Consider the following 54,431-nt stretch of genomic DNA (forward strand, 5'->3'; position numbering starts at 1 on the left):
CAGGTGCGCCTCGACGATGAGGATCACGCCGTCGACCGCGGCATCCGCGAGGCGATCGAAGGCGACCGAGATCTCGCCCTTGGTCGGGTGCGGCACCGGGATGAGCGTGAGCGAGTAGCCGGCGTCGCTCGCGGCGGTCGTGATGGCGTCGAGCGTGCGCATGTTGCCGAAGCTCGAGAGGGTGAACATGATCACGCCGATGCTGCGGAACCGGCCGGTTCGCAGGGCGCGGGCTGCGCTGTTCGGGCGGTAGCCGAGCTTGGTCATCGCGGCGAGCACCCGGTCGCGGGTGACGGCGTCGACGTTGTCGCGTCCGTTCGACACGCGTGAGACGGTCTGGCCCGAGACGTTGGCCTCGCGCGCGACGTCGGCCATCGACGGTCCTCTGCGGCGCCCAGGCGCCGGTGCCCGGCCGGTGGTGGTCGTCATGTGCGGCTCCTTCGGTACTGCCATCTTGGAGAGTGGCGCATGTTCACGTCAACATGCTACGGTGTCCTCGCGAGATGTTGACGTCAACATCTCTCTGATTGGAAGATCCGATGACAACGACGTCCCCAGCTGTGGTTCCGCCCTCCGGCGCCGCTACCACATCCGACCCCCGCCGTCGCGGCGAAGGCCGCCGCCGCGGCACCCGCGGCCGCACCCGCAGCGAGTGGAAGGGCCTCGCCTTCGTGGCGCCGTTCCTCGTCGTGTTCCTGCTCGTCTTCATCGCGCCGGTCGCGTACTCGATCTACCTCAGCCTCTATCGCGAGCAGCTCGTCGGCGGCAATGCCTTCGTCGGCTTCGAGAACTACCTCGAGCTGTTCGTCGACCCGCAGTTCTGGGAGGGCTTCGGTCGCGTCACGCTGTTCCTGCTCGTGCAGGTGCCCGTGATGCTCGGCCTCGCGCTCGTCGCGGCCCTCGCCATCGACAGCGCCCGCCTGCACGCGTCGGGCTTCTTCCGCATCGCGATCTTCCTGCCCTACGCGGTGCCCGCGGTCGTGGCCGTGCTCATGTGGGGCTTCATCTACGGCGACAACTTCGGGCTCGCGGCGAACATCAACGACTGGCTCGGCTCGACCGTGCTCACGCCCTTCGCCCGCGAGTGGATCCTCGTCTCCATCGGCAACATCGTCACCTGGGAGTTCGTCGGCTACAACATGCTGATCTTCTACTCGGCGCTCAAGGTCATCCCGACCGACCTCTACGAGGCCGCCGAGCTCGACGGCGCCGGTCCGATGCGCGTCGTGACGGGCATCAAGCTGCCGGCCCTGCGCGGCGCGATCGTGATCGCGACGATCTTCTCGATCATCGGCAGCTTCCAGCTGTTCAACGAGCCGAACATCCTGCGCACCCTCGCGCCCAACATCATCACCACGTACTTCACGCCGAACATGTACGCCTACAACCTCTCGTTCGCCGGCCAGCAGTACAACGCGTCGGCCACCGTCGCGATCGTCATGGGCGTGTTCACCGCCGTGATCGCCTACGTCGTGCAGCTGCGCGGCTCGCGGAAGGAAGAGCGATGAGCACGATGACCGAGGTCATGACCACGACGGATGCCGCGGGCGGCCGCGGCGGCTCCCGTTCCCGTCGGCGCGGCGGCTACCGCCCGAAGTACTCCTCCCCGCTGCGCCCGCGCAAGTCGGTCGCCTTCACGCTGCTCATGGGCATCTTCGTGATCTACAGCCTCGTGCCGCTGGTGTGGCTCGTGATCAATGCCACGAAGACGCAGGCCGGCCTGTTCTCGAGCTTCGGGCTCTGGTTCGACGACGACTTCGTGCTGTTCCAGAACATCTGGGAGACCCTGACCTACAAGGACGGCATCTTCCTCCGCTGGTTCGGCAACACGCTGCTCTACGTCGTGGTCGGCGCGGGCGGCGCGACGCTGCTGGCGACGCTCGCGGGCTACGGCCTGGCGAAGTTCCGGTTCACGGGCCGCAAGGCGGTGTTCGCCGTGGTGCTCGGCGCGATCGCGGTTCCCGGCACGGCGCTCGCGGTGCCGACCTTCCTCATGTTCAGCCAGCTGGGCCTCACGAACACGCCGTGGGCGATCATCATCCCGTCGCTCATCAGCCCGTTCGGCCTCTACCTGATCTGGGTGTACGCGGTCGACTCGGTGCCCACCGAGCTGCTCGAGGCCGCCCGCATGGACGGCGCGGGGGAGTTCCGCACGTTCTTCACGATCTCGATCCGCCTCCTGGCGCCCGGCATCGTCACGGTCCTGCTGTTCACGGTCGTCGCGACGTGGAACAACTACTTCCTGCCGCTGATCATGCTGAGCGATCCCACCTGGTACCCGCTCACCGTGGGCCTCAACCAGTGGAGCGCGCAGGCCACCGGTGTCAGCGCCCAGCCCATCTACAACCTGGTGATCACGGGCTCGCTGCTCACGATCGTCCCCATCGTCGTCGCGTTCCTCGGCCTCCAGCGGTTCTGGCAGTCGGGGCTCAGCGCCGGAAGCGTCAAGCAGTGACCGAGCGGCACTGCGCGACGTCGCACCACCCCACCACGCACCATCCGCTCATCCGGAGCGTCCTGCCCCGGAACCACATGGCACACAACGAAGACACAACGAAGTGAAGGGAACCACCATGAGCATCGCTCGCTCCGCCGTCAGGCGGACCCTCTCGGTCGTCGCAGCCGCGGCCCTCATCGGCACGCTCGCAGCCTGCTCCGGAACCGACGGCGGCTCGTCCGGCGCCGCATCCGGATCCGCCTCCGACCTCGACGCCGCGCTCGAGAAGGGCGGCAAGCTCACCTACTGGAGCTGGACCCCCAGCGCAGAGGCGCAGGTCGCCGCGTTCGCGGACGCGTACCCCAACGTCGACGTCGAGCTCGTCAACGCGGGCACGAACACCGAGGAGTACACCAAGCTGCAGAACGCGATCAAGGCCGGCTCGGGCGCTCCCGACGTCGTGCAGATCGAGTACTACGCCATTCCGCAGTTCGCGCTCTCCGACTCGCTCGTCGACCTCAGCTCCTACGGGCTCGGCGACCTCGAGGACCAGTACAGCGCCTCGACGTGGGGTGCCGTGAACGTCGACGGCAAGCTCGTCGGCCTGCCGCAGGACTCGGGCCCCATGGCCATGTTCTACAACGCGAGCGTCTTCGACCAGTTCGGCATCGCCGTGCCGACCACGTGGGACGAGTACGTGCAGGCCGCGAAGGACCTGAACGCCGCCGACCCCACGAAGTTCATCACCGCCGACACCGGCGACGCGGGCTTCACCACGAGCATGATCTGGCAGGCCGGCGGACGCCCGTTCGGCATCGACGGCACCGACATCACCGTCGACCTCGCCGACGAGGGCACGCAGAAGTGGACCGGCGTCTGGAACGAGCTCGTCGAGGGCAAGCTGCTCTCGACCACGCCCGGCTGGACCGACGAGTGGTACCAGGGCCTCGGCGACGGCTCGATCGCGACGCTCGTGACCGGCGCCTGGATGCCCGGCGTGCTCGAGTCGAGCGTTCCGGATGCCGCGGGCGACTGGCGCGTGGCCCCGATCCCGACGTACGACGGCACGCCCGTGACCGCCGAGAACGGCGGCGGCGGCCAGTCGGTCACCACGCAGTCCGAGAACCCGGCGCTCGCCGCCGCGTTCCTGCGCTGGCTGAACTCCGACCCGGCGTCGATCGAGGTCTTCCTCTCGAGCGGCGGCTTCCCGGCGACCACGGCCGACCTCGAGAACCCCGACTTCGTGAACCTGGAGTCGGACTACTTCGGCGGCCAGAAGATCAACGAGGTGCTGACGCAGGCCTCGAAGGACGTCTCGACCGGGTGGTCGTACCTGCCCTACCAGGTGTACGCGAACAGCATCTTCGGCGACACCGTCGGCCAGTCGTACGCCAACAACGCCGACCTGAACGACGGCCTCGCCGCGTGGCAGGACCAGCTCGTCGACTACGGCAACGAGCAGGGCTTCAGCGTCAACAAGTAGCCGGTCGGGCGGGGTCGGCCGGCGCACCGCCGGCCGGCCCCGACCGTCTCCGCAGCACCATCGCACCACCGCCGCCGGCACCGCCCGGCCAGATCCAGAACGGATGCCCCGTGACCCCTCAGAGCCGCTTCGCGATCGGCGAGACCGACTTCGAGCTCGACGGACGGCCGTTCCGGGTGCTCTCGGGCGCGCTGCACTACTTCCGCGTGCATCCCGACCTCTGGGCGGACCGCATCCGCAAGGCGCGCCTGATGGGGCTGAACACGATCGAGACGTACGTCGCGTGGAACCGGCACGCGCCGCACCGGGGCGAGTGGCACACCTCCGACGGCCTCGACCTCGGTCGGTTCCTCGACCTCGTCGCGGCCGAGGGCATGCACGCGATCGTGCGCCCGGGTCCGTACATCTGCGCGGAGTGGGACAACGGCGGACTGCCCGCCTGGCTGTTCCGCGACCGCGAGGTCGGCATCCGCCGCTCCGAGCCGCGCTACCTCGACGCCGTCGGCGAGTACCTGCGCAACGTGTACGAGATCGTCGTGCCCCGCCAGATCGACGCGGGCGGCTCGGTGATCCTCGTGCAGATCGAGAACGAGTACGGCGCCTACGGCGACGACAAGGCGTACCTCGAGCACCTCGTCGACCTCACGCGCGAGGCGGGCGTCACGGTGCCGCTCACGACGATCGACCAGCCGACCCCGCAGATGCTCGCCGCCGGCAGCCTGCCCGGCCTGCACCTCACCGGCTCGTTCGGCTCGCGCACGCTCGAACGCCTCGAGACCCTCCGCGAGTTCCAGCCGACCGGACCGCTCGTCTGCATGGAGTTCTGGTGCGGATGGTTCGACGACTGGGGCTCGCACCACCACACGACGGATGCCGCGGCATCCGCCCATGAACTCGACCTGCTGCTCGCCGCCGGCGGCTCGGTGAACATCTACATGTTCCACGGCGGCACGAACTTCGGGCTCACGAACGGGGCGAACGACAAGGGTCGCTACGCCCCGATCACGACGAGTTACGACTACGACGCCCCCCTCGACGAGGCGGGGCATCCGACCGAGAAGTTCTGGGCGTTCCGCGAGGTCATCTCGCGCTACGCGCCCGTCCCCGACGAGGTTCCGGATGCCGCGGCGCCGGCGCCCGTGCTCGAGGCGCCGCTCGCGATCGGGCCGTCGCTGCTCGAGGCGGCCGACGCGCTCGGCGAGGAGGCCGTGCACGAGCAGGTGCCGACCTTCGACGAGCTCGGGCACGACCGCGGGATCGCGCTGTTCGCGACGACCCTCGGCAGGACGGGCGCGAGCGGCGCGACGGACGAGACGGGCGGCCCCGGCGAGACCGACGGCCCCGGCGTGCTCACCGTCGGCGAGGAGGTGCGCGACCGCGCGTGGGTGCTGCTCGACGGCGTGCCCGTCGGCGTCATGTCGCGCGATGCGCACGAACGCTCGATCGCGCTGCCGCGCACGCGCGGCGAGCTCACGATCCTCGTCGAGGACCAGGGGCGCGTCGACTACGGCCCCCGCCTCGGCGAGCACAAGGGGCTCATCGGCGGCGTCGCGCTCGACGGCGTCGCGCTCACCGGATGGCGGGTTCGCCCCCTCGACCTCGATCGCGTGCCCGCGTTCGCCGCATGGCCCGTCGCGCCCCAGGCGGTGGGCGACACCACGACGGGCGTCGCCGGACCCGCGTTCGCGCACGCCGTGCTCGACCTCGCCGAGCCCGCCGACCTGTTCCTCGACACCCTGCACTGGGGCAAGGGCCTCGTCTGGGTCAACGGGTTCCTGCTCGGCCGCTACTGGCGCCGCGGACCGCAGCGCACGCTCATCGTGCCGGCGCCCGTGACGCGGGCGGGGGCGAACGAGGTCGTGGTGCTCGAGTTCGAGGGCTTCGCCGAGTCCGCGGTGCGCACGCTCGCCGCGCCCCGCCTCGGCCACACCGAGATCTAGCCCGCCACCCCGACCTGCACGGCGCCACCGCCTGCCGGGCCACCATTCGCCCGCCGGGCCACCTTTTCAGGACCACAGCGGTCATGCGTGCAATATGCAGCCATGACCGATGTGGTCCTGAAAAGGCGAGGGGAATCGGGTGAGGTGAGGTGAGGTGGCGGGTTCGGGGCAGGGGAGGTCTCCGTGCACCCGGAATACCGGCCGGCGTCGGTGCGGTTGACTGAAGGCATGACGATCGAACTCGACGAGCACGCCACCCGCATCCTGACCGCGCCCGTCTTCGGGCACCTCGCCACCGTTCGGCCCGACGGCAGCGTGCAGGTGAACCCGATGTGGTTCGAGCTCGACGCGGATGCCGGCGTCATCCGCTTCACGCACACCACGACGCGCGCGAAGTACCGCAACCTGCAGCGGAACCCGCACATGACGCTCGAGGCGCTCGACCCCGAGACCCCGCTGCGCTACGTCGAGGTTCGCGGGCGGCTCGCCGAGGTGATCCCCGATCCGGAGGGCGCGTTCTACGTGCGACTCGGCAGGCGCTACGGCAACGCCGAGCAGCAGGCCCCGGCCGACAAGGCCGACCGCGTGATCCTCGAGATGCGCATCGAGAAGGTCAACGGGCGCTGACCCCGATGCGGTGACGGATGCCGCGAGCCGGCGCCCGCGGCATCCGTCACGCGTTCTCGAGTTCGGCGATGACGACCTTCTTCTGGCGCATCATCACCTGGATCTGCTCGGGGCGCCGGGTCAGCTCGCCCATGTTCGCGGGGATGACCTGCCAGCTGACGCCGAAGCGGTCCTTGCACCAGCCGCACTGCTCCGACTCGGGCACGTGCGAGAGCTTCGACCAGTAGTGGTCGATCTCGGCCTGGTCGGCGCAGGAGACGACGAACGAGATGGACTCGGTGAAGGTGAAGAGCGGTCCGCCGTCGAGGCAGACGAAGTCGACGCCGTTGAGCGTGAACTGCCCGTTCAGCACCTTGCTCGACATGCCCTCGAAGTGCTCGTCGAGCGACTCGTCGGGGTAGGGCTCGATCGACCTGATGCGCGAGTTCGGGAAGACCTCGACGTAGTACTCCATGGCTTCGCGTGCCTGGCTGTCGAACCACAGGCATGGCTGGATGGGCGAGAGCTCGGCCATCGGTGACCCCCTTGTTCGTCCGGCCGTCGACCGGCCGGATCCCGATCCGCCCACGCTACGCCGGTCGAGCGCCGATGTCAGTCCTTCGGATGCCGGTGCCTGGCCGTGCGGCGAGCAGAATGGTCTGATGACCACAGAGCTCGCCGATGCGCCCTCCGTCCGCCCGATCAGCCCGATCAGCACGATCGACTACCACACGGCCGGCGAGCCGTTCCGGATCATCGCCGATCCCCGGGTGCCGATCGAGGGGGCGACGGTGGCCGACCGCCGGGCGTTCGCGATCGGCGACGGGGCCGTCGACGGCCTGCGCCGCCTGCTCTGCTTCGAGCCGCGCGGTCACGCCGACATGTACGGCGGGTTCATCACGCCGCCCGACGACGCGGGCGCGCACCTCGGGGTGCTGTTCTGGCACAAGGACGGCTTCTCGACGGCCTGCGGCCACGGCACCATCGCGCTCGGGGCGTGGGCGGTCGAGACCGGGCTGGTCGCCGTCGACCCGAGCGGCGTCACCGAGGTCGTCGTCGACGTGCCGTCCGGCCGGGTGACCGCGCGCGTCTCGACCGACGACGCGGGCGCGGTGACGAGCGTGGACTTCGTCAACGTGCCGAGCCGACTCGTGGCCGAGGGCCTTCGCGTGGCGACGAGCCGGGGCGAGCTGACGGTCGACGTCGCCTACGGCGGCGCGAACTACGCGATGCTGGACGTCGCGCAGGTGGGGCTCTCGATCGAGCCGGGCGACGTCGCCGAGATCATCGCCCTCGGTCGCGAGGTCAAGTGGCTGCTGAACGACTCGGATGCCGCGCAGCACCCGACCGATCCGCGCCTGAGCGGCATCTACGGCACGATCCTGTTCGAGCGCCTCGGACACGACGCCGACGGCCGCCTGCACCAGCGGAACGCGACCGTCTTCGCCGACGGCGAGCTCGACCGGTCGCCGTGCGGATCCGGCACCGCGGCCCGCGTCGCCGCGCTCACCGCGCAGGGCGAGCTCGCGTTCGGCGAGACGCTCGTGCACGACTCGATCGTCGGCTCCAGGTTCCACGCACGCGCCGTCGAGCGGGTCGAGGTCGACGGCGGCGCCGCGGTGGTGCCCGTCGTCACCGGCATGGCCTACCGCACGGGCACCTCGACGTTCACGGTCGACCCGCGCGACACGCTCGTGCCCGGGTTCGTGCTGCGATGAGCGCGACGATCGAGGTGCTGGATGCCGCGGGCACGCGCTCGCGGCTCGGCTACCGTTCGGCCGTCGAGGCGCTCGAGGCCGCACTGCTCGCCGGCTTCGACCCAGCGACCGACGTGCCGCGCACGGCCGCGCCCCTCGGAACCGCGGAGGCCCTGCTCATGCCGTCGGCGGTCGGCGATGCCGTCGGGGTGAAGGTGCTGACCGTGGCGCCGGGCAACCCCGAGCGCGGGCTGCCCCGCATCCAGGGACTGCACCTCGTCTTCGACGCGGACTCCATGGCGCCCGTGCTGATCCTCGACGGATCCGTGCTCACGGGCGTCCGCACGCCGGCGGTGTCGATGGTCGGCGTGCGACGGGCGCTCGCGGCCAGGGTCGCCGCGCGGGCGGCTGCCGACGGCGCGGACGGCGCCCAACCGCTCGACGTCGTCGTGTTCGGCACCGGGCCGCAGGCGCTCGCGCACGTCGAGGCGCTGCGCGAGGTCTGCCCCGAGCTGCCGATCGGGCGCGTGACGCACGTCGCCCGCCGGGCGCCGGGCGACGACGCCGCGCTGAACGGCGGCGAGTTCGTCTCGGCGGCCGACGCGGCATCCGTCGCCCTCGCGCTCGGCGGGGCCGGGTTCGTGATCTGCGCCACGACGGCGCGCGAGCCGCTGTTCGACTCCGCGGTGCTGGCGGATGACGTCGTGGTCGTCGCCGTCGGCTCGCACGAGCCCGGGGCGCGCGAGCTCGACTCCGCGCTCATGGGCCGAGCGGAGGTCGTCGTCGAAGACGTGGCCACGGCGCTCCGCGAGGCCGGCGACGTCGTGCTGGCCGTTCGCGAGGGTGCGCTCGCGCCGGCTTCGCTCGTTCCGCTCGCCGAGGTCGTGACCGGGCTGCGGGTTTCCGCCGAGGCCGGCGCGGTTCGCCCGCTCGTCGTCAAGACCTCCGGCATGTCGTGGGAGGACGCGGTGGTCGGGCGCTCGGCGCTCGCGCGCTGACCGGCGCCGGCGGGCTGATCGGCGCTCGCCCCGCGCGCGGCGGCCCGACGCGCGAACCGCAGGCCCGCGGCATCCGGACACGTCCTGACCGCGGCCCGGCGTACGCTCGCCGCATGACCGAGCAGCTGCACGAGAAGTACGACGTCAAGCGCGCGCACCGGGCCCTCTACGCCCCGTCGGCGAGGGAGTTCGCCGTCGTCGACGTGCCGCCGCTGCGCTTTCTCGCGATCGACGGGCACGGCGACCCGAACTCCGTGCCGGAGTACGCGCAGGCGGTCGAGGCCCTCTTCGGCGTCGCGTACGCCGTGAAGTTCGCGAGCAAGCGCGAGCAGGGGCGCGACTTCGCCGTCGCGCCCCTCGAGGGGCTCTGGTGGGCCGACGACCCGGCCGCGTTCGCGTCCCGCGACAAGGCGGCGTGGAGCTGGACGATGCTCGTCAACCAGCCCGACTGGATCGACGACGAGGCCGTCGCGGCCGGCGTCGAGGCGACCCGCGCGAAGGCGAAGGGCGAGCGGAACCCGGCGCTCGACCTGCTGCGACTCGAGCGGCTCGACGAGGGCGCGTCGGTGCAGATCCTGCACGTCGGGTCGTACGACGACGAGGCGCCGACCCTCGCGCGCCTGCACGACGAGTGGATGCCGCAGCACGGTCTCACGTTCAACGGGCCGCACCACGAGGTCTACCTCTCGGATGCCCGCCGTACCGCGCCCGAGAAGCTGCGCACGGTGCTGCGGCAGCCGGTGCGGCCGGTCTGAGGTCCGACGCCCGGCGAGCGCGAGACCTGCGATTCGCGAGGTATATGCAACCTTAGGGTTGCGCTTCTCGACCCGACATGCAACTCTGGAGTTGCATTGATCGACCGAGAGGAACGAGAATCATGAGCATGACCGACAATCAGGCATCCGTCGTCGACGAGGCCGCCTACACGGTGCGCCGCACCATCCGCATCGCCGCACCCGTCGAGACGGTGTGGCAGGCCGTCACCGAGCCCGCCCACATCTCGCGCTGGTTCGGGCGCACCGAGCTCGACGGCGCGGGCCCGGGGGCCCGTGGCAGCATCACCTTCGAGGGCTACGGCCGCGTGCCGCTCGCCATCGAGGCGGTCGACGCCCCCCGCAGCATCACCTACCGCTGGGGCAACGACGACGCGCTCGGCACGCTGCGCGACGAGCTCGACGAGCACGCCACCGTCTTCACGTTCACGCTCGAGTCCGTCGACGACGGCACCGAGCTCACGGTGGTCGAGACCGGCTTCGACCGCACCTCCGACCCGGTGAGGAACATGGGCGAGCACGCCGAAGGCTGGGTCTCCGAACTCGACAAGCTCGTCGCCCTGCTCGAGGGCGACGCGTGACATCCGAGACGCTGGTTCCGGTGTTCGCCGCCCTGGGTGACGAGACCCGGTGGTCCATCCTGGCCGCACTCGGCGAGGGCGACGCGTCGGCGTCCGCCCTCGCCGGGCGCCTGCCCGTCACGCGCCAGGCGATCGCCAAGCACCTCGTCGTGCTGCAGGAGGTCGGCCTCGTCGAGCCCGTGCGCGTCGGCCGCGAAGTGCGGTTCCGGGTGATCGGCGCCCAGCTCGGCGAGACCGCGCGGCGGCTCGAGACGATCGGCGCGCAGTGGGACCGTCGCCTCGCCGCGATCAAGGAGATCGCCGAGGGGCTCTAGGGCATCGGATGCCGCGGCGGCACGGCGGCACGGCGGCGCGGCGGCGCGGCGGCACGGCGGCACGGTCTCGCGGGCGCCGCCACGCGGCATCCGCCCCCGTCGTCGTCACTACGCTGAAGGACATGGACGCCTGCGCCGCCCTCGCGGAATCGATCTCGCTGCTCGCCGGACGCGGGCACTCGAACCGCCGGTTCCTCAAGGAGATCGGACGCATCGGGGGCGTGCGTCGTGGGCCGTTCTGGGTGACGGATGCCGCATCGGGCGGCAGCAATCCGCTGAAGGGCCGCGGATTCCGGGCGGCGTTCGACGACGACACCGACGGCCAGGCCAGGCACTTCGCCGGCACCGTCGCGGTCACCGTGCGCATCGGCGGGGGCCTCTCGCGCTGGCTGACCGCCCACGTGCTGCGCGACGCGCCCGACACCGCCGACGGGCGCCTGAGCGCGGCGGCGATCGAGTTCGTGCGCCTGGTGCGTTCCGACGAGCTCGCGCAGTCGGATGCCGCGGACTGGGTGCGACGCACCCTCTGCGGCGCCGGCCCGCTCGACGCCTGACACACGGTCGCGCACTCCCTCGACAGAGCGGCGATGCTGCGGGTTCACCGGCAGGTCACCTTCCGTTCAGCGCCGAACGGTCGAGTGGTCGCGACCCCTCACTTCTCGTCAGGAGCCCCTCCATGCCCTTCCCCCAATCCATCCGTCGCGCGTCCGCGATGGCCGCCGTCGCGGCCGTGGCAACCGGTGCCGCACTGCTCGCGATGCCCGGCGCGGCGCTCGCCGCCGATGCGGCCGCCGCAGGCGTCGTCGTCAACGAGATCGTCTACGACACCGCCTCCCACGGCACGGTCGACTCGATCGAACTCTTCAACGCGTCATCCGCGCCGGTGGATGTCTCGGGCTGGGCCGTCATGGACGACAAGCGGTCCGAGCGCGGCACGATCCCGGCGGGCACGACGCTCGCAGCGGGCGGCTTCCTCGTGCTCGCGAAGGACGCCTCGCCGCTCGGCTTCCCGTTCGGGCTGGGCAAGGGCGACGAGGTCGTGCTCGTCGATGCCGCCGACGTCGTCGTCGACTCGTACGCCTACGCCGCGACCGCGCCGCTCGCCGACTGGTCGCGCTGCGCCGACGGCGGCGCTTGGGCGCCCGCGGCCGCGGTCACGCTCGGCGCGGCCAACGTCTGCGACGAGCCGGAGGAGCCGGCCACGCCCGGCAGCGTGCTGCTGAACGAGATCGACTCCGGCCCCGCCGACTGGATCGAGTTCATCAACCCCGGCACGGCCGCGCTCGACCTCAGCGGGTACGAGGTGCGCGACAACAGCGACGACCACCGCTGGTTCTTCGCCTCCGGCACGTCCATCGCCGCGGGCCAGCGCCTCGTCGTCGAGGCCTCGACCGTCGGAGCGGATGCCGCTGGCGCGCCGCTCGAGTTCCAGGCCGCGATCGGCATCGGCGGGTCCGACTCGATCCGCCTGTACGATCGCGCCGCGACGCTCCTCGACGAGCACACGTGGAACGGCCACCCCGCGATCGACGGTGACGAGGCCGCGGCGAGCTACGCCCGTTGCCCCGACGCGACCGGCGACTTCGCGCTCGCCCGCGTGACCCCCGGCCAGCCGAACGACTGCGTCCTGCCCGCGATCGCGATCAACGAGGTCGAGTCCAACGGCGACGCGACCGACTGGGTCGAGGTCGTCAACACCGGCACGACGCCCGTCGACCTCTCCGGCTGGACCCTCATGGACAACGACCCGGTCGGCCACGCCGCCGACGTCACGCCCGTGGCATCCGGAACCGTGCTCGCGGCCGGTGCGCGCTTCGTCTTCGACGGTGCGACGCACTTCTCGTTCGGCCTCGGAGCGGCGGATGTCGCGACGATCCGGAATGCCGCCGGTGTCACGGTCGTCGAGTACGCGTGGTCGGCGCACGCCGCCGTCACGTGGGCGCGCTGCCCCGACGGCACGGGCGCGTTCGGCGACGCGACGACCTCGACCAAGGGTGCCGCGAATGCGTGCGGCGGCCCGGTCGACCCGACCGATCCGACCGACCCGACCGACCCCGTGGCCGTCGCCTGGCCCGGCTCGGCCGACGTGACGGTCGTCGACGAGGCGGCGATGTTCCTCAGCGACTCGTCGGGCCTCGACACCCAGCAGACGGCCGACGGCGTCGTGCTCTGGGCCGTCGACAACGGCACCGGCACCTTCTGGAAGCTCGACGCGAAGGCCGACGGCGGCGTCGCGTTCGCCGACGGCTGGGCCGAGGGCAGGCGCGTGCGGTTCCAGCGCGACGCCGGAGCACCGGCGAAGGCCGGCCCCGACACCGAGGGCATCACCTCGGCGAACGACGGCCGCATCTACATCGCCTCCGAGCGCGACAACGCGAACAAGGGCGTGAACCAGAACACGATCCTCGCGGTCGACCCCGAGGCCGCCGGCCCCGACGTCGTCGCCGCGCAGGAGTGGGACCTCACGGCCTCGCTGCCGCAGGTCGCCGCGAACACGGGCCTCGAGGCCGTCGAGTGGGTCGCCGACGCCGACCTGAAGGGTCTCGTCGACGCCAACTCGGGTGCGGTCTACGACCCGGCCGACTACCCCGGTCACGGCGACGGCCTGTTCTTCGTCGCGGTGGAGGACAACGGCGTGGTCTACGCCTACGCCCTGAACGCCGACGGCACCTTCGCCCAGGTCGCCTCGATCGACCCGGGTCTCGGCGGCGTCATGGCCCTCGACTACGACACCGTGCTCGACCAGCTCTGGGCCGTGTGCGACAACGGCTGCGAGGGCGAGGCCACGCGCATCGCGTTCACGGGCGCCGCGCCCACGATCGTGCACGTCGCGCGTCCTGCCGGCATGCCGAACCTCAACAACGAGGGCTTCGCGACCGCGCCGGCCTCGCTGAGCTCGGCCGACCCCGCGCCGTCGCTCGTCACGACCCGCCCCGTGTGGTGGTTCGCCGACGGCGAGCGTGCCGCTGCCCTGCGCACCGGCACGCTTCCCGGCGCGGTCGTGACCGACCCGACCGACCCGACGGACCCGACCGACCCGACGGACCCGACGGACCCGACCGATCCCGGAGCCGCGCCGACGCCCGTCGACGAGTCGCTGCTCACCGACGCGACTCGCGGCGGCGTCACCGCACCCGCGACGGCCGCGCCTGGCGCGAGCCTGCCCGTGAACGTCGGTGTCGCGCACGCCGGCGAGACCGTGTGGGCGTGGGTCTACTCGACGCCGACCTCCCTCGGGTCGGCCGCCGTCGGACTCGACGGCGTCGTCACGGTGACGCTGCCCGCCTCGCTGCCGGCGGGGGAGCACAAGGTCGTCATCCAGGCGGCCGACGGCACGCTGATCGGCTGGGCGCCGGTGACGGTCACCGCGGCCGTTCCCGGCGACGGCGGCACCGACGAGCCGGCAACGCCGGGTTCCGGCACCACGAGCGGGCTCGCGCACACGGGTGCCGAGATCTCGGCCGTGCTGTGGGCGGCAGGCGTGCTGCTCCTGCTCGGGCTCGGCGCCGGCGCGGTGGCACTGCGCCGCCGTCGCGCGGAGGCCGCTCGCTGAGGCGTTCACCACCGACACGCGGATGCCGCGGCAGCACGGGCTGCCGCGGCATCCGCCGTTCCGCGGTGCGGTGCGAGCGAGCGGTGGCGCGGGGTCACGGGCGCCGCGGGGTCACGGGCGCCGCGGCCCCTTGCGGAGCCGCCCGGTGCGGTCTACAGTCTCCCTAACTAATGATCGTTAGGCAGGCAGATGACCAGAGCTGACATCCTCTCCGAGGCGAGAACCGTCTTCGCGAGAAAGGGGTACGCCGAGGCCAGCCTCCGCGAGATCGCCGGGGCCGTCGGCATCAAGACGCCCTCGCTGTACGCGCACTTCCCCAGCAAGGAGGCGCTGTACGAGGCGGTCTACGCCGAGGTGTCGGTCGAGCACACCGCGTACTTCGACGAGCTCGCTCGCTCGAGCAGCGCGATGCCCCCGCTCGAACGGCTCCACCACCTGCTCGGCGGCATCGAGGCGTACTACCGTGATCGCCCCGACCTCGCCGAATTCAGCCTGCGCGCCGCCATCGCCGAATCCGGTGCGAGCGGTGCGAGCCTTCGCGAGATCTTCCTCGACTCCGAATCGACCCTCGCGAGTGCGGTCAGGCGCGCCTACGAAGAGGGGGTCGCCACCGGCGTGTTCGCCGTCGATGACCCCGAGGGGTTCACCGCCCTCTTCCTCGTGCTCATGGACGGGCTGTTCCTCCAGCTCACGCACTACTCACCCGACGTCTACCGCGAGCGCTTCGACCTCGCCTGGCGCCACCTCGCCTCGCTGCTCGCGACCTCCCCCGAAGGACCAGCATGAACACCACCGACTACGAACACGGCGTCGTCCCCGCCGACCAGCGCAAGGGCTGGTGGTCGATCGCCGCCGTCTGGATCGCGATCGGCATCGACCTCTCGGGCGCCTTCCTCGGCATCGAACTCGCCGCCGGCATGGACTTCTGGCCCGCCCTGCTCGCGACGCTCGTCGGCTCGACCCTGCTCGGCCTGATGGCCATGGCGTGCGCCTACGTGGGCGCCGTCTCCGGGCTCTCGACCGCGATGGTCTCGCGCGTCGTCTTCGGCCGCATCGGCGGCGCGGTGCTCGCGATCGCGTTGACGCTGAGCCTGCTCGGCTGGTTCGCCGTGCAGGCCGGGTTCTTCGGCTCGAACGCGCAGATCGCGTTCGCCGAGCTCACCGGCCTCGACGTGCCCGTCTGGATCTTCACGCTCGTCGGCGGCATCCTGATGGCGCTCACCGCACTCTGGGGCTACCGCTCGATCTCGAAGCTCAGCTCCCTCGCGGTGCCCGCGCTGCTCGCCCTGTTGCTGCTCGGCATCATCGTCGGCTTCGCCACGCAGGGCGCCGACGGCCTGTCGACCCCGGTCGACGTGACCTTCACCTTCGGCGGCGCGGTCTCGCTCGTCATGGCGATCTTCATCCTCGGCGTCGTGACCGCCCCCGACATGGCCCGCTGGGCGAAGACGCCGAGGCAGGCCATGGCCGCCGGCTTCGTCGGCTTCTTCTTCGGCAACTCGATCATCGTCGTGGTCGCCCTCGTGCTCGCCCGCATCATGGGCGAGACCGAGCTCATGACGATCTTCTTCCTGCTCGGGCTCGGCGGCGTCGCCGTCATCGTGCTGATCCTCGCGCAGTGGACGACGAACACCTCGAACCTCTACTCCGCCGCGCTCAGCTTCGCGTCGATCAACGGGCGTCTGAACCGTCGCGTGCTCACGATCATCGGCGGCGTCATCGGCATCCTCGTGGCCGTGCTCGGCGCGGCCGACGGGTTCATCCCCTTCATCTCGGCCATCGGCATCGTGATCGCGCCGTTCGGCGGCGTGTACGTGGCGGCCTTCGTGGTCGACCACCGCGCGGGCCGGTTCAAGCTCGACGAGGCCGAGCGCTCGGTGCATCCGCTCGCGATCGTCGCCTGGATCGCGGGCATCGTCGTGGCGCTGGCCGCGACGCACCCCGCCGACGGGCTCGGCTTCGGGCTGTTCGACCTCACCACCATCCCCGCGCTCGACGGCCTGCTGGTCGGGTTCGCCGTGTACCTGGTGCTCGGGCTCGTCGCGCGTCGGACCCGATCGGATGTCGCCGCGCCCACCGAGCGCGAACTGCAGGCCGACGAGGTCGCATCGTGACCGACGGCCTGCGGCTCATCACCGAGGCGGATGTCGACGAGATCGCCCTCGGCGCGGCCGTGCTCGGCACCGGCGGCGGCGGCGACCCGCACGTCGGCTCGCTCATCGCGAAGCGCCTCATCCGCCTGCACGGCCCGGTGCGCGTGATCGGCGTCGACGAGCTCACCGCACGTGACCTGGTCGTGCCCATCGGCGGCATCGGCGCGCCGTCCGTCGACGTCGAGCGCATCATGGCCGAGGCCGAGCTGGCCCACGCCCTCGAGGCCATCGAGCGGGCCACGCGTCGCGTGCCCACCGCGGTCATGCCCATCGAGATCGGCGGCGGCAACTCGATGATCCCGATCGCCGCGGCCGCGGTGAGCGGCCTGCCGATCGTCGACGCGGACGCCATGGGCCGGGCGTTCCCCGAAGCGCAGATGGTCACGTTCCACCTGGCCGGATACGGCCCCGGCACCACCGTCCTCGTCGACCACCACGGCAACGAGGTGGTGAGCCGGCCCGTCGACGGCGTCTGGTCGGAGCGGCTCGCCCGCGCCGTCACGATCGAGATGGGCGGCGCCGCCACGATGATCGACTACGTCTACGGCGGCGACGTCGTGCGGGAGTGCGCGATCCCCGGCACGCTCACCCTGGCGCGTCGCATCGGGCAGGTCCTGCTGGGTCGCGGCGAGGAGCAGTTGCGCGACGACGAGCGCATCGCGGCGCTCTGCCTCGAGCTCGACGCCGTGCGGCTCTTCGACGGCAAGGTCGTCGACCTGCGGCGCCAGTTCGAGGGCGGCTTCACCAAGGGCGCCGCCGACCTCGAGGGCACCGGCGACGATCGCGGCCACGCCTTCCGGCTCGACTTCCAGAACGAGATGCTGCTCGCCAGGCGCGACGGCGAGCTGGCCGCCGTGACGCCCGACCTCATCGCCGTGCTCGACCAGGCCACCGGCCACCCCATCACCACCGAGGCGCTCCGCTACGGGGCGCGCGTGACCGTGATCGGCATGCCCTGCAACGCGAAGTGGCGCACCGACGTCGGCCTCGAGAACGCCGGACCCGGCCATTTCGGCTACGACGTCGCCTGGGCGCCCGTCGAGGAGATCGCCGCGGCGCGCGCCGCCAGCCTCGTCGAAGCCACCGAACGACGAACCGACCGAACGCCCGAACCGCGAGAGGACGCAGCCTGATGGGACACCGCATCGGCATCGACGTGGGCGGCACGAACACCGACGCCGTCATCCTCGACGAGGAGCTTCGGGTTGTGGCCTCCGTCAAGTCGCCCACCACGGCGAACACCGGCGACGGCGTCGCCGCGGCGATCGACGCCGTGCTCGCGGCATCCGGCGTCGACGTGACCACGATCACCCACGCCATGCTCGGCACGACGCACTGCACGAACGCGATCGTCGAGCGACGCGGCCTCGGCCGGGTGGGCGTGCTGCGCCTCGGTGCGCCGGCCACGACCGCGGTGCCGCCGCTCGAGGGGTGGCCCGACGACCTGCGCGCCGCCATCGGCGAGCACGCGTACCTCGTCTCGGGCGGATACGAGGTCGACGGTCGCGTGCTGGCCCCGATCGACGACGACGAGGTCCGCGCGGCCTGCGAGCGCATGCGTGGCGAGGTCGACGCGGTCGCCGTCGTCGGCGTCTTCTCGCCCATCGACGAACGCCAGGAGGAGCGCGTCGCCGAGCTCGCGGCCGAGGTGCTCGACGTGCCCGTGTCGCGTTCGGCGCGCATCGGCTCGCTGGGCCTGCTCGAGCGCGAGAACGCGACCGTGCTGAACGCCGCGCTCATGCGCACGCTCCGATCGATGGCTGACGGGTTCGTGGCCGCGCTCGCCGGTCGGGGCATCCCCGCCGAGCCGTTCTTCGGCCAGAACGACGGCACGCTCATGCGGCTCGAGTACGCCCTCGAGTTCCCGGTGCTCACCATCGGATGCGGCCCCACGAACTCGATCCGCGGTGCAGCGCACCTCTCGGGCGCGACCGATGCGCTCGTCGTGGACATCGGCGGCACGACGACCGACATCGGCGTGCTCGTCGGCGGATTCCCGCGGCAGTCCTCGCACGCCGTCGACATCGGCGGCATCCGCACGAACTTCCGCATGCCCGACGTGCTGTCGGTGGGGCTCGGCGGCGGCACGATCGTGCGTGCGGATGCCGCGGCATCCGACACCACGACCGCGACCGTCGTGCTCGGACCCGACAGCGTCGGCTACCGCCTGCCGCAGGAGGGCCTCGCGTTCGGCGGGCCGACGCTCACGGCGACGGATGTCGCGCTGGCCGTCGGCGGCGCCCGCATCGAGGGCATCGAGGCGGCGTCGATCGACGAGCGAGTCGGCGCCTCGGCATGGCAGGCGATCCGCGAGCTGCTCGAGGACACCATCGACCGCATGAAGCCGAGCGCGGCGGCGGTGCCGGTGATCCTCGTGGGCGGTGGCAGCATCATCGCGCCCGACGAACTCGACGGCGTCGGCGAGCTCATCAGGCCCGAGCACTTCGGCGCGGCGAATGCGGTCGGTGCGGCGCTCGGCGAGATCGCCGGCCAGGTCGAGCGGGTCTACCGCACCGACGGCGACCGCCGAGACTCCGTGGCGGATGCCGGCCGAGAGGCGGCGGATCGGGCCCGCCTCGCCGGCGCCGACCCCGCCACCATCGAGATCGTCGCGATCGAGGAGCTGCCCGTGTCGTACATCGACGGGCAGGCGGTGCTCATCCGCGCCCGCGCGGTGGGGCGGCTCGCGGCCTGACCGTCGGCCCGCTCGTGCCGGAGCGCCGGTGCCGCGGCGGAGCTCCCGACGTCCGGGATCCCGCCGCGGCAACGGGATGGCTGGGCGGACACGACCTGCGCTCGCGTAGCGTGACGGCATGGCCACACCCGACTTCGTCCTCGAACTGCGCCGCCACGTCGGGCACGCCCCGCTCTCGCTCGTCGGGGTGACGGCGGTCATCGTGCGGGGCGGCGAGGTGCTGCTCGGGCGCCGCTCCGACAACGGCGCGCTCACGCCGATCACCGGCATCGTCGATCCGGGGGAGGAGCCGGCGGATGCCGCGGCGCGCGAGGCGCTCGAGGAGGCCGGCGTGCGCATCCGCGTCGACCGGCTCGCATGGGTGCACCAGATGCCGCGGCTCACGTACGAGAACGGCGACGTCGTCGACTACCTCGACCTCGTGTTCCGCTGCTCGTGGATCGAGGGCGAGCCCTACCCGGCCGACGGCGAGATGACGGAGGTCGCGTGGCATCCGCTCGACGAGTTGCACGGCGTGCAGGAACAGCACCTGCGACGCATCCACCTGGCGCTCGATGGCGGCACCGGGCGCGACGGCGTCGGCCAGGCGCGCTTCGAGGGCGGTCGCTGAGCCGGCGCCCGCCTCAGCCGGGGGTGAAACCGGGCCTTCAGTCCTCGTTGGCGCGCGAGGTGAGCGAGGAGAGCGTCGGGTCGCCGCCGTCGACCGGGGGCGAGGTCTGGCCGCGAAGCGCCGCTTCGAGGCTCTCGATGCTGTTCGAGGACAGCGCCCATCCGAGCGGCGGCACGATCGTCGGCACGGTCTGCGGGGCGACCGTGACCGAGAGCCCAGGGAACGTGCCCTCCACGGCGTCGATCTCCGACCTCGCACCCGGCGTCTGCGCGAAGGTCTCGCCGACACGCTGCAGCAGGACCTGGGCGGTCATCTGCCGCCCCTTGGCCGCATTGCCCACGAGCGGCACGAACGGCTCGGCCGAGAGCTTCGCGAGGTCTTCGGCGAGGTCGTATCCGGCGGAGTTCTTCACGTACACGAGCATGGGCACGAGCGGGGGCGTCGTCGACGCCTCGGCGCGTTCGGCATTGCGGGCGCCGATCCGATCGACGATGAGCGGTGCCAGATCGGCGACCGTCCCGAGCGCCGAACCCTCGGCGTACCCGCCGTCGACGAGTTGCAGATCGTTCGGCCCGCACCCGTCGGTCGATTCGAAGCGGGCCGCGGGCGTCACGGTCGGGAACCGGGCGGACAACATCGCGAGGCCGGCCCAGTCGAGGTGCGTGAAGCAGGAGTTCGGCACCGGGAGCGCGCTGGGCGTCTCGCCGGGCTCCGAGCAGCTCCAGCCGGCCCCGGTGGAACCACCGTCCGAGGCGGCGTCATCGGCCGGATCCTCGACCGCACTCGTGAGCGGCAGCGGGCCGATGAGCACCTTGCACTTCGTTCGGGCGTCGGTCGAGTTGAAGACGGGGAGGCCGATCGCGGTCGACGTGCGCCAGTTCGGATGGAGGCCGAGTGCCGGAACATCGTCGATCCAGCTCTGCTCGATCAGCGTGGCGCGGTCGGTCGCGGCGAAGTCGTCGGTCGAGGCCGGCATGCCGATGCTCGGCAGACGTGCGCCGGTCTGGCCGACGATCTGGTCGCGCACGAGCAGGCCGGCGAGACCGACGCCGATCGTCTCGGGCGACGCGAGCGCACGGAGCAGGCACTGCACCCGAGTCGTCTGCGCGGGTCGCTGATCGTCGTCGCAGACGGCGGGCTCGAACTCCGCCGCCCGATCGGCCTGCTGCTGCAGTGCCGCCGTCATCGCCATGCCGACGGACCCACCGCTCACGCCGCTGGAGACGAGCACGCTGTCCGCCAGGCAGGGGCTGCGTTCCGCCAGCGTCTCGAAGACCCGCGCGGTCCAGTAGGCGGCTCGGATTCCGCCGCCCTCGGCGGCGACCACGACCACCGGACGGACCGACCGACCCTCGACGGTCAGGGTGCACGCCGTCGACTCGATCTCGGTGAGGCGGCCTTCGAGCTGCAGCGCCACGGATGCTCGGGCTTCGTAGGGTGCCACCTGCAGACCGGTCGGCGTGCGCACCGCGTGCAACTGCGCATCGTCGACATCGGCCGAGGCGAGCACGACCATGGCGATCAGTGGAATCGTGATCGCGAGCGTGAGCACCGGCGTCGCGCGGAGGTGGAGCCTGATGAAGATCGGGAGCGGCGGGTATTCCTGCAGGGCGATGGTGAACGACCCGAGCACGACGCCCCAGAGCGTGAGCGCGAGGATGGTCAGCGCCGGTGCGCCGATCGACTCGGCCCACCCGCGCGGAGTCACCGCGATGTGCAGGAGCAGGAGGACGGCGCCTCCGGTGAGCACGGCGAGTGCCGCCTGATGGAGCGCCATCCCGTCTCGCACATCGAGGTCGAAGAGCGGGCTGAGGCGGCTCGTGCTCCGCGGGCGATGGGCCATGAGCAGGAGCGGGCTCAGCAGCACGGTCAGCGCGCCGAGCACCAGCAGCGGGACGGACCATGGCGTCGGATCGATCGCGGGGAGCGCGAGTTGGGCGGCGACCGGCCCGGTCAGCGACCGCACGAGCCCGAGGCCGACCACGCCGATGATGAGCACGGCGATGAGATCGCCCGTCAGCCAGGCGTATCGCGCGCGGATCTCCTGCGCGGTGCGCAGGTACCAGCGCTCGGGCGCCCTGACCCGGAAGAGCGAGGCCAGCATCACCGCGGCCGGAATCGCGAGGAACACGAGTGCGGACCATCGGATCGCATCCCAGCCGGCGACGGCTGCGCAGAGCACCAGACCGACGATCGGGGCGCTCCACCAGAGATCCATCCACCCGATGCGGAAGCGTGCCCGCGCCTGGTTCTCCTGTCGAGCGTGTTCGCCGGCGTCGGGGTCTGACGGTCTCAGACTCTGCCGACGCACCCCACGGGAGTCTGGCCGGGGATAGGCGTACACGCCACGCGTGTCGACCTCCGATTCTCGGAGGACCTGGACCGGCGCCCGCGTTCGCATGCGCCCGAACGCGAACGCGACGAGGGATGCGAGCACCGTGGCCACGACCGCCGCCAGCACGTGCTCGGGGTTCGTGCCGTCGGCCCACTGCCGTTGCAGGTCCGGCAGCTGGTCGAGGACTCCGTCGGATGGGATGCAGGTCAGCACGATGAGCGCGACGACGAGCACCGCTGAGAGCCGGTGCAACCAGATCGCGCGGAAGACCCGGCGCAGTGCGTGCCGTGCTCGCCGTGTGAACTCGAAGTCGATGAGCAGCGAGATCAGCAGCGCGGCGAAGAACACCCACTTCGCCGTCGAGACGCCTGCGAGGAGGTACGACGTCGACGTCGAGAGCTCGCGGTGGTGGGTGAGCGTGTCCGCGACGGCGGTGAGCAGCACGGCTTCCACCAGTTCCGCGATCACCAAGGCGGTGAGCAGGCGCTTCTTGAGTCTTTTCGTGTGCGAGACGGAGATCGCGAGCGCGAAGAGCGCGACGTACGCGAGGATGAGCACGGCATCGACGAGCACCGCCATGACGATCCACTTGCCGATCGCCGATCCGTTCGCGGCGTCGCTCCACACCTCTCGTGTCTCCTCGCGGGCAGCGAACGCGAGCGGGCCGATCGCCTTGCCGAGGACCGCACTGCGCCCCTCGGCGTCGAGCGCGCCGGCGATGAGCCGGTCGAGTTCCGCGTGCGCGATCATCGCACCGATCGCGACGAGCACGAGGAGCAGCAGGCGGGCGGCCGTGCGGCGCTTGGACCCGACCCAGCGCTCGATGCGTTCGGCGGCTGCTCCGATGCGTTCAGGAGCGTGCGCCTCGACCGGCACGGTCGATGGCGTCGTCTCTTGAGCGGTCGGCATGGAGCCTCCTCCGGTTCAGCAGTCGACTGCCGGAATCCCTGTCCGCATGTTATCGATGAGGATCACTCCGTTTCGCGCCCGCGGAGGCCCCAGTTCGGGGCCGGCGTTCCGGCACGGTCGCGGTGACCGCCATCCGACGAGCGTGCCGAGCGTCATGCCATGAGCGTGACGGATGTCGAGATCCGGCCGCTGGGGATCAGATCGCGAGCGGCCGGTCCTCGACGATCGTTCATGACGAGGGTCGACGCCACGCGACGCACGCCGGGCAGTGCGGAACGGGCTGCTCGTGCTCGGTCGACCAGCTCGGTCGAGTGGCGGGCGCGGAGCGTCGAGCCTGCGTCAGGCCAGGTCGGGGTCGACGTCGATGAGCACCTTGCCGACGGCGCCCGCCTCGACGGCGTCGTGGGCCTCGGCCGTGCGCTCGAGCGGGAAGCGGGTGATCGGCAGGCCCGCATCCTCGCCGACGGGCAGTGCGCCGTCGGCGAGGGCCCGGCCGATGTCCTCGGCGGCCGCCGAGAGGGCGTCTTCGCCGACGGTGTAGAGCAGCAGGAACTGATAGCGCACGTTGAGCGCGAAGTGCCGGCGCACGTCGATCGCCATCTCGGCGCCGCCGTCGGTCGCGTACACCGCGATCGTGCCGTGGTTCGAGATGACGCTCGCGTTGAGGTCGGCGTTGCGCGCGGGGGAGACCTCGACGACCTGGTCGACGCCGTGCGGTGCGAGGGCACGGATCGCGGACGCGGCGTCGTCGGTGCGGTAGTTCACGACGTGGTGGGCTCCGGCCGCCGTCGCGAGGGCGGCCTTCTCGGGCGAGCTCACGGTGGTGATGACCGTCGCCCCCGACCAGCGGGCGAGCTGGATCGCCGCGTGCCCGACCGCGCCTGCGCCGCCGGCGACGAGCACGGTCCGTCCGTCGAGCGCGCCGGGGCCGAGCCGCGACGGGCCGTGCTCGGCGACGGTGAGGGCGCGATGCGCGGTCATCGCGGGCACGCCGAGCGATGCCCCGACGTCGAAGCTCGCGGCATCCGGCAGGGGAACCACGTGCTCGGCCGAGAGCACCGCGAACTGCTGGGCCGTGCCGGTCGGGCGTTCGTGCGCGGCGAGGTAGGCCCAGACCCGGTCGCCGACGGCGAAGCCGGCCAGGCCCGCCCCCACGGCGTCGATGACGCCCGCGCCGTCCTGGTTCGGCACGACCTCGTCGAACGGCGCTGCCTGCCCCGGACGCGCGCCCGCCCTCGCCTTCCAATCGGTCGGGTTCACGCCCGACACGGCGATGCGCACCCGCACCTCGCCGGCGCCCGGTTCGGCCGACTCCCGTTCGACGAGGTGCAGCACAGACGAGTCACCGGTCTTCGTGTACGCGATCGCTCTCATGCAGTGGGCAACGCGGCGGGTGCCGAGAACCTTCCGAGTGCCGCGAAGCTTCCGGATGTCGCATGGCCGACCGCGCTCAGCCGAGGGCGCTGTTCATCTGCTCGAGCACGCGCAGCGTCGCCCGGAGCTCGTCGGGCTCGGGGTCCCACGTGTCCCGGCTCGCCGCGTGCAGGGCGTCGCCTCGGCGTACGAGGTCGGTGCCGGCATCGGTCAGGCCGAGCGTGTTCTCGCGGCGATTGCGGGGGCTCGTCTCGACGGTCATGAGTCCGGCGGCCACGGCCTGCTCGATCTGACGGCTGACCGTTCCCTTGGTGAGGCCGAGACGGTCGGCGATGGCCTGCTGGTTGAGCGGGCCCGGATGCGCGTCGACGACGCTGAGCACGAGGAACTGCGCGAGCGAGATGTCGAGCTCTCGGCGGAAGAGCGCGTCGCCCGTGCGATCGAGCAGGCCCGCCACGCGTCGGATCAGGTACCAGAGCTGCGCCTGCTCATCGGGGAAGTCGACCTCGTCCATGGCCGGCAGTCTACCTGTTTTGTTTGACAGGCGACGGTTGCGCGTGCAACCGTTGCGGAAGCAACCGAAGGAGTCGCCATGCGCATCATGTTCATCCTCGATCACCCGTACACCCTCGATTCCGCCGAGAACGTGCCGCACCGGCGCAGCTTCACGGCCGCCGTCGCCGACGCCGCCATGCGCGGCGCGCGCCGTGCCGGGCACGAGATCGACCTCGTAGATCTCGCCGCCGACGGCTTCGATCCGGTCATGAGCCGGGCCGATCTCGTCGCCTGGCGCCTGAAGTCGGTGGTCGATCCCGTCGTCGCCGACTACCAGCGACGGCTCCTGGCTGCCGATCACGTCGTGTTCGCCTTCCCGGTGTGGTGGGAGGCGATGCCGGCCGCGACGAAGGGGTTCCTCGATCGCGTGCTCACGAAGGGCGTCGTGTTCGAGGAGATCCCCGGCCGGAGGGGCAACCCGTTCCGCAACCTCATGCCGCGGCTCGGGGGCGTGACCGTGCTCTCGGTCATGACCACGCCAGACGCGGCCTACCGCTGGTGGTTCCGCGACCCGCTCACGAAGATCATGTTCAAGGGCACCTTCGGCAAGATCGGGGTGAGGAACCTGCGGTGGGTCAACCATGCCGCCATCACGGAGAAGACCCCCGAGCAGCGCGAACGTATGCTCCGCGAGACCGAGGAGCGCTTCGCCCGCCTCGCTGCGGTCGACCGTTCGGAACGGCAGCCCGTGCGCGTGTGAGATGTGCGCGACGTCCTGATGTCACAACCCGGCGCCGGGCGGTGTCTCCATGTCGACGGGGGAATTCCCCTCCCGTCGACGACACCACTGGAGGACAACGATGAGCATCAGCACCCGCATCCCGCCCGCCGAGGTCAACGGGCTGTACGGCACCGTGACGAAGTTCGCCGCCCGCCGGATGATCGGCAAGGTCCCGGACTCGCTCGGGGTGCTGTGGCACCACCAGGCCGTGATGAAGGACGCGATGGGCCTCGGCCGCAAGGTCATGCGCTGGCACGAGCTCGACCCAGACCTCGACTCCTACGCCGTCATGGCCGCGGCGGCCTACATCGGATGCAGCGCCTGCCTCGACCTCAACTACTTCATGGCGCACAACGAGCACCTCGACGAGGCGAAGGTGCGCGAGGTGCCGCGCTGGCGCGAGGCATCCGTCTTCACCCCGCTGGAGCGGGGCGTCATGGAGTACGCCGAGGCGATGAGCCAGACGCCGCCCGCCGTGACCGACGAGATGTCGGCGGCGCTGCTCGCCGAGCTCGGCCCGGCCGCGCTCATCGAACTCACCGCCCGCGTGGCGTTCATGAACATGAGCGCCCGCATGAACATCACCCTCGGGATCACCTCGGAGGGGTTCGCGGACGCGTGCGGCCTGCCCCCGCTCGCGGCCCGGCCGGTCGCCGTAGGCTCGACGGCATGACCGACGATCCGTTCGTCACCCATCGCAACCTGCTCTTCACGGTCGCGTACGAGATGCTCGGCTCGGCTGCCGACGCCGAGGACGTGCTCCAGGAGTCCTGGCTGCGGTGGGCGGAGGTCGATCGGGCGACCGTGCGCGAGCCGCGCGCCTACCTCGTGCGCATCGTGACGAGGCAGGCGCTGAACCAGATCCGCACGCAGGCGAGGCGCCGCGAGGAGTACGTGGGCGAGTGGCTGCCCGAGCCGCTGCTGACGAGCCCGGATGTCGCCGACGACGTCGAACTGGCCGACAACCTGTCGATCGCGATGCTCACGGTGCTCGAGACGCTCGGCCCGACCGAGCGCGCGGTCTTCGTGCTGCGCGAGGTCTTCGACCTGTCGTACGACGAGATCGCGGATGCCGTGGGCAAGGCGCCGGCGGCGGTGCGTCAGGTCGCGCACCGGGCGAAGTCGCACGTGGCCGCACGGCGTCCGCGGGTCGAGGTCGCGCGGTCGGAGCACGAGGAGGTCGTCGGGAGGCTGCTCGCGGCCCTCAGGAGCGGTGACGTGCAGGGGCTCATGGACGTGATGGCGCCCGACATCGTCTCGGTCGCCGACGGCGGCGGCAAGGTGCACGGCGCGGCCCGCCGCCCGATCGTGGGATCCGAGCGACTGGCCCGGTACCTCGTGGGCGGCTTCTCGAAGGCGCCGGGCGTGGTCGTCATGTCGATCGTGCAGGTGAACGGGCAGTCCGGCGTCCGCATCGAGACCGACGGACACCTCGTGGGCATCGTGAGCTTCGAGGTCGAGCACGGCCTCGTCACGCGGATCTACTCGATCGCGAACCCCGACAAGCTCGGCTCGGTCGACGAGGAGACCTCGCTGGCCCACTAGGCCGAGGCGATCAGATCCACGCCATGTCGACCAGCCGCTCGAACGTGGCGAAGCCGCCGCGCGCGAACGGCTTCAGGCAGTCGCCGCGCACCGCGAGCCAGGTCCACTCCAGGGGACTCAGATCACGGCGCGCAGCACCGGCCGGCCGGAGGGCGTCGATGCGGCGTCGGATCCGGTGGTGCGGAAGTGGCGCTGGTACTTCGAGGGCGAGATCCCGAGGCGCGCGACGAACGCCCGGCGCAGGGACTCGCCGCTGCTGAAGCCCGCGTCGAGGGCGGCCTGCGTCACGGTGCAGCCGCCTTCGAGGCGGGCACGGGCGAGGTCGAAGCGAAGCGCGCTGAGGTATTCGGCGGGTGACGAGTCGAGTTCGTCCCGGAAGAGCCGCGTGAGGTGCCGCTCGCTCACGTTGACGTGCTTGGCGAGCTGTCGGACGTTGTAGGGGAGGGCCGGGTCGGACTCGATCAGCTCGATCACGCGTCGCACCACACTCGTCTGCGGCGCGGATGCGCGGAGCGACGCGGAGAACTGCGACTGTCCACCTGACCGCTGCATGTACACGAGCAGCAGCTGGGCGACCTGGCGCGCGACATCCGCACCGTGGTCCTCCTCGACGAGGGCCAGTGCGAGGTCGATGCCCGCCGCGACACCCGCGGAGGTGTAGACGAGGTCGTCGCGCGTGAAGATCGCGTCGGGTTGCACGACGATGTCGGGGAAGCGCCGTGCCAGCTCGTCCGTGAACTTCCAGTGCGTCGTGGCGCGTCGGCCGTCGAGCACGCCGAGCATCGCGAGCACGAACGCCCCGCTGCAGATCGAGACGAGGCGCCGGCTGCGGCGGGCGAGCAGCCGCGCCGCGTCGAGCACGGCGCCGCTCGCGAAGACCGCGGGCGGATGCTCGCTCCCGGGGATGATGACCGTGTCGAAGCTTCCTCCCTGCTCGGCCGAGCAGTGTACCGAGACGTGCCCGCCGAGCGAGGTGGCGACGTCGGCGCCGGTCGGAGACAGCAGCACGACCTCGTAGTCGTCGACGGCCTGGTTCGCCTCGACGAACACCTCGGCCGGGCCGACGTAGTCGAGTGCCTTCACGCCGTCGAACAGCAGGATGCCGATGCGCCGGCGAGGTCGGGCGGGTCGGCCTGGAACGATGCGGTTCGGGGTGCTCATCATTCTGGAATATACACTCCACCAAGAGCGATGCAGCGTCGCGTTGGTAGGCTGGCACCCGTGTCGCGACCGAGAACGTTCGAGGGCGCCGCGGTGACGTCGGCGGCACTCGAGGTGTTCTGGAGCCGGGGCTTTGAGCGCACCTCCGTCAGTGATCTCGCCGACGCGACCGGGCTCGGCAACGGCAGCCTGTACGCCGCATTCGGCAGCAAGCTCGGCCTCTACGTGGCCGCCCTCGACGCCTACTGCCTCACCAGGGTCGAGCTCGTCCGCCAGGCCATGGCCGCTCCCGGCCGCCCCGTCGATGCCGTGCGCGCCTTCCTCGAAGCCATCGTCGCCGACTGCGCCTCGCAACCAGACCGGCGCGGATGCCTCATGCTCAACAGCATCGCCGAGTTCGGCAGCCGCGAGCCGAGAGTGCTCGAACTCTGCCGACTCACCACCTCGCGCATGGAATCGCTGATCGAGGTGCGCCTTCGCGACGCCGGGCGTCCGGGGGCGTCGATGCAGGTGCTGGCCGCCGAGGTGCTCCTCGTCTCGCAGGGCCTCATCCAGGCCAGTCGGCTGAATACGCCGGTCGACGAACTCCGCGCCATCGCCGACGAGTACTGCGGCCGGCTCTCGACGGCCTGAGGTCGCGCGCCGGGACCCGAAGCGGCCCGTGCGGCGGCCGCGCAGCGGCATCCGCCCATCGTGTCCGGGATCGCCGGTTTCGTGGCCGCTCAGGCGGGGCGAGCGGATGCCGCCTCGCGCAGAGTGGATGTCGTCCCGCGCTCGCCGCCGTGCGGATGCGCGGGTTCCCTTCACGACAGGAGCTGGGCATGCCCTTCATCACCACATCCGACGGCACGCAGATCTACTACACCGACTGGGGGACCGGGCAGCCCGTGATCCTCAGCCATGGCTGGCCGCTGAGCTCGGACGCCTGGGCCGTCGAACTCAAGCTGCTCGCCGACCACGGGTACCGTGCGATCGCCCACGACCGCCGCGGACACGGTCGTTCGTCCCAGCCGTGGCAGGGCAACGACATGGACACGTACGCCGCCGACCTCGCCGAGCTGGTCGAGCAGCTCGACCTGCACGACCTCATCCTCATCGGGCACTCCACGGGCGGCGGCGAGGTCGTCCGCTACGCCGCGCAGCACGGTGCCGGCCGAGTGTCGAAGATCGTGACCGCTGGCGCGGTGCCGCCGGTCATGGTGCAGTCGCCGGCCAACCCGGAGGGCACGCCGATCGAGGTGTTCGACGGTATCCGTGCCGGCGTGCTCGCCGACCGCTCGCAGTTCTACAAGGACCTCTCGGAGCCGTTCTTCGGTGCGAACCGCGAGGGGTCGACGGTGTCGCAGGGCGCACGAGACGACTTCTGGCGCCAGGGGATGCTCGTCGGGTTGAAGGGAGCCTATGACTGCATCAAGGCGTTCTCCGAGACCGACTTCACCGAGGACCTCAAGGCGCTCGACGTGCCGATCTTCCTCGCGCACGGCGACGACGACCAGATCGTCCCGCTCGTCGCGGCCGCGCAGAAGAGCATCGAGCTCGTCAAGCACGGCACGCTGAAGGTCTACCCCGGCGCCCCGCACGGCATCTCGGGCGAGTACCAGGCGGCTCTGGACCAGGACATCCTCGAGTTCATCGCGAGCTGAGTCCCTGCACCAGAAGACGGCCGCGCCCCTCGGGGTGCGGCCGTCTCGTCGTCGCAGGTCAGGAGGCGAGCTTCGCCTCCTCGGCCAGCTCGGCGACGGCACCCGTGATGACGCCGGCCACCTCGGCCGGGTGGGTCAGCATGACCAGGTGCGGGGCGTCGAGCTCGATGACCGAGCGCAGTCCGGCGCGCGAGTAGCCGAACCGCTCGACGTCGGGGTTGATGGTGTGGTCGGCGCTCGAGACGATGCCCCAGCCCGGCGTCGTCTTCCACGCCGCGACCGAGGCCGCCTCGCCGAAGGCGACCGCCGAGAGCGGCCGCTGCGACACGGCGAGCACCTCCGCCGTCTCCTTCGGGACGCCCGCGGCGAAGACCGCCGGGAATGCGTCCGCCTCGACCGAGACATCCGTGCCGGGCTCACCGCCCTCGACGGGGTATGGGGCGTACACGAGGTGCGCGGCGAGGTCGGAGTCGGGGAATCCGCCCTGCAACTGGCCGAGGCTCTCGCCCTCGTCGAGCGCGTAGCCGGCGACGTACACGAGGCCGACCACGTTCTCGGCTGCACCGGCGACGGTGATGACCGCGCCCCCGTAGGAATGGCCGGCGAGGATCACCGGTCCGTCGATCTGCTCGACGAACGAGCGGATGTATGCAGCGTCGCCCGAGAGGCTGCGATTGAAGACCGGCGGCACGAGCACGGTGTGGCCCTGGTCGAGCAGGAGGCGGGTGACGGGAGCCCAACTGGCGGCGTCGGCGAAGGCGCCGTGCACGAGCACGATCGTGGGAGTGGTGGACATGGAGCGCTCCTTCATTCGGTGGCGGGGCTCGCGCGTCGTGTGCACGAGCCGTGCCTCCAGCCTCGCGAGGCCGACGTGGGAGCGCTCCACGGGACCGGCCAGGAACCCGTCGGTTTCGGACGTGCCCCTGTCAACCCGTCGCCGCCGGACGGCGCGCTCGATACGCTGACCGCAGGCGCGCCGCGGCGCAGGGTCGCGGCGATGAGAAGGGGGATGGCATGTCCATCGGAGACGAAGACATCACGCTCGAACCGGACGAGGGTCGTCAGGACCTCTCCGAGCCGAATTCGACGGACCGGGGCGGCGAGGGCGCTGCCGACGGTGGTGCCAACCCGCACGGTCACGACGGCGGTGCCGACGGGTCGGCCGACGCGGGCGAGGGCACGGCCGACGGCGGCGCGAACCCGCACGGCCATGACGGCGGTGCCGACGGGTCTGCGGGCGAGGGCACGGCCGACGGCGGCGCGAACCCGGGCGGCCACGACGGCGGCGCCGACGGATCGGCGTAATGGCGGAAGCGGAGCGCGGGTCGGTGTCCCGGCCCGCGCTGTCGCGCTGCATCGCGGTGCCGCCGCAGCGGTTCGCCGACGAGGTCTGGGCGCGGACCGCACTCCTCTCGCGTGCCGACGAACTGCCGTCGGGCTTCGATGATCTCTTCAGCGCCGACGCGGTCGATGAGCTCATCACGCGTCGCGGCGTGCGCACGCCGTTCATCCGGATGGCCCGCGACGGCACGGTGCTCCCCGCCTCGGCGTACACCGCGTCGGGCGGGTACGGCGCCGAGGTCGGCGACCAGGTCTCGAGCGAGCGCGTGTTCGAGCGCTTCGCCGACGGCGCGACGATCGTGTTGCAGGGGCTGCACCGCCTCTGGCCGCCGATCATGGACTTCACGCGCGAGCTCGCCGACGAGCTGCGGCATCCGGTGCAGGTCAACGCCTACGTGACGCCGCCGTCGGCCCAGGGCTTCGACCCCCACTACGACACGCACGACGTGTTCGTGCTGCAGGTCTCGGGCGAGAAGCACTGGCGCATCCACGCCCCCGTGCACGTCGACCCGCTCAGCTCGCAGCCATGGAGCGGGCACCGCGACCAGGTCGCCGCCGCCGCGCTCGAGGAGCCCGTGATCGACGCCGTGCTGCGGCCGGGCGACGCGCTCTACCTTCCCCGGGGCTGGATCCACTCGGCCACGGCCGGCGGCGACGCCACCTCGGTGCACCTGACCATCGGCATGTCGACCTACACGCACGCCGACGTCGTCTCGGCGCTCGTCGCCCGCGTCGGCGACAGCGAGCGCCTGCGGGCCTCGTTGCCCCTCGGCGTCGACTTCGATGATGCGGCGCAGGTTGCGGCGATCCTCCGCGAGACCGCGGACGCCCTGTCAGAACTCGTCGGGCGAGCGGATGCCGCGGGCACGGCCGAGGCCCTCGCGCGGCGCTTCGAGCGCGATGTCCGCCCCGAGCCGTTGGCGCCGCTGGCCACGCTGGCCGCCCTCGCGGAGCTGGACGTCTCGGCGACCGTGCGCTGGCGCGGCTCGCTCCGGGTGCACGTCGAGGCCGACGGCGATCGGGTGCGCATCGTGTCGAGCGCGAAGACGCTGTCGCTGCCGATCGAGGCCGAGCCCGCGGTGCGCCGCCTCGTCGAGGGCGACCCGGTCGCGGTCGGCGACCTGCCCGGCCTCGATGCCGGGAGTGCGGTCGTGGTGGCTCGGCGGCTCGTGCGCGAGGGGTTCGCGGTGACGCCCGCGTGATGCATGCCGCCGTGCCATGGGCGCCGTGCAGCGACCGTGCCCGCGAACGGAGCGATCCGCTCGCGGGCACGGCGCCACGCGGCATCCGCTGGCTGCTGCTCGAGGTGGCGACGGGATGGGGCCCGAACGCGCTGCTCGACGCGCCCTTCGATCGGGAGCTCGGCCGGAGCCTCGTGCGCCGTGCGGAGGCGGCCGACCTGCGCATCCTCGCGATCCGCCGGCCGGGGCGCCGCAGCCCGCCGCCCGTGCAGCGCTGGGCGATCGTCGACTCGCGGCCGGGCGCCGAGTCGATCGCCTGGGGCGAGGTGACGGATGCCACGGACCTGCTCGAGCTCCCGCTCGACGGGTCGGCGGGCACGCCCTCGACCGAGCCGATCTACGCGGTGTGCGCCCACGGCCGGCACGACCGCTGCTGCGCGGTGCGCGGACGCGAGGTCGCCGCCGCGCTCGCCGCGGCGCGACCGGAGCAGACGTGGGAGTGCTCGCACGTGGGCGGCGACCGGTTCGCCGGAACCATGGTCGTGTTCCCGCACGGGCTGTACTACGGGTACGCCGATGACGGCGACCCGGTGCGCATCGCCGAGGCGTTCGACGACGGCCGCGTGGTGCCAGGGCGGCTGCGCGGACGCAGCGCCCTCAGCCACCCGGCGCAGGCGGCCCAGCACTACGCGAGGCAGGAGCTCGGCGACGACCGCATCGCCGCCTACCCGCCGCTCGAGGAGGTCGCGACGGACGGCGGATGGCGCGTGCGGCTCGGTCTCGACGCCGACGCCGATGCCGATGCCGGCGCCGATGCCCGGTCCGACGGGGCCGGGTCGATCGTGGTCGACCTCGTCGAGGAGGCCTCGTCGCCGCTGCTCTCGACGTGCGCCGCGACCCGACTCGTGCAGGTGCGGCAGTACGGCCTGCGCGGCATCGCCTGACGGGCGGCGGGTCGTCCCCATCGAGCGCGGGCCAGGACGCCGCGCCGCATGATCACCCCGCGCGCGGCCCGTCGAACACGAGCGTGCGCAGCAGCACCTCGAGCGAGGCCTGCACGCGCGCATCGGTCCACGAGTCGGGGTCCTCGACGGCCTTCACCTCGTAGCCGCGGCAGTACAGGTAGAGGATGTCGGCGATGTGCGCCGCCGTCTCGCGGTCGACCGGCGCACCCTCGACCTCGACGTGCCCCGCTCCGTCGAGGAACTTGCCGTACGTGGCATCCGTCACGCCGCGCACGAGCTCGTAGGCGCGACGGTTCGCGCCGTGCACGTCTGCGATGACCTCGATCCAGAGGCTGCGGAGCACGTTCTCCTCGGGGTCGGAGGTGCACATCCACCGCGTGAGCGCCGCGAGCCGTTCGACGCCGACGAGGTCGCCGAGGTGCTCGACGCGCTCGGCGTCCCACTGGGTGCGGGCATGGTCGAGGGCGTTCGCCATGAGGTGCGCGCGCGAGGGCACGAAGTTCGTGATGTACGCGGTGGAGCGGCCGAGCCGCTCGGCGACGGCGCGCAGCGTCACGGCGCGGGTGCCGCGCTCGCGCGCGACCTCGACGGTCGCGCGGGCGATGTCGGCGAGGCGCTCGTCGGTGTCGACGTCGATCGGCACGGATCCTCCCTGTCTCGATTGACAGCCTGCCACCACCGGCGGTACGTTTCAAAACATTGTTGTAAAACATGGAGATATCACGACGGATGCCACGCCCGCACCGGGCGCGCCCGCGCGACCACCCGAGGAGCGCCCCACCATGACGGAGAACGGCGGCGTCTCGTTCTGGCTGCAGCAGGTCGGCATGCCGGCACCGCGCCCGACCCTGCCCGGCGACCTGCAGGTGGACGTGGCGATCGTCGGCGCCGGCTACACCGGCCTGTGGGCGGCGTACTACCTCAAGCGCGACCAGCCCGACCTCCGCATCGCCGTGCTCGAACGGCGCTTCGCCGGGTACGGCGCCTCGGGTCGCAACGGCGGATGGCTCACCAACTCGGTCACCGGCGGCCGCGAGCAGTACGCGAAGAGCCACGGGCGCGACGCCGCCATCGCCCAGCAGGTCGCCCTCAATGAGTCGGTCGACGAGGTCATCCGTGTCGCGGAAGCCGAGGGCATCGACGCCGACATCCGCAAGGGCGGCGAGCTCACCATCGCGAACACGCCCGCCCAGCTCGAGCGGCTGCGGGCGTTCGCCGCCTCCGAGCAGGCGTGGCCCGCCACCGACCTCGACCTGCTCGACGCCGCGCAGGCCGCCGCCCGCGTGAACGTCGAGGGCGCCCTCGGCGGGGTCTGGCATCCGCACTGCGCGCGCGTGCACCCCGCGAAGCTCGTGCTCGGCCTGGCCCGCGCGGTCGAGCGGCTCGGCGTCGCCATCTACGAGAACACGACCGTCACCGACATCCGCGCGGGCGAGGCGCGCACCGACCACGGCACCGTGCGCGCCGCGCACGTCCTGCGCGCGACCGAGGGCTTCACGCCCGACCTGCGGGGCGAGCACCGCACGTGGCTGCCCATGAACTCGTCGCTCATCGTGACCGAGCCGCTCGCGGCATCCGTCTGGCAGCGCATCGGGTGGGAGGGGCGCGAGACGCTCGGCGACATGGCGCACGTCTACATGTACGCCCAGCGCACGGCCGACGACCGCATCGCGTTCGGCGGCCGCGGCGTGCCCTATCGCTACGGGTCGCGCGTCGACCAGGACGGTCGCACCCAGGAGCGCACGATCGAGAGCCTGACGGCGCTGCTCACCCGGTTCTTCCCCGCCGCATCGGATGCCGCGATCGACCACGCCTGGTCGGGGGTGCTCGGCGTGCCGCGCGACTGGGCGGCGACGGTCGGCCACGATCGGGCGACGGGCCTCGGCTGGGCCGGCGGATACGTCGGCACCGGGGTCACGACGACGAACCTCGCCGGACGCACGCTGCGCGACCTCGTGCTCGGCCGCGAGACCGAGCTCACCCGCCTGCCGTGGGTCGGCCACCGCGCCCGCAAGTGGGAGGTCGAGCCGCTGCGCTGGCTCGCGGTGCAGGCCATCTACGGGGCCTACCACGCCGCCGACCGCGCGGAACTTCGGGGCCGCGGCACGACCGCGCCCATCGCCCACGTCGCCGACCTCGTCGCCGGGCGCTGATCGGCGCGCCCGAACCGGCGCCGTGACCGTGGGCCAGGACGGCCCGGCGCGATAGTCTCCCGACATGAGCGCGACGGATGTCGAGACCCCGACCGGCCTCACCACCGCCGAGGTGGCCGAACGCGTCGCCGACGGCCGATCGAACGCGTTCACGCAGCAGTCGAGCCGAAGCGTCGCGAGCATCATCCGCGCGAACGTGCTCACGCTGTTCAACGGCATCATCGCCGCGTGCTTCCTCGTGCTGCTGCTGCTCGGCCGATGGCAGGACGCCCTGTTCGGCATCAGCGCCATCGCGAACACGGTCATCGGCTCGGTGCAGGAGTTCCGCGCGAAGGCCGCGCTCGACAAGCTCGCGCTGCTGCACGCGCCGCACGCGAGGGTGCGTCGCGACGGCGAGGTGACCGAGGTCGCCGTCTCCGGGGTCGTGCTCGACGACGTGCTCGTGCTGCGCGCGGGCGACCAGGTTCCGGCAGACGCCCGCGTCGCGGCATCCGCCCACCTGCAGCTCGACGAGTCGATGCTCACGGGCGAGTCCGACGCCGTCGACAAGGTGCCGGGCGATGAGGTGCTCTCGGGGTCGGTCGTCATGGCCGGTGAGGGCGAGGCCGTCGTCGTGCGCGCGGGCGCCGACTCGTTCGCGAACAAGCTCGCCTCCGAGGCGAAGAAGTTCTCGCTCGTCGCGAGCGAGCTGCGGTCCTCGATCGACAAGGTGCTGCGCGTCGTCGCGTGGATCGTCGGCCCGATCGCGCTGCTCGTGTTCAACGCCCAGATGTTCGTGTTCGGCGGCTGGGAGCAGGCGATCGAGTCGGGCGACTGGCGCCAGGCGGCCGTGAACACGATCGCCGCGCTCGTCGCGATGATCCCGCTCGGACTCGTGCTCATGACGAGCATCGCCTTCGCGGTCGGCGCCGTGAAGCTCGCGCGGGAGCAGGTGCTCGTGCAGGAGCTCGCCGCCGTCGAGGGGCTCGCGCGCGTCGACCTCATCTGCCTCGACAAGACCGGAACGCTCACCGAGGGCAGCATCGTCTTCGACGCCGAGCACCCCCTCGGTGCCGCGGCAACGGGCTCCGACGGCGGGCCGAGGGGCTGGCGTCGCGTGCTCGCCTGGTACGGCAGCGAGCCCGACGCGAACGCCACCGCCCGCTGCCTCGCCGAGCCGTACGACCAGGCGCCGGACGCGGCGCCGGTCGCACGCATCCCGTTCTCGTCCGCACGCAAGTGGAGCGCCGTCGCCTTCGCGGAGGGCACGGATGCCTCGGGCAGCTGGGTGCTCGGCGGGCCCGAGATGGTCTTCCCCGACGACCGGCTCTCCGGGGATTCGCGCGAGCTCGCGGCATCCGGACTCCGCACCCTCGTGCTCGCGCACGGCCGCGAGCCGCTCGACGAGGACGCCGAATCCCTGCCGGGCGACCTCGAGCCGGTCGCGCTCGTCACGTTCCGCGAGCGCATCAGGTCGGATGCCGCCGAGACCCTCGCCTACTTCGCCGACCAGGGCGTCGACGTGCGCATCATCTCGGGCGACAACCCCGACACGGTCGCCGCCATCGCCCGCAGCGTGGGCCTCGACGCGCCCACGGGATTCGACGCGCGCCGGCTGCCGGAGGACCCGGCCGAGCTCGCCGAGGTGCTCGAGCACACCCTCGTGTTCGGCCGGGTCACGCCGCAGCAGAAGAAGGCGATCGTCGTCGCCCTGAAGCAGGCCGGGCGCACGGTCGCGATGACCGGCGACGGCGTGAACGACGCGCTCGCGATCAAGGAGGCCGACATCGGCATCGCCATGGAGTCGGGGGCGTCGGCGACCAAGGCGGTCGCGCGCATCGTGCTGCTCGACGGGCGGTTCTCGCACCTGCCGCGCGTGGTCGCCGAGGGGAGGCAGGTCATCGCGAACATCGAACGCGTCTCGATGCTGTTCCTCACGAAGACCGTGTGGGCTGCCGGGCTCGCGGTGCTGTTCGGCGCGTTCATCCTCGAGTTCCCGTTCCTGCCGCGCCAGCTCTCGGTCGTCGACGGCCTCACGATCGGCCTGCCCGCCTTCTTCCTCGCGCTCATGCCGAACGCCAGGCGCTACGTGCCGGGGTTCCTGCGGCGCTCGCTGAGCTTCGCGATCCCGGCCGGCGTCGTGGTCGCGCTCGGGGTGTTCGCCTACAGCTGGCTCGCGACGCAGGCCGGCATCGGGCAGGACGAGCTGCGCACCGGATCGACCCTCCTGCTGACGATCATCGGCCTCTGGATCCTCACGGTGCTCTCGCGCCCGATCGACGGCTGGAGGATCCTCATCATCGGGTCGATGATGCTCGGCCTGATCCTCGTGTACTCGGTGCCGTTGGTCACGGAGTTCCTCATGTTCGAGGATCCGTCGATCGTCACCGCAGCGCTCGTGCTCATCGTGTCGGTCGTGAGCATCGGGCTGATCGAGGTCATCCGGTTCGCGCACCTGCGCTACGTGCGAAGAACCGCGCGGTTCGACCCGTCCACAACACCGTGACGGCGGATGCCGCGAGCACGAGTTCGGCGATGACGAACCACTGGTCGGGCGAGGCGATGAGGCTCACGACGTCGAGCGCGAGCGCGATGCCGAGCAGCACCGTCACGAGCACCCTGGCGTCGCGCCGGCCCCGCGTGAGGCCGGAGGCGATCGTGATCATGAACAGCCCGAGCAGCACCGTGCAGGCTCCCACGACGGTGATGACGAGACGCTCGGTCTCCGACGTGTCGGGCAGGTAGCGGCTGAACATCAGGGCGATGCCCGCGATGATCTGCGTGACGCCGTTGAGGTAGCCGAGCACGACCGCGGCGAGGAGTTCGGCGGGCGGGCGATGCGGAGCCGGTTGCGAGGGCTCGGGCGCCTGCGACGGTTCCGCCGTCGTGCCCTCGGACTGCTCGGTCATACGGGTGACCCTAGCCGTGCCGAGGCGGTCGGGTCGAGCGCCGAGTCTCGAGACGTCGCCGGTGCGAGTATTCGGCTGCCGCGGCATCCGCGCCCGAACTCAGACGTGGCCGATGCCGAAGTTCCACGGGGCCAGGATCCAGTTCGTGGCCCCGTCGTGCTCCCACGTGTTCACCGCGACCGAGTAGGCGTTCTCGTACTCCAGCCCGGCCTGCGGTTCGCCGATCGGCTCGCCGGACTCGACCCGCACCTGGTCGTATCCGTTGCCGGTCCATGGCTCGCCGAGCTCGGCCGCGAGCGCCTGCGCGTCGCCGCCCGGCTGGAATCCGTTCACGGTCCGCACGATCACGCCGTCGCCGACGACGGGCGCGGTGAGGCGAACGGCCAGGTTCAGCTCGATGGGTCCGTAGACCGCGCCGTTCTCCGTCGGCACCTGGTCTTCGTGGTCGTCCTCGACCACCACGCCCGCCCAGGCGTACTCGGTCCACGGGGCGCGCTCCATGCCGCCGGCGAGGTCGGCTTGCTGGGGCTCCCCGGCCAGCACGGTCGTGAGCGCCCCGACGAAGTCGGCGGTCTCGGCGTCGTACGGGAGCGTCGCGACCACGGCGCCGCCGGCATCGAGCAGGTCCAGCTGCTCGGGGCGCACGACGATCTCGGTCACGGTCGTCAGCGGGTCGGCGGCGACGGTCGCGGTCGGAGTGCTCGAGGCGGGCGCGGGCGATTCGGGGGCTCCGGCGCCGGACGTCGTGGTCGAGCCGAACGCGCAGCCCGAGAGCACGAGTACGGCGGCGGCCGCCAGTGCGGCGGAGGAACGACGGACGGCGAGGTGCATGATGCTCCGATTCGGGAACGGCGGTGGGGCGCCGGCTGGTGGAGGCCGAGGCGATTGGTGCACCGACGGCCGTTGGTTCGCCAAACGTAGGGGTTCGTCGCGATCGGAGGATCAGGGCGAGCCCTGAGGTTGCGGGACCGTTATCGCACCGTGCACGCGTGGAGCGCAAGGGGTGGCCGCGCCGCGGCATCCGGAATAGCTTCGGGGCATGACGATCGACAACGGACCTCAGCCGAACGTGTTCGACCTCGAGTCGGCGACGAAGCAGAACGAGACCTACCGGACCGTCGCCTGGAGTGGCAAGTACCTCCAGGTGACGCTGATGTCGATTCCCGTGGGGGAGTCGATCGGACTGGAGGCGCACCCCGAGACCGACCAGTTCCTGCGCCTCGACGCGGGTCGTGGTCGCGTGAAGATGGGGCCGTCGGAGCACGACCTCCCGATCCAGCAGGAGGTCTCCGACGGGTGGAGCATCCAGGTGCCGGCCGGCACGTGGCACGACGTCGAGAACATCGGCGACGAGCCGATGCGCCTCTACGTGGTCTACGCGCCCGTGCACCACGCTGCCGGCATCGTGCAGGCGACGAAGGCCGACGCCGACCGCGACGAGGAGTCCGGCGTCGACGAGCCGCCGACGTGGGCCGTCGAGCCAGAGGAGGGCAAGCCCGACGAGCACGCCTGAGCCGGAGGCGTCGCACTCGTCGGCCGCGGGGGCGGCTGGCTCGGGCTACCGGGCCTCGTCGACCATCGTGAGCTCGAAGACCGGATGCCGAGCGGCCTCCGCCGCGAACGCCGCTGCGGGGCCGTCGGGCTTCGCCGTGAAGTAGGGCAGCACGAGCGGCGCGACCGCGACGTAGCGCTTCAGCACCGGGCCGGCCTCGGAGGGCACCGCCTCGCGGGTGGTGAACCGCCGGCTCGCGCGCCCGCGCGAGAGCCGGACCTCGCCTGCAGCGCGCACGTTGTGCACCCACCCGACCGTGCCGTACGGGGAGACGAGCCACACCGATCCGCCGACCTCGATCGGGGTGACGGGCGTCGAGCGCAGTTCGCCGCTCTTGCGCCCGCGCACCGAGAGCACCGACGTCTTCGGGATCAGCCCGGCGCGCGCGAGGACGCGCATCATGGAGTTCGCGGCCTTCATGGCGGCGTTCGGCTCGTACTTCTTGGGGGCGTGCTGCTCGGTCATCGCGTCCTCCCGGTCAGCGATCGTGCGCTTCGCGTCCTCGGCAGTCTCGCCCTCGGCCCGCCGGAGTTCAAGGGGTTGCGAGCCGATGCCTCAGTCGGCGATCTCGGCCGGCCACACGACGTCGAAGCGTTCGAGCACGATCTCGAGGTCGGGTGACCACTCGAATCCGAGGCGGGCGGTCGCACGCCGCCAATATCGCTCGTGGCCGTCGCGCCACCACGCGAGCGTGCGATCGCCCTCGCCCTCGTCGTATGCGAACGACTCGTCCACCTCGTCGATGACGGCGAGGCGGAGTTCGGTGCTGCGCAGGATGGCTCGGGGGCGCCCGGTCGAGTCGCACGCGATCCAGTGGCTGCCGACGCGCGGCAGCGGCTCGCCCTCGGCCGCGAACTCGGCGACGAGCGAGGCGGTCGCCCGCTTCGGCCCCTCGATCACGAGGCCGAGGAGTTCGTCGGTGAGCTCCGGATGATCGCCGAACTGCTCCACCGAGGGCGGCTCGGCGTCGGTCGCCAGTTCAGGGCGAGCGGCGCGATAGGCCTCCCACAGTCCGGCCGCGGCAGAACGATCGACCGGGGCGTTGTCGGCGAGGCCGGCGGCGGACGTGTCGGTGGGGGGAGTCTCCATGCGAGCCAGTCTTGCAGGCGCGGATTCAGCCCGGTTCGCTTGCACGGATCCGCCCGCGCAGGAACGGTAGCGCGGGTGCCCGGTAGGTGAGCGCCGGGGCGTGCTGCGGCTCGAGCGCGACCTCCGCCTGCCCGAAGCGCCAGACGCGGTTGAAGAGGTAGACGCCGACGATCACGTTCTCTTCGGCGGCGACCTGCCAGGTGCCGACGCCCCACTGCGCGGGCTGCCCGCGCTCGCCGATGACGAGGGTCGGCCTGATGCCCCAGTAGAGCGCGTACCACGGCCGGTGCAGGGTCAGTTCGATGCGGCGGGTCGGCCTCGCGTCGGGGCCCGTCACCGATCGGCCGGTGCGTGTGCGCGCCCGCCGTGCCGCGTCGACTGCTCGTGCATCGTCACTCCCGTTCGTCGTGCGCCCCGGCCAAGGCTAGCCGCCGCGGAGACGATCGGGAGAGCCGGCGGAACGGGATGGCCGAGGCGACGACGAGCGTGCACATGAGGGCGAGGTCGAAGGCCGCGAGCCAGGCGCCGCGCGGCGTCGTGAGCGCGAGCGCACTGCCGCGCAGCAACGGGCCGGTCAACAGAGCCCCGGCGAGCGAGATGCCGAACGCGAGTACCCCGCAGACGATCCGAGTCCAGAGCGGGCGCCCGCCGCCGAGCGCGTAGCCGCCGCCGATCGCGGTGAGCGCCACGAGCACCGCTCCGCCGCCGAGACCCTCCTGGAGGAAATCGGCCAGGGCGCCGGGCCGCAGCATCGGCGCGATCGCGAACGCCAGGGGGGCTGCGGCGCACCATCGCAGCATCCGTCGTTCGCGAACGGATGCCGCGGGGCCGACGCCCGAGGCCCAGCCGAACGCCGCCCCGACGAGCAGCCCGGGCAGCAGCACGCCCTCGAACGTGCCCCATGAGAACGACGACGCTGGTCCGCTGAGCTCGGCCATCCACGCGCGCAGGGCGCCGGCCCAGGCGAGGCCTGCGGCCGCTCCGACGGCGATGTGCGTCCAGCGGGCTCGCCGCGTCATCCATCTCGTGTCCGTGTCGCCCGGCTCGGCGACGGTGCGCTCGCTCATGGCTCCTCCTCGGTGGAACGCTGATGACGGTACGCCGCGACGAGCTTCGCGGCATCCGGGTATTCACCGACCGCGCGGCCGAATACGCTGCGAGGGTGACCACCGATCGCGACATCGCCCGTCGACGCCTGCACGCGCAGCGACTCGTGGCGCCGTCGGGGACGGCCGAGGACGTCGTGCGGGCGCTCGGCGCCGTGCAGGCCGAGAACGCATCGCAGTCGGCATGGGCGGTCGCGACCCGCACGGCCTCGCCCGCCCGGGACGACCTCGCCGGCGCGCTCGCCGACGGTCGGGTGCTGCGCCTGCACGTGCTGCGCTCGACCTGGCACTACGTGCACGCCGACGACGCGCTCTGGCTGCAGGAACTCACGAGGCCGCGGGTGATGCCGATCTTCGAGCAGCAGTTGCAGCCCATCGCCGACCGGGTCGACGCGCTCGGCGACGCGGTCGTGGCGATGCTCGCCGAATCGCCCGATCGGACGCGTCCGGAGGTCGCCGCTGCGCTCGCCGAACGAGGTGAGGAGCTCACGGGCCAGCAGCTCATGCTGCTGCTCGGGCGGCTCGAAGTGCTCGGCCTGGTGTGCAGCGGCGCACCGCGCGACGGCGAGCACACGTACGCGCTCCTCGCCGATCGCGTGCCCGACCCGCGCCGTCTCGACCACGATGAGGCGCTCGCCGAGCTGGCGCTGCGGTACTTCACCGCGCACGGGCCCGCGACGGAGCGCGACCTCGCATACTGGGCCACCCTCACCGTGACCGACGTGCGCAGAGGCATCGCGGCCGTAGGCGACCGGCTCGACTCCTTCGAGCACGACGGACGCACGTACTGGCATGCGAGCGGCGACCTGCCGACATCCGCGCCGCCGACGGATGACGGGCCGGCCGGACACCTGCTGCAGGTGCTCGACGAGATGTACCGCGGATACCAGGACTCGCGCTGGGTGCTCGATGCCGATGGCGTCGTGCCACGAGCTCGCGAGGCCGCGATCGGCATGGCCCTCGTCGACGGACAGCTCGTCGCCGCCATGAAACGGACGCTCACCGCGTCCTCCGTCAGGTTCGCGGTGCGGCCATACCGACCGCTCCGACCGCGGGAGGTCGACGCCGTTCAGGAGGCGGCAGACCGCTACGGCGCGTACCTCGGCCTCGAGGCGAAGGTCGAACTCGACGCCTGACCCTGACGGTCGGTGCCGGCGCACCCCGCGCAAGCGTCGACGCGTCCGAGTGCGCCGGACCGTGACATCCGTCGCCCACCGGCGCATGCTGGAAGGCATGGGAACCGTGACGATCTCATTCGACATGACGCTCGACGGGGTCTTCGACCAGATGGAGCACTGGTTCGACGAGCATGACCCCGGGCTGGAGCGGGCCTCCGACCGGCTCGTCTTCGGCGCCGACGCGGTGCTGCTCGGCCGCGAGAGCTACGAGTTCTTCCGCGAGTACTGGCCGAAGCAGGTCGACGACCGCGGCTTCGCGGCGCACTACAACGCGCTGCCCAAGTACGTGGCCTCGACGACGCTGAAGGGCCCGCTCGACTGGAACGCGACGCTCATCGAGGGCGACGCGGCCGAAGCCGTGCGAGGGCTGCGCGATCGGTACGACTCGCTCATCTCGCACGGCTACGGGCAACTCGCCGCGACGCTGGTCGACGCCGGGCTCGTCGACGAGGTGCACGCGGGCATCCACCCGTTCATCGTCGGCAACGCGAAGGACCGGCTGCGCTCGCCGCATCCGGTCGGGCTCCGTCTGCTCTCGGTCGAAGCGTACGAGTCGGGCGTCATCGCGGCGAGGTACGCGCCGGCGCCGCCGACCGAGTAGCTCGGCGGTCGCCGGCCATCGGGTGATGCTCAGACCGCGCGAACCCGGTTGTTGCGCTTCTCATGCGTGAGTTCGGCGAGCCCGAGCGCCTCGAGCAGCGGTGGCAGGTACATGCCGAACCTGCCGCGGTAGCCCTTGCGGAGTCCGTACCACCCACCGACGGGATTCGCCTCGTCGCGACCCCATGCCTCGACCGTGCCGGGCTGCGCGGGCTTCTGCTCGTCGGCGGCACCGAGGTCGACCCAGTCGCCCTGCTCGCGCAACCAGGCGACGAGATCGTCGATCGCGCTGAGGCGGTACTTCAACGTCGTCGACCCGACCTGGCACACGAGCACCGGCGGATCGGACGACTCGTCGCGGTGCATCGTGTACGTGCTGGTGCCCGATGCCGTGGTGAGCTGCCACGGATCCTCGGCGGTTCCGGTGCCGGTCATGGCGTCCTCCGATCGCGCAGCGGGGCGGGCCGATGCTACGCCGGCCGCTTCGAAGCGGCCACCTGCGGCGCGGCCGGGCCCCTCCCTCTACGATTGGGCGCGTGGACTTCTCCTTCGCCTTCACGCCCGACCTGATCGCCGTGTTCGTGACGCTCTTCGTGCTCGAGATCGTGCTCGGCGTCGACAACGTCATCTTCATCTCGATCCTCGCGTCGAAGCTGCCGAAGGAGCAGCAGGCGCGGGCCCGCAACCTCGGCCTCACCCTGGCCATGGTGATCCGCGTGATCCTCGTCTTCTTCGCGGGGTGGATCATCACGCTGAAGGAGGACGTCGTCGTCTGGTTCGGCATGGGCTTCTCGGTGAAGGACTTCATCCTGATCGCGGGCGGGCTGTTCCTCGTCTACAAGGCGGTCACCGAGATCCACCACAAGCTCGAGGGCGCCGAAGAGGAGCACGGTGCCGCACCGAAGCGCATCACGTTCGGCTCGGTGCTCATCCAGATCCTGCTGCTCGACATCGTCTTCTCGCTCGACTCCGTCATCACCGCCGTCGGCATGACCGAGAACCTCCTCGTCATCGTGACGGTCGTGGTGCTCTCGTTCGGCATCATGCTGTTCGCGTCGCGGTTCATCTTCACGTTCGTCAACCGCCACCCCACGGTGAAGATGCTCGCGCTCTCGTTCCTGCTGCTCATCGGCGTGTTCCTCATCGCCGAGGGCTTCGGCGTGCACATCGACAAGGCGCTCATCTATGCGCCCATGGCGTTCGCGATCCTCGTCGAGGCGCTGAACCTCGTCGCGTCCGGTCGCAAGGCCAAGCGCGAGCAGAAGCGCCAGGAGGCCGTGCACCTCCGCCCGCAGTACCCCGACGTCGACGAGTCGGTCGCGGTCGCGGCCGCGCTCTCCAAGGGGGCCGGTGCGGGTTCGGTCGGCCTGTCGAGCCGACCGGTCGAGGGCGAAGCGGATGCCGCGGAGGAGCGCGCCGGGCTCGGCTGACCCTTCGACGGGGAGCCGCGTGGCGCGCGACCCCGGGAGTACGCTCCAACAATGAGGACTCCGTCGCTCGTGCCAGGTTCAGCCGTGACGCAGTTCGCGGTGCTCGATGCGCTGCTGGCGGGTGCATACGAGTCGGGTATCCGGGTCTCGGAGGCGCGAACGCTCGGCGACTTCGGCCTCGGCTGCGTCGACCACCTGGGCGGCGAGGTCGTCATCCTCGACGGTGCCGTCATCGAGTGCACGGTCGAGAACGCGCCGGTCTCGATGCTCGACGACGAGGTGCTGCCGTTCGCGATCGTGTGCCGCTTCCCGGTGCTCGCCGGGGTCGTCGTGCGAGGCCGCGACCTCGCCGGCTTCACGGCCGGCGTCGAGGCGAAGCTCGTGAGTCGCAACCTGTTCCACGCCGTGCGCTTCGACGGGGTGCTCGCGCACGTGCGCGTGCGGGTGACTTCGCGCCAGCACCGCCCGTTGCCGCCGCTCGCCGAGGTGACGAGCCGACAGGTCGAGACGGTCGTGCGCGACATCCGGGGCACCCTCGTCGGGTTCTGGACCCCCGCGATCTACCAGGGCATCGCCGTCGCTGGGCTGCACCTGCACTTCCTCAGCGAGGATCGCAGCGTCGGCGGGCACGTGCTCGACCTCGAGGTCGAGCACGGCGACCTCCGCGTCGCGCCCTACGCGCGCTTCGAGCTGCGGCTGCCGACCGACGAGCTGTTCCTGCGCACCGAGCTCACGCACGCCGACGACCATCGCATCGTCGCCGTCGAGGGCGGCGGGGCCGACGCGGCCTGACGTCGCTCGCGGTCAGGCGTCCACCCAGCGCGGATCGGCGAGCAACTGCTCGAGCTCTCGCACGAGCCGCGACGTGTGGAAGCCGTCGGCGGCCGCGTGGTGGATCTGCACCGCCAGCGGCAGCATCGTGCGGCCGTCGCGCTCGACGTGGCGACCGAGCGTGAAGATCGGCAGCAGGTGGCCGCTGCCTCCGTCGATCTGCAGCGTGAAGCCGGTGAAGCTCGTCCACGGCAGGCTCGACACGTCGAACGCGTCGGGCGGCAGGTCGCCCTGCGGGAACATCGTCGTCGCGGTCGACGCGGTGGCGAGCAGGTCGGCGGCGCGGTCGTGGAACCGACCGAAGTCCTCGTCGTAGGGCGTCCACACGGCCGCGAACGTCTCGCGCTCGGGGTTGAACACCGTGAACGCGGGGTGCACGACGGGCCAGGTCGCGGGCTCACCGGCATCCGTCACCGCCATGCGGAACTCGCGGTACCGGTTGACGACCGTCGCGATCGCCCAGATCTGCGCGGGGTAGGTCTTGCGCGACGAGTGCCGAAGCGCCTCGGCGAAGGCCGTCACGTCGAGCTCGACCGTGATCGCGTAGGTGCACGGCACGCGGTTGCGGTAGTGCTCGAACGTCTCGCGTCGGTTCCAGGTGTCGACGTCGATGGGAACGGGGACGGCCATCGCTCAGCCCACCGCGACGATCAGGCTCAGCACCGCGAGCATCGCCGAGATCGGGGCCATCGTGTACCGCTCGGGCTTGCTGCGGGAGATCGCGTTCATCACGATGCCGAGCACGAAGTAGGCGAACACCACCCACATGCCGACGGTCGACACGACATCGGGCACGACGTCGATGACCGCGGCCCGGTCGAGTGCGAGCACGGCGATGAGCGCGTAGACGACGATCGACACGAGGCTGCCGATGCGCAGCCCGGCGGGCAGCACGCGATGCGAGCCGCCCCACGCGAAGCGCCCGAGCGGTGCGCCGAGGGCCAGCGCGAGCTGGAACACCGCGAGCACTCCGAGGATGACGGTCAGGGCGATGGCGGCGATCACGGCGTCAGCCTAGCGGCCGGCGATCGACGGCCCGGGGGATGTGACCTCCGGATGCCTCGGGCAGGTCGCCGCGGCATCCGCACCGGGCTGCGGGCCTCAGCCGACGCGGGCGAGGAACGCGAGCACCCGCTCGGTGAGCAGCCGGGTCGCCTCGGCGTCGTAACTCGGCAGGCTGGAGTCGGCGAAGTAGTGCTGGTCGCCCGGGTAGAGGAAGAGCTCCGCGTCATCGGCGATGCCGACGAGTTCACGGGCGGCATCGACGTCGCCCTCGTCGATGAAGATCGGGTCGGCGTCTGCGCCGTGGATCTGCACGGGCAGGCCCGCCGGCCACTCGCCGAACTCCTCGGGCGGGAGGCAGGAGTAGAAGAACAGCGCGCCCGTGGCGCCCGCCCTGGTCTGGGCGAGCATCTGGGCGGGCACGACGCCGAGCGAGAATCCGCTGTAGACGAGCTCGTTCGGCAGCGCCTCGGCCGCACGCCGGCCGCGGGCCATGATCTCGTCCCAGCCGGTCTCCTTCGCGTAGGCGACGCCCTCGGCGATCGTGCCGAACGTGCGCCCCTCGAAGAGATCTGGCGTGTGCACGGTGTGACCTGCCTGCCGCAGCTCGTCGGCGAAGGCCTCGAGGCCCTCGTTGCGGCCGAGCGCGTGGTGGAAGAGCAGCACGTCTGACATGTGGTCCCCGTTCGTCGAGCTTCTCCGACTGCGATCGCACGGGACGTTACCGGCCACGTCCGACGATGTCGACCGGGTTGCGCGGTGCGCGCCTGGCGAGACGCGGCATCCGTCACCGGACCCGGGTGCCGGATGCCGCGGTCAGCCGACCTCTTCGGCCAGCGCGACGATGATGCCGGCCGGCCCGCGGAGGTAGCAGAGCCGGTACTGGTCCTCGTAGTTCGCGACCTCGCGCAGCGGCACTCCGCCGAGCGGACGCAGTCTGGCGAGCGTGTCGTCGAGGTCGTCGACGGCGAACATCACCCGGTGCAGGCCCAGCGTGTTGGGCGCCGGGATCGAAGGCTCCGGAGCGGATGCTTCGGGCGCGATGTACTTGGTCAGCTCGAGCCTGCCGTGGCCGTCGGGCGTGCGCATCATCGCGATCTCGCTGCGGATGCCGTCGAGCCCCACCGTCTGATCGGCGAAGTCGCCCTCGATCAGCGCGCGCCCTTCGAGGGCCAGGCCGAGCTCGGTGAAGAACTCGATGGCCGCGTCGAGATCGCCGACGACGATGGCGACGTTGTCCATGCGTTGAATGGTCATGCGGCAGAGCCTATGGCGAGCGTGGCATCCGAGGGCAGGGGTTGCGGCGCTTCGCGCTCACGGCGAACACCGCCCATCGCGCGTTGCCCCGCGCGCAGAATGGGCTCATGGTCGAGATCTCCGATGACGAGTTCGAACGCATGGTCGCCGACGAGTTCGACGCCCTGCCCGACGAGATGGTCACGGGACTCGAGAACGTCGCGATCCTCACCGCGAACCAGCCGGTCGGCGAGCGTCCGCGGCTGTACGGGTTGTACAGCGGGCGCCCGTTGAAGACGCGCGGCGTCTACGGCTACGGCGAACTGCCCGATCGCATCACGCTGTTCAAGAACACCATGGCGGAGCACAGCGCCGACCTCGACGCGCTGCGCGCCCGCGTGCGCATCACGCTCGTGCACGAGATCGGCCACTACTTCGGCCTCGACGACCAGCGGCTCGGGGAGCTCGGCTGGGCCTAGGGCGCCAGGTGGGCCCGCACGGTGTCGCCGCCGGCGTTGCTCGCAGCGGGCGCCGGACCCGGCGTGCACCGGTCCACCCGAAGGCATCCGACCTCCAGGCGACGAGTTCCCGATCGCGCTCCAGGTATGGCGCGCGAGGCCGCGACATCCGTAGTCTGAGCGACAGCGACGGGCACCGCGCCGCCCGTCCTTCGCGGGGGCGAGGGAGCGAGCATGACCTGGTTCTACGACACGAGCGTCTGGATCCTGCTCCCGCTGTTCGTGGGCGGGTTCGTCGCGGTCTCGTGCCTGGTCGTGATCGGGCTGCGGCCGGTCGTGCAGCGGTACGTCACCGACTTCAAGGAATGGGATCGCGCGCTCGCCCACGTCATCGGCACGTTCGGGGTCTTCTTCGGCATCCTGCTCGCGCTGGTCGCGGTGTCGGTCTACGAGAACTTCGCCGACACGCGCAAGGCGACCATCGAGGAGGCCGCGGATGCCGGAGCGCTCTACCGTGCGACCACGGGACTGCCCGACGGGCTGAACGGGGCCATGCAACGGGTGCTCGACGAGTACATGCACACGGTCATCGAGGCCGACTTCCCCGACCAGGCGCGAGGGGTCCTGCCCGACGCCAGCGACGCGCAGATCGACGAGTTCGAACGGCTCCTGCACACGGTCGAGGCCGATACCCGCGGTGATCAGGCGGAGTTCCAGCAGGCGCTCGCCACCTTCGACGACCTGATCGAGTCGCGACGAGCCCGCATCGATGCCACCGCCCTCGCCCTGCCGCCGCTCTTCTGGCTCGTCATCTGGGTCGGGGCGGCCGTCAACGCGGTGCTCATCGCGTTCATCCACTTCGGGAACCCCCGATTGCACCTGGTCATGGCGGGCCTGCTCGCGCTCTTCGTCGGGCTCGTCATCTTCGTCACGGCGGACATGGACCATCCGTACGCCGGGGCGATCTCGATCGGGCCGGGAGCGTACGAACGCGTGCTCGAGCAGATCATCGATGCGCGGCAGTAGGTCGCGCTCACGGCGCGACCCACGGTGCCCGTCACCTGCATCCGAGCCCTGGGATCGCGCGGCCGATCGGCTGCCGGCCGGGTGCTCGCATGCGACTACGACGTCGGGTCCACGATCAGACGGTCCTCGCCGCGCAGGTAGTTCAGCCGGGTGCCCGCGCCGGTGCTGTCGGTGCGCTGCACCGGCGAGATCGTCACGCGCTGCACGTGCTGGTGGCCGCCCCAGCGGTTGTCGACGTCCCACTCGCCGGGCACGAGGCCCTTCAGGGTGCCCCCGAAGACGGCGATGCCGCGCACCTGCCCGGTCTTGCGGAGCGGCACCGGTTCCTCGAGCGCGTCGAGCGGGATGCCGCTGCGCACGGCACCCGGCGCGATGCGCAGCACCACGGTGGGAACGGTGCCGTCGTCGGGGCCGCTCGCCGTCACGTACGCGCGTCCTTCATCCCAGTTGTTCAACGCGGGCAGGCAGCTCGCACATCCGTCGTAGCCCGCCGCGATCGCCTGCTCGGGCGTGGCGAACTTCCGCAGGGAGCGGTCGGCGATGGCGTCGCCGTAGCGGCATCCGCTCGGCAGATGCACCTCTCGGCTGAGACGATGGCCGCGTGCATACGGAGGGGTCGCGACGCGCTGCGACAGGCCCGCAACGGTGAACGGAATGCCGATGCCGTCAGCCCGATGCTCGACGCGGCCATCGGCGAAGACGGTGAACGGCCCTGCGCTCAGATCGCCGACCAGGGCATCCGGGTCGATGGATGCCGCTGCGGCGCCGTCGAGCGTGGCCCGCACCTCGTCTCGCAGCGTCCTTCCGATGATGCCTTCGCCGAAGAACTCCGCAGCGTCGACGAGCACGCTCGTGCTGTCGACCGAGGAATCGATCAGGCGGAAGGCGAGCGCCCCCTTCGTCGCTTCCGCCTGGAGCACGAGGTCGACGTCGATGGAGTGGTCGATTCCGATGAACTCCGTGCGCAGGCGCCCGGTCGCCAGCACGTTGTTCTCCCGCAGCTGCACCGACATCCGCTCGAGAAACGTGAGCGGCTTGTCGCGGAACCTGCGTTCCGGCGGTGCGTTGAGGCCCTTCTCGGCGAGCATGCCGGCGATGGCGAGATCGAGGATCGGCTTGTTGAGCCGGAGTTGGGCGCCGGACGAGGCGTCACCTCGACGATCTTCGGCACCGTTGACCCCGGGAGGAGGAAGATCACGGCCGCGATCAACGCCTCGGCCGACGCCTTCTTCTTGTGGCCGTAGACGCCGATCTTCGGGTTCATCCCGGTCGGCACGGTCGGGGTGATGACGAACGGGGCGGCGCCGCGCAGCGCTGGCGCCAGTGCGGCGAGCAGCGCCGGTCGGAATCCCGGCTCGTCGATGTCCGTGCGGAAGTTCGCGTCTGGCACGTTCGAGAAGTCCAGCGCCCAGGCCACGCGCGCTTCGCCGCCTTCGCCGAACGTCACCCGGGTGAGCGGCGCGCGCACGCCGACCGTGCCCTTGGCCTCGTTCCATGCGTGCTGTCGACGTGTCGTGGTGGTGATGGCCACCTCGACCATGAGTGCGGCGGGGTCGGTGCCCGGCAGGAGTCGCAGGCCGTGCGCCGACGACCAGACGGTCGACGTGCCCTCGTCGGTGCTCCCATGCAGTTCTCCGAAGCCGTTGTTGAAGGCCGACGTGAACATGTACCAGGTCGCGCTTTCGGTCACGTGCACGGTGGCGAGGCAGTCGTTGGTGTAACCGGTCATGGAGCCCTCCGATCGCGGTGTCTGCTCCGAGGGTATGGCGGGGGCGCGCGCAGGGGAATCAGTGCCCGCACGGATGCCCGGCCGGCGCCGGCGTTCGCGTCGCGACCGGTCGCGCAGCGCGCCGGGTGGGCGCGTTCGCGACGAACACCCCGGCGACGAGCACGAGGCCACCGAGGGTCTCCCACAGGTTCGGCACCTGGCCGAGCAGCAGGGCCGCGGATGCCATCGCCACGACGGGTGCGAGCAGCACCCACGGCACGACCGACGCCGAGCGGTTGCGCGCGAGCAGCGCGTTGAAGATCGCGTAGCCGACGAGGGTGCAGAGACCCGCCGTGTACAGCGTCGAGACGATCGGACGCCAGCCGAACGCCGCGATGCCGGCGGCGATCGCATCGGGCCCCTCGATGAGGGCCGACAGGCCGAGGGCCGGCAGCGGCACGATGAGCGACGACCATACCGTGAGCGACAGGGCGCCGAGCCGCTTCGCGGGCGCGACCGGGCCGGCGTGGCGCGAGATCACGTTGCCGATCGCCCACGAGAACGCGGCGAGCAGGCACAGCACGACCGCGAGCGCCGGTGCGTCGCCGCCGCGGCCGAAGGCAACGACCCCGAGCCCGACGGTGCCGACGAGCACGCCGATCGTCTGCATGCGGGTGGGGCGCTCGCGCAGGGCGAGTGCGGCGACCACGATGGTCAGCACGACCTGCGCCTGGAGCAGCAGCGCCGCGATGCCGGGCTGCAGGCCGAGCGCGATCGACGTGTAGAGCAGGGCGAACTGGCCGAGGCTCATGAACAGCCCGATGCCGACGATGGTCTTCCAGCTCGCGAGCGGACGCGGCACGACGACCGCTGCGAGTGCGACGACGGCGAAGCGCACGGCGACGAAGAAGAGCGGCGGGATGCCCTCCATGCCCCAGTCGATCACGACGAAGTTGAAACCCCACAAGGTGGCCACGGCGGCGGCCAGCAGCATGTCGCGTCTCGTCATGGTTCCACCCTCGCCCGCGGCATCCGGAAACACCAGCGATCGTTTCTCTGCTTGATTCGGTAGCATCGCTGCATGATCGATCTCGAAGCCGTGGTCGCACTCCGCGCGGTGGCCACGAACGGCAGCGTCGCGGCGGCGGCCGACGCGCTCGGCTTCACGCCGTCGGCGGTGTCGCAGCAGATCAAGCGCCTCGAGCGCGGCACCCGCATCGCGCTGCTCGAACGGGTGGGTCGAGGCGTCGTGCTGACGGATGCCGGGCGCCGACTCGTGACCTCGTCCACGACCGTGCTGGCCGACCTCGAGCGCATCGAGGCCGACTTGCACCTGACCGGCGGCGGTCCCGGCGGCAGCGGCAGCGGCGCTGCCGAGCGTCGGGTCACCGGTGAGGTGCGCATCGGCGCGTTCTCGACGGCGGTGCGCGGCCTCCTGGTCGACGTGCTCCCGAACCTGCGCGCCGAGCATCCGGAGCTGCGGGTGCCCCTGCGCGAGAGCGAGCCGTGGGAGACCGTCGCGCTCGTGGCATCCGGTCAGCGCGACCTCGGCATCGTGCACCGCTGGGGCGGGCTCGCCCTCGCGATGCCCGAGCACCTCGTCGAGACGCCCCTGTTCACGGATGTCGCGGACGTGATCCTGCGCCGCGAGCACCCGCTCGCCGGCCGCACCGAGCTCACCCCCGCCGACCTCGCCGATGAGGAGTGGATCGCGACGTTCGACTCGACGATCTGCCGGCAGTGGCTGCGACGGCTGTTCGACGGGGTCTCGAACGCGCCGCGCATCGTGCACGAGTCGATGGAGTTCGAGAACCACCTCGAGCTCGTGCGCGCGGGCCTCGGGGTCGCGCTGGTGCCGCGCATGGGGCGACCGCCGCTGCATCCGGATCTCGTGGCCGTGCCGACCGTTCGCCCCGCCTCGACCCGCGACATCGCGGCGGTGCATCGCCGCAGCCAGGCCGACTCGCCGGCGCTGCAGGCCGTGCTCGACGCGGTGCGCGACGCGGCCCTGAATCGGGATTCGTAGACTCGACGCATGGCTCCCTCCACCGACCGGGCGACGCGCTCCGCCATGCGGTGGGTGGCCTGGGCCGTCATGTCGGTCGTCGCCTGCAGCGCCCTGGCGGCATGTTCGCCGAGCGCCGGCTCGGTGCAGGATCAGGCCTCGAGCCCGCCCGCGACCTCTGCCTCACCGGACCCGACGACCCCCTCGGTGCTGCCGTCGTTCGCGGCCGTCGGCGACTCGATCACCGATGCGAACAGCCCCGACCTGCCGGGCGGAGATCTCGGCACCGAATCGTGGACGACCTACGTCGTCGCCGCGGGCTTCGAGTTCGCGGGCGGATGGGCCGAATGGGGCGCGCCGACCTCGCTCATGGCGGACTCGGTCACCGCCTACGACGCCGACGTGCTCGTGCTGCTCGCCGGCACCAACGACGTCGCGCTCGGTCGTCCGTTCGCCGAGTCGGCGGCGAACCTCGATCGCATCGTGGCGACCGTGGGCATCGACGCGGTCGTCGTCTCGTCGATCCCGCCGATGGATGCGCTCCCCGACGGTGCCGCGCAGTACAACGCACAGCTGGAGTCGCTCGCCGCCGACCGCGG

Annotated in this window: 58 protein-coding genes (2 of these 58 cut by a window edge); 37 read left to right on the forward strand and 21 right to left on the reverse strand. The window is 71.5% G+C overall.

All coding sequences use genetic code 11. From position 1 onward, the window contains the following. Nucleotides 1–429, reverse strand: partial view of a LacI family DNA-binding transcriptional regulator gene (locus tag ABIC29_RS03015; RefSeq protein WP_354242614.1) — the beginning only. It extends 606 nt beyond the left edge of the window; only the first 429 of its 1,035 coding nucleotides appear in the window; the start codon lies at nucleotides 427–429; its stop codon lies off the left edge, out of view. A gap of 110 nt (nucleotides 430–539) precedes the next feature. On the opposite strand from ABIC29_RS03015, the gene ABIC29_RS03020 reads away from it, so the two are divergent. The 5 genes from ABIC29_RS03020 (at nucleotide 540) to ABIC29_RS03040 (ending at nucleotide 6,487) form a co-directional block, all read left to right on the forward strand. Then, nucleotides 540–1,508, forward strand: a complete 969-nt coding sequence (locus ABIC29_RS03020; protein ID WP_116080784.1) for a carbohydrate ABC transporter permease — start codon at nucleotides 540–542, stop codon at nucleotides 1,506–1,508. A gap of 137 nt (nucleotides 1,509–1,645) precedes the next feature. Beyond that, on the forward strand, nucleotides 1,646–2,455 hold the full coding sequence (locus ABIC29_RS03025; protein ID WP_235480876.1) for a carbohydrate ABC transporter permease: 810 nt from the start codon (nucleotides 1,646–1,648) through the stop codon (nucleotides 2,453–2,455). A 118-nt stretch (nucleotides 2,456–2,573) separates the two neighbouring features. Then, on the forward strand, nucleotides 2,574–3,920 hold the full coding sequence (locus tag ABIC29_RS03030) for an ABC transporter substrate-binding protein (RefSeq protein ID WP_354242617.1): 1,347 nt from the start codon (nucleotides 2,574–2,576) through the stop codon (nucleotides 3,918–3,920). 110 nt (nucleotides 3,921–4,030) lie between these two features. Next, complete coding sequence (locus ABIC29_RS03035; protein WP_354242620.1) at nucleotides 4,031–5,860, forward strand: glycoside hydrolase family 35 protein; 1,830 nt, start codon at nucleotides 4,031–4,033, stop codon at nucleotides 5,858–5,860. A gap of 228 nt (nucleotides 5,861–6,088) precedes the next feature. Continuing rightward, nucleotides 6,089–6,487, forward strand: a complete 399-nt coding sequence (locus ABIC29_RS03040; protein WP_354242623.1) for a PPOX class F420-dependent oxidoreductase — start codon at nucleotides 6,089–6,091, stop codon at nucleotides 6,485–6,487. 46 nt (nucleotides 6,488–6,533) lie between these two features. On the opposite strand, the gene ABIC29_RS03045 is transcribed toward ABIC29_RS03040, so the two are convergent. Further along, a complete protein-coding gene (locus ABIC29_RS03045) occupies nucleotides 6,534–7,001 on the reverse strand; it encodes a VOC family protein (protein ID WP_116080787.1) in 468 nt (155 codons plus the stop codon). Nucleotides 7,002–7,128: 127 nt separating this feature from the next. Here ABIC29_RS03045 and ABIC29_RS03050 point away from each other — a divergent pair, with 127 nt between their 5' ends. From ABIC29_RS03050 to ABIC29_RS03105, 12 genes are all read left to right on the forward strand, one after another. Then, nucleotides 7,129–8,184, forward strand: a complete 1,056-nt coding sequence (locus tag ABIC29_RS03050) for a proline racemase family protein (protein WP_354242626.1) — start codon at nucleotides 7,129–7,131, stop codon at nucleotides 8,182–8,184. Next, complete coding sequence (locus ABIC29_RS03055; protein ID WP_354242628.1) at nucleotides 8,181–9,161, forward strand: ornithine cyclodeaminase family protein; 981 nt, start codon at nucleotides 8,181–8,183, stop codon at nucleotides 9,159–9,161. Before ABIC29_RS03050 ends, ABIC29_RS03055 begins: the two co-directional genes overlap by 4 nt. A 113-nt stretch (nucleotides 9,162–9,274) precedes the next feature. Next, nucleotides 9,275–9,916: a GyrI-like domain-containing protein gene (locus ABIC29_RS03060; RefSeq protein ID WP_116080790.1), complete on the forward strand. Its 642-nt coding sequence runs from the start codon at nucleotides 9,275–9,277 to the stop codon at nucleotides 9,914–9,916. Nucleotides 9,917–10,044: 128 nt separating this feature from the next. Next, nucleotides 10,045–10,515, forward strand: a complete 471-nt coding sequence (locus ABIC29_RS03065; protein WP_354242631.1) for an SRPBCC domain-containing protein — start codon at nucleotides 10,045–10,047, stop codon at nucleotides 10,513–10,515. Next, nucleotides 10,512–10,829 (forward strand): ArsR/SmtB family transcription factor, encoded by a 318-nt coding sequence (locus tag ABIC29_RS03070; RefSeq protein ID WP_116080792.1) that lies wholly within the window; start codon nucleotides 10,512–10,514, stop codon nucleotides 10,827–10,829. Before ABIC29_RS03065 ends, ABIC29_RS03070 begins: the two co-directional genes overlap by 4 nt. 122 nt (nucleotides 10,830–10,951) lie before the next feature. Continuing rightward, nucleotides 10,952–11,383, forward strand: coding sequence for a hypothetical protein (locus ABIC29_RS03075; protein ID WP_116080793.1), 432 nt, complete (start codon nucleotides 10,952–10,954; stop codon nucleotides 11,381–11,383). 122 nt (nucleotides 11,384–11,505) lie between these two features. After that, nucleotides 11,506–14,382, forward strand: a complete 2,877-nt coding sequence (locus ABIC29_RS03080; protein ID WP_354242635.1) for a lamin tail domain-containing protein — start codon at nucleotides 11,506–11,508, stop codon at nucleotides 14,380–14,382. Between the two features lie 189 nt (nucleotides 14,383–14,571). After that, the gene (locus ABIC29_RS03085) at nucleotides 14,572–15,168 is read left to right on the forward strand and encodes a TetR/AcrR family transcriptional regulator (protein ID WP_354242637.1); all 597 of its coding nucleotides are present in this window, start codon (nucleotides 14,572–14,574) and stop codon (nucleotides 15,166–15,168) included. Next, the gene (locus ABIC29_RS03090; protein WP_354242640.1) at nucleotides 15,165–16,496 is read left to right on the forward strand and encodes a cytosine permease; all 1,332 of its coding nucleotides are present in this window, start codon (nucleotides 15,165–15,167) and stop codon (nucleotides 16,494–16,496) included. The genes ABIC29_RS03085 and ABIC29_RS03090 overlap by 4 nt, the downstream gene beginning before the upstream one ends. After that, nucleotides 16,493–17,668: an S-methyl thiohydantoin desulfurase family protein gene (locus ABIC29_RS03095; protein ID WP_354242643.1), complete on the forward strand. Its 1,176-nt coding sequence runs from the start codon at nucleotides 16,493–16,495 to the stop codon at nucleotides 17,666–17,668. Before ABIC29_RS03090 ends, ABIC29_RS03095 begins: the two co-directional genes overlap by 4 nt. After that, nucleotides 17,668–19,230, forward strand: coding sequence for a hydantoinase/oxoprolinase N-terminal domain-containing protein (locus tag ABIC29_RS03100; protein ID WP_354242646.1), 1,563 nt, complete (start codon nucleotides 17,668–17,670; stop codon nucleotides 19,228–19,230). The genes ABIC29_RS03095 and ABIC29_RS03100 overlap by 1 nt, the downstream gene beginning before the upstream one ends. A 118-nt stretch (nucleotides 19,231–19,348) precedes the next feature. Then, complete coding sequence (locus ABIC29_RS03105; protein WP_116080798.1) at nucleotides 19,349–19,840, forward strand: NUDIX hydrolase; 492 nt, start codon at nucleotides 19,349–19,351, stop codon at nucleotides 19,838–19,840. 37 nt (nucleotides 19,841–19,877) lie between these two features. Here ABIC29_RS03105 and ABIC29_RS03110 read toward each other — a convergent pair whose 3' ends face one another. The 3 genes from ABIC29_RS03110 to ABIC29_RS03120 form a co-directional block, all read right to left on the reverse strand. Beyond that, nucleotides 19,878–23,084, reverse strand: coding sequence for a hypothetical protein (locus ABIC29_RS03110; RefSeq protein WP_354242648.1), 3,207 nt, complete (start codon nucleotides 23,082–23,084; stop codon nucleotides 19,878–19,880). Nucleotides 23,085–23,423: 339 nt separating this feature from the next. Next, the gene (locus tag ABIC29_RS03115) at nucleotides 23,424–24,458 is read right to left on the reverse strand and encodes an NADPH:quinone reductase (RefSeq protein WP_354242651.1); all 1,035 of its coding nucleotides are present in this window, start codon (nucleotides 24,456–24,458) and stop codon (nucleotides 23,424–23,426) included. Between the two features lie 76 nt (nucleotides 24,459–24,534). After that, nucleotides 24,535–24,972: a MarR family winged helix-turn-helix transcriptional regulator gene (locus tag ABIC29_RS03120; RefSeq protein ID WP_354242653.1), complete on the reverse strand. Its 438-nt coding sequence runs from the start codon at nucleotides 24,970–24,972 to the stop codon at nucleotides 24,535–24,537. Between the two features lie 78 nt (nucleotides 24,973–25,050). On the opposite strand from ABIC29_RS03120, the gene ABIC29_RS03125 reads away from it, so the two are divergent. The 3 genes from ABIC29_RS03125 (at nucleotide 25,051) to ABIC29_RS03135 (ending at nucleotide 27,279) form a co-directional block, all read left to right on the forward strand. Then, nucleotides 25,051–25,713 (forward strand): NAD(P)H-dependent oxidoreductase, encoded by a 663-nt coding sequence (locus ABIC29_RS03125; RefSeq protein ID WP_116080802.1) that lies wholly within the window; start codon nucleotides 25,051–25,053, stop codon nucleotides 25,711–25,713. Nucleotides 25,714–25,813: 100 nt separating this feature from the next. Then, nucleotides 25,814–26,407 carry a carboxymuconolactone decarboxylase family protein gene (locus ABIC29_RS03130; protein ID WP_116080803.1) on the forward strand — a complete coding sequence of 198 codons (594 nt, stop codon included), beginning with the start codon at nucleotides 25,814–25,816 and terminating at the stop codon, nucleotides 26,405–26,407. Beyond that, nucleotides 26,404–27,279, forward strand: a complete 876-nt coding sequence (locus tag ABIC29_RS03135) for an RNA polymerase sigma-70 factor (RefSeq protein WP_354242657.1) — start codon at nucleotides 26,404–26,406, stop codon at nucleotides 27,277–27,279. The genes ABIC29_RS03130 and ABIC29_RS03135 overlap by 4 nt, the downstream gene beginning before the upstream one ends. Before the next feature lie 117 nt (nucleotides 27,280–27,396). On the opposite strand, the gene ABIC29_RS03140 is transcribed toward ABIC29_RS03135, so the two are convergent. Further along, complete coding sequence (locus tag ABIC29_RS03140; RefSeq protein ID WP_116082289.1) at nucleotides 27,397–28,440, reverse strand: GlxA family transcriptional regulator; 1,044 nt, start codon at nucleotides 28,438–28,440, stop codon at nucleotides 27,397–27,399. Between the two features lie 60 nt (nucleotides 28,441–28,500). Between ABIC29_RS03140 and ABIC29_RS03145 the strand changes: the two genes are divergently transcribed. Together ABIC29_RS03145 and ABIC29_RS03150 are read left to right on the forward strand one after the other, a co-directional pair. Next, complete coding sequence (locus ABIC29_RS03145) at nucleotides 28,501–29,073, forward strand: TetR/AcrR family transcriptional regulator (RefSeq protein ID WP_199471288.1); 573 nt, start codon at nucleotides 28,501–28,503, stop codon at nucleotides 29,071–29,073. 188 nt (nucleotides 29,074–29,261) lie between these two features. Beyond that, complete coding sequence (locus ABIC29_RS03150; protein WP_116080806.1) at nucleotides 29,262–30,083, forward strand: alpha/beta fold hydrolase; 822 nt, start codon at nucleotides 29,262–29,264, stop codon at nucleotides 30,081–30,083. A 58-nt stretch (nucleotides 30,084–30,141) separates the two neighbouring features. Here ABIC29_RS03150 and ABIC29_RS03155 read toward each other — a convergent pair whose 3' ends face one another. Further along, the gene (locus ABIC29_RS03155; RefSeq protein ID WP_116082292.1) at nucleotides 30,142–30,879 is read right to left on the reverse strand and encodes an alpha/beta fold hydrolase; all 738 of its coding nucleotides are present in this window, start codon (nucleotides 30,877–30,879) and stop codon (nucleotides 30,142–30,144) included. A gap of 218 nt (nucleotides 30,880–31,097) precedes the next feature. Between ABIC29_RS03155 and ABIC29_RS03160 the strand changes: the two genes are divergently transcribed. Genes ABIC29_RS03160 through ABIC29_RS03170 form a run of 3 tightly spaced genes read left to right on the forward strand, consistent with a single transcriptional unit; the run spans nucleotide 31,098 to nucleotide 33,549 of the window. Continuing rightward, a complete protein-coding gene (locus tag ABIC29_RS03160) occupies nucleotides 31,098–31,388 on the forward strand; it encodes a BatC protein (protein ID WP_199471290.1) in 291 nt (96 codons plus the stop codon). After that, nucleotides 31,388–32,626: a cupin domain-containing protein gene (locus ABIC29_RS03165; RefSeq protein WP_354242660.1), complete on the forward strand. Its 1,239-nt coding sequence runs from the start codon at nucleotides 31,388–31,390 to the stop codon at nucleotides 32,624–32,626. The genes ABIC29_RS03160 and ABIC29_RS03165 overlap by 1 nt, the downstream gene beginning before the upstream one ends. An 11-nt stretch (nucleotides 32,627–32,637) precedes the next feature. After that, a complete protein-coding gene (locus ABIC29_RS03170; protein WP_116082296.1) occupies nucleotides 32,638–33,549 on the forward strand; it encodes a ferredoxin family protein in 912 nt (303 codons plus the stop codon). 52 nt (nucleotides 33,550–33,601) lie between these two features. On the opposite strand, the gene ABIC29_RS03175 is transcribed toward ABIC29_RS03170, so the two are convergent. Next, entirely contained in the window at nucleotides 33,602–34,213 is a 612-nt protein-coding gene (locus tag ABIC29_RS03175) for a TetR/AcrR family transcriptional regulator (RefSeq protein ID WP_116080808.1), read from the reverse strand. Nucleotides 34,214–34,352: 139 nt separating this feature from the next. On the opposite strand from ABIC29_RS03175, the gene ABIC29_RS03180 reads away from it, so the two are divergent. Both ABIC29_RS03180 and ABIC29_RS03185 read left to right on the forward strand, forming a co-directional pair. Further along, a complete protein-coding gene (locus ABIC29_RS03180; RefSeq protein WP_354242663.1) occupies nucleotides 34,353–35,723 on the forward strand; it encodes an NAD(P)/FAD-dependent oxidoreductase in 1,371 nt (456 codons plus the stop codon). Between the two features lie 64 nt (nucleotides 35,724–35,787). Then, complete coding sequence (locus ABIC29_RS03185; protein ID WP_354242665.1) at nucleotides 35,788–38,208, forward strand: HAD-IC family P-type ATPase; 2,421 nt, start codon at nucleotides 35,788–35,790, stop codon at nucleotides 38,206–38,208. Here the strand turns inward: ABIC29_RS03185 and ABIC29_RS03190 are convergent. Together ABIC29_RS03190 and ABIC29_RS03195 are read right to left on the reverse strand one after the other, a co-directional pair. Next, the gene (locus ABIC29_RS03190) at nucleotides 38,141–38,611 is read right to left on the reverse strand and encodes a DUF7144 family membrane protein (RefSeq protein WP_116080811.1); all 471 of its coding nucleotides are present in this window, start codon (nucleotides 38,609–38,611) and stop codon (nucleotides 38,141–38,143) included. The genes ABIC29_RS03185 and ABIC29_RS03190 overlap by 68 nt on opposite strands. Before the next feature lie 99 nt (nucleotides 38,612–38,710). Next, nucleotides 38,711–39,442, reverse strand: a complete 732-nt coding sequence (locus ABIC29_RS03195; protein ID WP_354242669.1) for a hypothetical protein — start codon at nucleotides 39,440–39,442, stop codon at nucleotides 38,711–38,713. 208 nt (nucleotides 39,443–39,650) lie between these two features. Between ABIC29_RS03195 and ABIC29_RS03200 the strand changes: the two genes are divergently transcribed. Then, nucleotides 39,651–40,124, forward strand: a complete 474-nt coding sequence (locus ABIC29_RS03200; protein WP_116080813.1) for a cupin domain-containing protein — start codon at nucleotides 39,651–39,653, stop codon at nucleotides 40,122–40,124. 45 nt (nucleotides 40,125–40,169) lie between these two features. On the opposite strand, the gene ABIC29_RS03205 is transcribed toward ABIC29_RS03200, so the two are convergent. From ABIC29_RS03205 to ABIC29_RS03220, 4 genes are all read right to left on the reverse strand, one after another. Continuing rightward, nucleotides 40,170–40,628, reverse strand: coding sequence for a nitroreductase family deazaflavin-dependent oxidoreductase (locus tag ABIC29_RS03205; protein WP_354242672.1), 459 nt, complete (start codon nucleotides 40,626–40,628; stop codon nucleotides 40,170–40,172). A 90-nt stretch (nucleotides 40,629–40,718) separates the two neighbouring features. Further along, nucleotides 40,719–41,252, reverse strand: a complete 534-nt coding sequence (locus tag ABIC29_RS03210; RefSeq protein ID WP_116080814.1) for an ASCH domain-containing protein — start codon at nucleotides 41,250–41,252, stop codon at nucleotides 40,719–40,721. A gap of 25 nt (nucleotides 41,253–41,277) precedes the next feature. Continuing rightward, nucleotides 41,278–41,589: a hypothetical protein gene (locus ABIC29_RS03215; RefSeq protein ID WP_116080815.1), complete on the reverse strand. Its 312-nt coding sequence runs from the start codon at nucleotides 41,587–41,589 to the stop codon at nucleotides 41,278–41,280. Between the two features lie 55 nt (nucleotides 41,590–41,644). Beyond that, entirely contained in the window at nucleotides 41,645–42,319 is a 675-nt protein-coding gene (locus ABIC29_RS03220) for a hypothetical protein (RefSeq protein ID WP_354242676.1), read from the reverse strand. Nucleotides 42,320–42,414: 95 nt separating this feature from the next. Here ABIC29_RS03220 and ABIC29_RS03225 point away from each other — a divergent pair, with 95 nt between their 5' ends. Together ABIC29_RS03225 and ABIC29_RS03230 are read left to right on the forward strand one after the other, a co-directional pair. Further along, the gene (locus tag ABIC29_RS03225) at nucleotides 42,415–43,494 is read left to right on the forward strand and encodes a winged helix DNA-binding domain-containing protein (protein ID WP_158551746.1); all 1,080 of its coding nucleotides are present in this window, start codon (nucleotides 42,415–42,417) and stop codon (nucleotides 43,492–43,494) included. Between the two features lie 106 nt (nucleotides 43,495–43,600). After that, entirely contained in the window at nucleotides 43,601–44,137 is a 537-nt protein-coding gene (locus ABIC29_RS03230) for a dihydrofolate reductase family protein (RefSeq protein WP_354242679.1), read from the forward strand. 29 nt (nucleotides 44,138–44,166) lie between these two features. Here ABIC29_RS03230 and ABIC29_RS03235 read toward each other — a convergent pair whose 3' ends face one another. Then, nucleotides 44,167–44,571: a DUF6855 family protein gene (locus ABIC29_RS03235; protein ID WP_354242682.1), complete on the reverse strand. Its 405-nt coding sequence runs from the start codon at nucleotides 44,569–44,571 to the stop codon at nucleotides 44,167–44,169. Between the two features lie 101 nt (nucleotides 44,572–44,672). Here ABIC29_RS03235 and ABIC29_RS03240 point away from each other — a divergent pair, with 101 nt between their 5' ends. Both ABIC29_RS03240 and budA read left to right on the forward strand, forming a co-directional pair. Then, the gene (locus tag ABIC29_RS03240) at nucleotides 44,673–45,566 is read left to right on the forward strand and encodes a TerC family protein (RefSeq protein WP_116080820.1); all 894 of its coding nucleotides are present in this window, start codon (nucleotides 44,673–44,675) and stop codon (nucleotides 45,564–45,566) included. Nucleotides 45,567–45,650: 84 nt separating this feature from the next. Continuing rightward, nucleotides 45,651–46,358: an acetolactate decarboxylase gene (budA, locus tag ABIC29_RS03245; RefSeq protein WP_354242686.1), complete on the forward strand. Its 708-nt coding sequence runs from the start codon at nucleotides 45,651–45,653 to the stop codon at nucleotides 46,356–46,358. Nucleotides 46,359–46,370: 12 nt separating this feature from the next. Here budA and ABIC29_RS03250 read toward each other — a convergent pair whose 3' ends face one another. The 4 genes from ABIC29_RS03250 to ABIC29_RS03265 form a co-directional block, all read right to left on the reverse strand. After that, a complete protein-coding gene (locus ABIC29_RS03250; protein WP_116080822.1) occupies nucleotides 46,371–47,027 on the reverse strand; it encodes a CatA-like O-acetyltransferase in 657 nt (218 codons plus the stop codon). 3 nt (nucleotides 47,028–47,030) lie between these two features. Then, the gene (locus tag ABIC29_RS03255; protein WP_116080823.1) at nucleotides 47,031–47,402 is read right to left on the reverse strand and encodes a hypothetical protein; all 372 of its coding nucleotides are present in this window, start codon (nucleotides 47,400–47,402) and stop codon (nucleotides 47,031–47,033) included. Nucleotides 47,403–47,498: 96 nt separating this feature from the next. Next, the gene (locus tag ABIC29_RS03260) at nucleotides 47,499–48,074 is read right to left on the reverse strand and encodes a dienelactone hydrolase family protein (RefSeq protein ID WP_116080824.1); all 576 of its coding nucleotides are present in this window, start codon (nucleotides 48,072–48,074) and stop codon (nucleotides 47,499–47,501) included. A 141-nt stretch (nucleotides 48,075–48,215) separates the two neighbouring features. Continuing rightward, complete coding sequence (locus ABIC29_RS03265; RefSeq protein WP_354242691.1) at nucleotides 48,216–48,656, reverse strand: VOC family protein; 441 nt, start codon at nucleotides 48,654–48,656, stop codon at nucleotides 48,216–48,218. Between the two features lie 107 nt (nucleotides 48,657–48,763). Here ABIC29_RS03265 and ABIC29_RS03270 point away from each other — a divergent pair, with 107 nt between their 5' ends. Next, complete coding sequence (locus ABIC29_RS03270; protein ID WP_116082301.1) at nucleotides 48,764–49,114, forward strand: metallopeptidase family protein; 351 nt, start codon at nucleotides 48,764–48,766, stop codon at nucleotides 49,112–49,114. A 213-nt stretch (nucleotides 49,115–49,327) separates the two neighbouring features. Then, nucleotides 49,328–50,119 carry a bestrophin-like domain gene (locus tag ABIC29_RS03275; protein ID WP_116080826.1) on the forward strand — a complete coding sequence of 264 codons (792 nt, stop codon included), beginning with the start codon at nucleotides 49,328–49,330 and terminating at the stop codon, nucleotides 50,117–50,119. Nucleotides 50,120–50,214: 95 nt separating this feature from the next. Here ABIC29_RS03275 and ABIC29_RS03280 read toward each other — a convergent pair whose 3' ends face one another. Beyond that, nucleotides 50,215–51,207 (reverse strand): hypothetical protein, encoded by a 993-nt coding sequence (locus ABIC29_RS03280; protein WP_354242695.1) that lies wholly within the window; start codon nucleotides 51,205–51,207, stop codon nucleotides 50,215–50,217. Nucleotides 51,208–51,405: 198 nt separating this feature from the next. Between ABIC29_RS03280 and ABIC29_RS03285 the strand changes: the two genes are divergently transcribed. Beyond that, nucleotides 51,406–51,840 carry a hypothetical protein gene (locus ABIC29_RS03285; protein ID WP_354242698.1) on the forward strand — a complete coding sequence of 145 codons (435 nt, stop codon included), beginning with the start codon at nucleotides 51,406–51,408 and terminating at the stop codon, nucleotides 51,838–51,840. Nucleotides 51,841–51,906: 66 nt separating this feature from the next. Here ABIC29_RS03285 and ABIC29_RS03290 read toward each other — a convergent pair whose 3' ends face one another. Then, nucleotides 51,907–52,836, reverse strand: coding sequence for an EamA family transporter (locus ABIC29_RS03290; RefSeq protein ID WP_354242700.1), 930 nt, complete (start codon nucleotides 52,834–52,836; stop codon nucleotides 51,907–51,909). 72 nt (nucleotides 52,837–52,908) lie between these two features. Between ABIC29_RS03290 and ABIC29_RS03295 the strand changes: the two genes are divergently transcribed. Together ABIC29_RS03295 and ABIC29_RS03300 are read left to right on the forward strand one after the other, a co-directional pair. Continuing rightward, on the forward strand, nucleotides 52,909–53,853 hold the full coding sequence (locus ABIC29_RS03295) for a LysR family transcriptional regulator (RefSeq protein WP_354242702.1): 945 nt from the start codon (nucleotides 52,909–52,911) through the stop codon (nucleotides 53,851–53,853). Nucleotides 53,854–53,862: 9 nt separating this feature from the next. Next, on the forward strand, nucleotides 53,863–54,431 hold the 5' portion of the coding sequence (locus ABIC29_RS03300; protein ID WP_354242705.1) for an SGNH/GDSL hydrolase family protein. 145 nt of this gene lie beyond the right edge of the window; 569 of the gene's 714 nt are visible here — the first part of the coding sequence; it begins with the start codon at nucleotides 53,863–53,865; its stop codon lies beyond the right edge, outside the window.

The organism is Agromyces sp. PvR057 (assembly GCF_040547485.1).
In the GTDB taxonomy this organism is placed as follows: Bacteria; Actinomycetota; Actinomycetes; order Actinomycetales; family Microbacteriaceae; genus Agromyces.

Excerpts from the sequence above, each read along its gene's own strand:
- ABIC29_RS03260 (WP_116080824.1), bottom strand. The coding sequence starts at position 48,074 with ATGTCAGACGTGCTGCTCTTCCACCACGCGCTCGGCCGCAACGAGGGC.
- ABIC29_RS03220 (WP_354242676.1), bottom strand. The coding sequence starts at position 42,319 with ATGAGCGAGCGCACCGTCGCCGAGCCGGGCGACACGGACACGAGATGG.
- ABIC29_RS03290 (WP_354242700.1), bottom strand. The coding sequence starts at position 52,836 with ATGACGAGACGCGACATGCTGCTGGCCGCCGCCGTGGCCACCTTGTGG.
- ABIC29_RS03190 (WP_116080811.1), bottom strand. The coding sequence starts at position 38,611 with ATGACCGAGCAGTCCGAGGGCACGACGGCGGAACCGTCGCAGGCGCCC.
- ABIC29_RS03150 (WP_116080806.1), top strand. The coding sequence starts at position 29,262 with ATGCCCTTCATCACCACATCCGACGGCACGCAGATCTACTACACCGAC.
- ABIC29_RS03160 (WP_199471290.1), top strand. The coding sequence starts at position 31,098 with ATGTCCATCGGAGACGAAGACATCACGCTCGAACCGGACGAGGGTCGT.
- ABIC29_RS03030 (WP_354242617.1), top strand. The coding sequence starts at position 2,574 with ATGAGCATCGCTCGCTCCGCCGTCAGGCGGACCCTCTCGGTCGTCGCA.
- ABIC29_RS03195 (WP_354242669.1), bottom strand. The coding sequence starts at position 39,442 with ATGCACCTCGCCGTCCGTCGTTCCTCCGCCGCACTGGCGGCCGCCGCC.
- ABIC29_RS03080 (WP_354242635.1), top strand. The coding sequence starts at position 11,506 with ATGCCCTTCCCCCAATCCATCCGTCGCGCGTCCGCGATGGCCGCCGTC.
- ABIC29_RS03090 (WP_354242640.1), top strand. The coding sequence starts at position 15,165 with ATGAACACCACCGACTACGAACACGGCGTCGTCCCCGCCGACCAGCGC.
- ABIC29_RS03235 (WP_354242682.1), bottom strand. The coding sequence starts at position 44,571 with ATGACCGGCACCGGAACCGCCGAGGATCCGTGGCAGCTCACCACGGCA.
- ABIC29_RS03100 (WP_354242646.1), top strand. The coding sequence starts at position 17,668 with ATGGGACACCGCATCGGCATCGACGTGGGCGGCACGAACACCGACGCC.
- ABIC29_RS03045 (WP_116080787.1), bottom strand. The coding sequence starts at position 7,001 with ATGGCCGAGCTCTCGCCCATCCAGCCATGCCTGTGGTTCGACAGCCAG.
- ABIC29_RS03065 (WP_354242631.1), top strand. The coding sequence starts at position 10,045 with ATGACCGACAATCAGGCATCCGTCGTCGACGAGGCCGCCTACACGGTG.
- ABIC29_RS03270 (WP_116082301.1), top strand. The coding sequence starts at position 48,764 with ATGGTCGAGATCTCCGATGACGAGTTCGAACGCATGGTCGCCGACGAG.
- ABIC29_RS03020 (WP_116080784.1), top strand. The coding sequence starts at position 540 with ATGACAACGACGTCCCCAGCTGTGGTTCCGCCCTCCGGCGCCGCTACC.
- ABIC29_RS03295 (WP_354242702.1), top strand. The coding sequence starts at position 52,909 with ATGATCGATCTCGAAGCCGTGGTCGCACTCCGCGCGGTGGCCACGAAC.
- ABIC29_RS03185 (WP_354242665.1), top strand. The coding sequence starts at position 35,788 with ATGAGCGCGACGGATGTCGAGACCCCGACCGGCCTCACCACCGCCGAG.
- ABIC29_RS03285 (WP_354242698.1), top strand. The coding sequence starts at position 51,406 with ATGACGAACGGGGCGGCGCCGCGCAGCGCTGGCGCCAGTGCGGCGAGC.
- ABIC29_RS03125 (WP_116080802.1), top strand. The coding sequence starts at position 25,051 with ATGCGCATCATGTTCATCCTCGATCACCCGTACACCCTCGATTCCGCC.
- ABIC29_RS03115 (WP_354242651.1), bottom strand. The coding sequence starts at position 24,458 with ATGAGAGCGATCGCGTACACGAAGACCGGTGACTCGTCTGTGCTGCAC.
- ABIC29_RS03140 (WP_116082289.1), bottom strand. The coding sequence starts at position 28,440 with ATGAGCACCCCGAACCGCATCGTTCCAGGCCGACCCGCCCGACCTCGC.
- ABIC29_RS03155 (WP_116082292.1), bottom strand. The coding sequence starts at position 30,879 with ATGTCCACCACTCCCACGATCGTGCTCGTGCACGGCGCCTTCGCCGAC.
- ABIC29_RS03110 (WP_354242648.1), bottom strand. The coding sequence starts at position 23,084 with ATGCCGACCGCTCAAGAGACGACGCCATCGACCGTGCCGGTCGAGGCG.
- ABIC29_RS03130 (WP_116080803.1), top strand. The coding sequence starts at position 25,814 with ATGAGCATCAGCACCCGCATCCCGCCCGCCGAGGTCAACGGGCTGTAC.
- ABIC29_RS03050 (WP_354242626.1), top strand. The coding sequence starts at position 7,129 with ATGACCACAGAGCTCGCCGATGCGCCCTCCGTCCGCCCGATCAGCCCG.
- ABIC29_RS03135 (WP_354242657.1), top strand. The coding sequence starts at position 26,404 with ATGACCGACGATCCGTTCGTCACCCATCGCAACCTGCTCTTCACGGTC.
- ABIC29_RS03280 (WP_354242695.1), bottom strand. The coding sequence starts at position 51,207 with ATGCTCGCCGAGAAGGGCCTCAACGCACCGCCGGAACGCAGGTTCCGC.
- ABIC29_RS03055 (WP_354242628.1), top strand. The coding sequence starts at position 8,181 with ATGAGCGCGACGATCGAGGTGCTGGATGCCGCGGGCACGCGCTCGCGG.
- ABIC29_RS03210 (WP_116080814.1), bottom strand. The coding sequence starts at position 41,252 with ATGGAGACTCCCCCCACCGACACGTCCGCCGCCGGCCTCGCCGACAAC.
- ABIC29_RS03165 (WP_354242660.1), top strand. The coding sequence starts at position 31,388 with ATGGCGGAAGCGGAGCGCGGGTCGGTGTCCCGGCCCGCGCTGTCGCGC.
- ABIC29_RS03060 (WP_116080790.1), top strand. The coding sequence starts at position 9,275 with ATGACCGAGCAGCTGCACGAGAAGTACGACGTCAAGCGCGCGCACCGG.
- ABIC29_RS03180 (WP_354242663.1), top strand. The coding sequence starts at position 34,353 with ATGACGGAGAACGGCGGCGTCTCGTTCTGGCTGCAGCAGGTCGGCATG.
- ABIC29_RS03250 (WP_116080822.1), bottom strand. The coding sequence starts at position 47,027 with ATGGCCGTCCCCGTTCCCATCGACGTCGACACCTGGAACCGACGCGAG.
- ABIC29_RS03200 (WP_116080813.1), top strand. The coding sequence starts at position 39,651 with ATGACGATCGACAACGGACCTCAGCCGAACGTGTTCGACCTCGAGTCG.
- ABIC29_RS03040 (WP_354242623.1), top strand. The coding sequence starts at position 6,089 with ATGACGATCGAACTCGACGAGCACGCCACCCGCATCCTGACCGCGCCC.
- ABIC29_RS03275 (WP_116080826.1), top strand. The coding sequence starts at position 49,328 with ATGACCTGGTTCTACGACACGAGCGTCTGGATCCTGCTCCCGCTGTTC.
- ABIC29_RS03120 (WP_354242653.1), bottom strand. The coding sequence starts at position 24,972 with ATGGACGAGGTCGACTTCCCCGATGAGCAGGCGCAGCTCTGGTACCTG.
- ABIC29_RS03085 (WP_354242637.1), top strand. The coding sequence starts at position 14,572 with ATGACCAGAGCTGACATCCTCTCCGAGGCGAGAACCGTCTTCGCGAGA.
- ABIC29_RS03205 (WP_354242672.1), bottom strand. The coding sequence starts at position 40,628 with ATGACCGAGCAGCACGCCCCCAAGAAGTACGAGCCGAACGCCGCCATG.
- ABIC29_RS03105 (WP_116080798.1), top strand. The coding sequence starts at position 19,349 with ATGGCCACACCCGACTTCGTCCTCGAACTGCGCCGCCACGTCGGGCAC.
- ABIC29_RS03025 (WP_235480876.1), top strand. The coding sequence starts at position 1,646 with ATGGGCATCTTCGTGATCTACAGCCTCGTGCCGCTGGTGTGGCTCGTG.
- ABIC29_RS03265 (WP_354242691.1), bottom strand. The coding sequence starts at position 48,656 with ATGACCATTCAACGCATGGACAACGTCGCCATCGTCGTCGGCGATCTC.
- ABIC29_RS03075 (WP_116080793.1), top strand. The coding sequence starts at position 10,952 with ATGGACGCCTGCGCCGCCCTCGCGGAATCGATCTCGCTGCTCGCCGGA.